The sequence below is a fragment of the Actinomycetospora soli genome (genome assembly GCF_021026295.1).
In the GTDB taxonomy this organism is placed as follows: domain Bacteria; phylum Actinomycetota; class Actinomycetes; order Mycobacteriales; family Pseudonocardiaceae; genus Actinomycetospora; species Actinomycetospora soli.
The window spans coordinates 224,548-280,417 of sequence record NZ_JAJNDA010000007.1 but is presented as its reverse complement, the minus strand read 5'-3'; the positions used below and the strand labels follow the sequence as shown (position 1 = coordinate 280,417).

Below are 55,870 nucleotides of genomic sequence, written 5' to 3'. Positions count from 1 at the left end.
CTCGGCCTGGGCCAGCTCACCCCCGACGACGATCCGGGCGGGGGTGAGGACGCTGCACAGACCGCCGAGCGCCCGTCCGACGTGCGCGCCCGTGTCGGCCAGCACCCGACGCGACGGCGCGTGCCCGCCGCGGGCGCGCGCGACGACCTCCTCGACCGACAGCGGCGCCCCGAGCAGGGGCTCCAGGAGCCCGACGACGGTCGCCGTCGAGGCCCAGGTCTCCAGGCAGCCGCGGTTGCCGCAGCGGCAGACGGCGCCACCGGGCGGGCCGCCGGAGTCGTCGACGACGACGTGGCCGAGCTCGCCCGCCGTCCCGCTGCGCCCCCGGTAGGGCCGGCCGCCGAGCACCAGCCCGGCGCCCACGCCGTCCGAGAGCTTGAGGTAGAGGCCGTCCTCGACCTCGTGCAACGCGCCCCAGGCCTGCTCGGCGAGGGTGCCGAGCAGGGCGTCGTTGTCGACCACGACGGGGACGTCGAAGCGCTCCGCGGCGACCGCGGCCGGGCGGATCCCGACCCAGCCGGGCAGGATGCCGGGCTCCCCCACCGCACCCGTGCGGGCGTCGACCGGCGCAGGGAGACCGATCCCGACGGCGAGCAGCTCGGCCCGGTCGACGCCTGCCGCCGCCAGGGCCTCGTCGAGCAGGGCCGCCGCGGCGTCCAGCCCGACCCGCGCGTCGTGGCCCTCGGCGAGCGAGGTGCCCCGCTCGGCCAGGAGCCGACCCGCGCCGTCGTCGTCGACCGGCCCCGTCGTCGTGGGCCGCCCGAGCCCGACGCGGACGTGCCGGTGCCCGAAGTCGATCCCGGCGACGACGCCCGGGAGCGGGGTGATCCGGACCGCCCGCACCCGGCGTCCGCCCCGGACGGCCGTGGACGCGGTCAGCCGGCCCTCGCGGCAGAGGTCGCGCACGATGTTGGAGACGGTCGCCGGCGCGAGCCCGGTGGCGGCGGCGATCCCGGACTGCGTCGGCTCCCCCGCCTCGAGCACGGCGTCGAGCACGCGGCGACGGTTCGCCTCCCGCAGCCCTGCCGGGGAGCCGGGCCTCGCCGCGTTCATTCAATGAATCTAGCGCTCGGCTGTGGCCTGTGTCACTCGCGCGGTCCCTCGATCCGACGAACGGCACCTCGGCGTCGTCCGCCGCGCAGCGCTAGCGTCCGCCCGGTGGATCACGCGACGGACCTCGACGCCCTGCGCCGGTCGGTCGTCGACGCGCTGATCGAGAGCCGGACGGCGTCGCAGGTCTACGACGACGACGGGCGGCTGGAGTGGGTCTCCGACCAGATGCTGCAGCTCGCGGGCGCCGACGGCGACACCGAGGTCGGTCGCGGGATGCACCTCGACGAGGGCCTCGAGCTCCCGATCTGGTCGGACATGCTCTCCGAGTCCACCCGGGCCGAGCTGCGGGCCGACCTCGCCCGGCGGCTGCAGCCCGACCACGACCTGGCCCCGCTCTGGGTCTCCCCCGTCGAGCTGAACCTCGCGGGGCGGAGCCGGCCCGTCGGCATGCTCGGGTTGACCCTGCGCGGGCCCGACGGCCGACCCGCGGGCACCGCGCTGGTGTTCGCCCCGCTGCTCCCCGCGCGCGTGCTCGCCCTGGTCAGCGAGGGCGACGAGGCCATGTTCACGCGGATGGCCGACCTCACCGAGCCCGGCCGCCGCCCCACCGCCGTGCTCTTCGCCGACATCGACTCCTCGGGCCCGCTCGCCCGGCGGCTGCCCACGCCGGTCTACTTCGACCTCGTCCGGCGCTTCACCACGGTGTTCGACGACCTGGTGGCCCGGCACGGCGGCATCGTCGGCAAGCACGCGGGCGACGGGGCCTCCGCGTTCTTCCTCGCGACCTGCGCGGGCCCCGGGTCGGAGTCGGCCGCGGCGCGGGCGGCCCTGGCCGTGGGCCTGTCCCTGGCCGGGGAGGTGTGCACGATCGTCGAGGCGCTGGCCGACGACGGCGCCGGGGTGACCGTCGACGACTGCCGCGTGAACGTGGGCCTGCACTGGGGCGCCGACCTCTACATCGGCCAGATCGTCACCGGTGGCCGGTTGGAGGTCACCGCGCTGGGCGACGAGGTGAACGAGTGCGCCCGCGTGGAGCAGGTCGCGACGGGTGGGCAGACGCTCGTGTCGAAGACCCTGGTGGAGCGGCTGGACCTCGACGACGCCGCCGCCCTGGGGATCGACCCGCTGCGCCTGACCTACCGGCCGCTCGCCGAGCTCGCCGGCGACGACCGGAAGGCGCTGCGCGACGCCGGCACCCTGGCGGTGGTCGACCTGACCGGGGTGCCGTCCGGGTCCTGAGCACCTCGGCCCGCCCGCGAGTGGTCCGTCAGGCACGTCCACGGGCCCCAGGGACCTGCCTTGTGTGCCACTCGGGCGCGGCGTCCGGGTCCTACGCTCCCGGCCTGCTCGCGAGTGGTCCGCCAGGCATGTCCACGGGCCCCAGAACCTGCCTCAGGTGCCACTCGCGGACGGCGTCGAGCCCCGCGGAGGTCAGGCGACGAGCCGGAGTGATCGCTCCTCCGCGTCGTCCGCCTCCGGCTCGGCGACCGTGTCGGGGACCTCGACCGCGGCGCGCACCCCGACCAGGCCGGCGATCGCGACGACGAGGCCGAGCCCCGGCACGAGCTGCTCGGCGCCGGCGAGCAGGACGGGGACGAGCGGCCGGACGGTGCGCCAGGTCAGGTCCGGACGACGGGTCAGGACGGTGGGCGCGGGGATGGTGATCGTGATGGTGATGCTCATGGCGGCCTCGGTTTCGGGCGCGTGCGGGCACGCCCGCGTCGCGCGCCGGGTCAGGCCGGGCGGGAGGCGGGCGAGGAGGGGCGGGCCGAGCGGAGCCGGGGACCGGCGCCGGGACTGTGACCGGGACTCATCGCCCACCTCCTCACACCTCGCGGGACCGACGATCACTGAACACCCGCGCGCTCGACCCGGTCAACCCCGCGTCCGACGCCGTGACCCAGCGGAGACTGTCGGACCCCTCGGGCACAGTGCCCGACATGACCGATCTGACGGGATCCGTGGTGGTGGTGGCCGGTGCCACCCGCGGGGCCGGGCGTGGCATCGCGGCCGCGTTCGGCGAGGCGGGGGCGACGGTGGTGTGCACGGGGCGGTCCAGCCGCGCCGGGCGCGCGGACGTGGTGTCGGACTACGCGGGGCGTCCGGAGACGATCGAGGGGACCGCCGAGCTGGTCACCGCCCTCGGGGGGCGCGGCATCGCCCGGCAGGTCGACCACCTCGACGCGGCGCAGGTGGCCGAGCTCGCGGCGTGGTGCCGGGAGGAGTTCGGCGGCCTCGACGTGCTGGTCAACGACATCTGGGGCGCGGAGGACCTCAAGGGCGCGCCGGCGGAGTGGGACACCCCGGTCTGGGAGCACGACCTCGACGTGGGGCTGCGGATCCTCCGGCTGGCGATCGACACGCACCTGATCACGTCGCACCACCTGCTGCCCCTGGTGCTGGCCCGTCCGGGCGGCCTGGTCGTCGAGGTCACCGACGGGACCACGGCGTTCAACGCCGGGAACTACCGGATCTCGGTGTTCTACGACCTCGCGAAGGTCGCCGTGAACCGGCTCGGGTGGTCGCAGGGCCACGAGCTCGCGCCGCACGGGGCGACGGCCCTCGCCGTCACGCCCGGGTGGATGCGCTCGGAGCTGATGCTCGAGACGTACGGGGTGACCGAGGAGACCTGGCGCGAGGCCGTGGGGACCAGCGCCCCCGAGGGGTTCGGGCAGTCGGAGACGCCGCGGTTCGTCGGGCGCGGGATCGCCGCGCTGGCCGCCGACCCCGACCGGGCCCGGTGGAACCAGGCCTCGGTGACCGCGGGCGAGCTGGCCCGGGCCTACGACGTGGTCGACCTCGACGGGACGCAGCCCGATGCCTGGGCGCTGCACTGACCGGCGCGGCTCACCAGCCGCGGTCGGTGAGCCAGCGGTCGCTCACGCTGCGGCGGACCTGGTTGCCCAGGGAGCCGATCGCGCCGACGTCGTAGGCGTGGTTGGCGAACGGCACGGTGACCAACGTGGCGTCCACGCCGGTGGACCGGGCGGCGGCCACGAAGTCCTCGGGCCCCGCCGGCGGCACGAGCTCGTCGTCGGAGGGCACGAGGGCCAGGGTGGGCGGGGCGGCCGGGGTGATCGCGGGGATCCCGGCGATGGCGGTGTACCGGTCGGGCACCTCCGTCGGGGTGCCGCCGGTGTAGGTCTCGAGCAGGACCCGGCCGGGGTTCCCGGGCTCCCCGGGGAAGGTGCCGTCCCGCCACGCACCGACGGGGTCCACGGCGGGGTACTGCACGAGGACCCCGCGCGGCACCGGGACGCGTCCGCCGCACGCGGAGGGCTGGGTGCGCGACGCCGCGTGGTAGGCGACCGACACGGCGAGCTGCCCGCCCGCGGAGTCCCCTGCGAGCACGATCCGGGTCGGGTCGCCGCCGAGACCGGGAGCGAGCGCGGGCAGCTGCGCGAGGGCGCAGGCCACCTGGGCGGCGGCGAGGTCCCAGGTCGGGCGTTCCGGGGTGGAGAGGGTGTAGCCGACGCTGATCACGAGGCGCCCGCGCTGGGCGAACCACCGCAGGTCGGCGGAGTTGTCCAGCTCGGAGCCCGCCGCCCACCCGCCGCCGTGCACGTACACGAGGATCGGGGCGGGGCCGACGGCACCGCCGGGGCGGTAGATCGCCGCGCGCAGGGGCGCCCCGTCCGGGCCCGTGCCGTACTGCGGGTAGCCGTCCGGGACCGAGACGTCGCCGTGCGGGTCCACGGCCCGGACGAGGTCGACGGCGCCCCCGGCGGCACCGGCGGCCGACACCACCAGGCCGACGACCACGCCCAGCGCAACGGTGCCGAGCGCCCCGAGCCCGGCCACCACCGTGCCCGCGCGCCGCAGCCGCAGGCGCACCGCCAGCGCGAGCAGCGTGGCGACGAGGCCGGCCACCACGAGCGGCGGGCCGTACGTCTGGACCGCGATGGTGGCGTTCCCCGACAGCGGTCCGAGCCCCGGCACGAGCGCACCCAGGGCCACGAGCAGCACGACGACCACCACGGCCCCCAGCACCAGCAGCGTGAGCCCGGCGAGCACTGCGCCGACGCGCTGGCGGGGGCCGGGCGGTGCGCTGGTGACCGTCACGGTCGGGAACCCTACGGCCGCGCCGCACCCCCGCGTCGGCGGTCAGCGGTGTCGACCGCGCGGACGGGTGATGGGCAGTTCGACGAGGTAGCGGTCGGCGCGCACGAGGGCGTCGACCCGTTCCACGGCTCCGCCGCACTCGTCCCGCGACGTCCGCACGAACCGCCAGGCCGGGCTCCCCGACGCGACCCCGAGCAGTGCGGCGTCCTCGCCCGCGGCCAGCACCGGCTCGGCCGTCTGCGTGCCGTCGGCGATCCGCCGGCCGTAGCGCGCCTCGAGCAGCTCGTACCAGGAGGCGCCGTCCTCGAGGTCGGCGCCGCGGAGGCCGGGCGCGACGGCCGCGGGGACGTGGAGCACCTCGCGGGCCATCGGCTCGTCGTCGGCCAGGCGCAGACGGGCGATCCGGACGACGGGTTCGCCGGCCCCGATCCCGAGCCCGGCCGCCAGGTCCTCGTCGGCCGGGAGCTCGTCGCTCCACAGCACGCGCGTCGCCGGGCGCAGCCCCCGGCGCTCCATGTCGTCGCGGAACGACACCGCATCCAGGGGGTGCGCGGGGGCGGTCCGCCGGGCGTAGGTCCCCGCACCGTGCCGCCGCTCGACGACCCGGCGGCTGGTCAGGTCGGCGAGGGCCAGGCGGACCGTCGACCGGGAGACCGCACACGACTGCGCGAGCTCCCGCTCCCCCGGCAACAGCGCGCCCGGGCCGAGGGCGCGGCACAACCGCTCCACCTCGGCCGCGACGTGGGCGACGCGCGACACCGGCATCCCGTCGTCCTACCACGCATGTCAGGTACCGCAGGTACCCGTAACCGATTGCGCTGTTGAGTTGTCCACAATCTGCCGGATCGGACGCGGGGTCGTCGCCCGCTCAGCCCAGGCCCGCGGCACGACGGCGGGCACGGTGGGCGGCCACGTTCGCACGGTTGCCGCAGTGGCCGGGCATGCAGTACCGGCGCCGGCCCGGGCGGCTGGTGTCGATGAAGACGCCCGAGCAGGTGTCGGACGAGCAGGCGCGGCAGCGCTCAGCGCCGAGGTGCAGCTGCACGGCGAGGATGCCGACGCCCGCCACGACGCCGAGCACCTCGGCCGGGGACGCGTCGTCGGGGACCGTCACCGCCCAGCCGTCGGCCAGCGTCACGCCCCCGACCGCACCGGTCAGCGCACCGGCGGCGGCGACCCGCCGGGCCGGGTCCTGCTCCTCGATCACGGGGCGGAGGCGGTCGCGCAGCGCCTGGACGGGAGCGAGGTCGGCGGGGTCGACCGCGCGCAGGACGAGGCCGCGCCCGGCGAGACCGTGCTCGTCGAGGAAGGCCTGCAGCGCCGCGACGTCCGGGAGCTGATCGACTCCGTGCCACACCGTCGGCGAGGTGTTCGCGAGGTCGGTCGCGAGCCCGGCCGACCATACGTAATCGTCAAAAGCAACTTGCACGCCTTACACACTCCCTCCTACGGTAAGCGCGTCAACATGACTTTACCCCTTAGCCGGAGGCCGTCGATGTCCAGCTCGCCCCCGCTCCCGACCGTGCTCGTCGTCCCGGCCCGACCCGACGGGCGCGGCCTGCACGCTGCGTCCCGCGCGGTCGACCTCCTCGTCGGGCTGGCGCAGGCGAGGGTCGCCACCCCGGACGACCACCCCGGTCTCGTCGACCAGCTGCCGGGCGTCGACCACGTGGTCGTCCTCGATCCCGGGCGCTGGCGCGCGACGTTCACCGCGCACCCCGCGCTCGGCGCACCGGCGCGGACCGCCGACCGGCTGGCCCTGCTCCGCGTGCTCCGCGAGCGGCCCGGCCGGGTCCGCTGGGTCGGGCGCCCCGACCAGTTCGAGGCCGTCCGCGACCTCCTGTCCGCCCGAACCGCGACGGCGACGGCGGCGGTGCGCGGATGAGCCCGTCGACCCTGCTCGCCGTCACCATCGACGCGGTCGACCCCGTCGCCCTCGCCGACTTCTGGGCGCGCGCCCTCGGCGTGGCCGTGGGCGAGCGCTCGACGGACGCGCACGGCACCACCTACGTCACCGTCCCGGTCGCGGGCGGTACCGACCTCCTCCTCCAGCAGGTCGCCGACCCCACACCGGGGAAGACCCGGATCCACCTCGACCTGCAGACCGACGGCAGCACCCGGGAGGCCGAGATCGCCCGGCTGACCGACCTGGGCGCGCGGGTGGTCGACCCCGCGCCCGACCACCCCTGGGTGGTGCTGGCCGACCCGGAGGGCAACGCGTTCTGCGTGCTCGGCCGGCACGGCGACCAGGACGGGGACCGGGACCGGGAGCCCGCGTGACGACCTCCCGCCCGGCCGCCGAGGGCCTCGCGCCCGGCCACTTCCCGGGACCTCCCGTCGCCGCCGGCCACGTCGCCCCGTGCCCGCGGCGGCTGCGGGCCCGCGACGCCGCGGGCTGGGCGCTGGACACCACGCGGGCCTTCTACGTCTGGGAGCACCCGTACTACCCGCAGTACGCGGTGCCGCGCGCCGACCTCGCGGACCGGCTCGCGGCGTCGGCCCGCCCGGCCCCGCCCGACGACCGCCTCCGCGACCACGTCGTCGTCACCCTCGACGAGACCGTCGCGTGGTTCGAGGAGTCCGAGCGGATCCACGGCCACCCCCGCAACCCGTACGTCCGGGTGGACGCCCTCCGCGCCGATCGCACGGTGACGGTCCGCCTCCCCGGCTCGCGGGAGGTGCTGGCGCGGTCGTCGTCGCCCGTCGCTGTGTTCGAGACCGGCCTGCCACCGCGCTGGTACCTCGACCCCACGGTCGTGGCCTGGTCGCTGCTGACCCCGTCGGACACGGTCACCCGCTGCCCGTACAAGGGCGTCACCACCGCCTGGTGGAGCACCGCCGACCTGGCCGACGTGGCGTGGACCTACGGGGCACCCACCGCCGCCCTCGGCGCGATCGCCGGGCTGGTCGCCTTCGACGACACCCGCGTCGTCGTGGAGGTCGACCCGTGATCAGCCGAGGTCGGGCCAGATGCGCTGGAGCATGTGCCAGTCCTGCGGGTGCTGCGCGATCTCCCCGGCGAACGCGTCCGCCATCGCCTGGGTCGCGGCGGGCACGTCGTCCCGGGAGCCGACGGTGATCGGCGGGTTGATGCGGAAGCCCCAGCCCCGCTCGGTGAACCAGCAGCCGAGCGGGAGCAGCGGTGCCCCGGTGGCGGCCGCGAGCGACGCCGGCCCGGGCGGCATCGCGGCCCGGTGCCCGAAGAAGTCGACGCCGACGCCGTGGTGGGAGAGGTCGCGGTCGGCCACGAGGCAGACGATCCGTCCCGCCCGCAGGGCCCGCAGCAGGCCGCGGACGGGTGCCTCGCCGCCGGTCATCGGGAGGATCTCGAAGCCGAGCGACTCCCGGTATGCGACGAACCGCTGGAAGAGCGACTCGGGACGGAGCCGCTCGGCCACCGTCGCGAACCCGCCGTAGCGCTGCACCGCCCAGGTGCCGACGACGTCCCAGTTGCCCGAGTGGGTCAGCGCGACGACCGCGCCGCGGCCCCGGGCGAGGGCGGCGTCGAGGTGCTCCCGGCCGACGACGTCGTCGTCGACCTCGTCCGCCAGCGCCTTCGGGTCGACCGAGGGCAGCCGGAACGCCTCGCGCCAGTACCGCGCGTAGGAGCGGACCCCGGCGCGGGTCAGCTCGTCGAGGGCGTGGTCGGACAGGTCCGGACGGACGCGGGCGTAGTTGGCCCGCAGGCGCTCGACCCCGCGCCCGCCGCGGTGCGCCGCGAGGTCGGCGCCGAGGTCGAACACCCCGCGGGCGACCGGCTCGGGCAGGCCGCGCACGACCTGCCAGCCCGCCGCGTACCCGAGGTCGGCGGCGCGCTCGGACCAGCTCACCCGCCGTCCCGGCTGGGCCCGCCCGGCTCGAGCGCGGCCCGGTCGGGGGCGTCGGTGCGACCGGTCGCGGCGCCGTACTGCTCGCGCGCGCTGACCCAGACCGTGTGGATGCGCTGCCCGACCGTCACGAGGGAGCCCGCCGTGAGCAGCCACAGCGCCACGTCGACCGCCCACCAGAGCCCGAGGCCGGTGAGTCCGATCCCGGTCAGACCGAGGATGAGCCGCTCCGCCCGCTCGACGACGCCGCCGCCGCCCTGGAGCCCGGCCGCCTCGGCGCGCGCCTTGATGTAGGAGATGAGCTGCCCGGAGATCAGGCAGACCAGCGCGAGCGCCACGATGATCCAGCGGTCGTTCGCCGCGGCCCACCAGGCGATCCCGGCGAAGACGGTGCCGTCGACGATGCGGTCGCACAGCGAGTCGAGCACCCCGCCGAAGGGGCTCGTCACCCCCCGGGCGCGCGCCATGGCGCCGTCGAGGACGTCGAGCATCGCGAAGCCCCAGACGATCATCGACGCCGCGAAGAGATGCCCCGTCGGGATGAGCCAGATCGCGAAGCCGGTGGCACCCGCCGTCCCGAAGACGGTCATGGCGTCGGGGTGGATGCCCCGACGGACGAGCCAGCGGCCGGCCGGCTCGAGGCTGCGGTTGATCGCCGCGCGACCCCAGTCGTTGATCATGAGTCCCAGACCTCGGAGAGCCGGTCCCGGGTCTCGGCGAGCAGCGCCGGGATCACCTTGGTCTGGCCGATGACGGTGATGAAGTTGGCGTCGCCGCCCCAGCGGGGCACGACGTGCTGGTGCAGGTGGTCGGCGAGCGAGCCGCCGGCCACGTGACCGAGGTTGATGCCGACGTTGAACCCGTGCGGGGACGACATCGTGCGCAGGGCCCGGACCGCCTGCTGGGTGACGCGCATGAGCTCGGACGACTCGTCGTCGGTCAGTTCGTCGAGCTTCGCGACGTGCCGGTAGGGCACCACCATGAGGTGCCCGGGGTTGTACGGGTGCAGGTTCAGCACCGCGTACACGTGCTCGCCGCGGGCGACGACGAGGCCGTCGGCGTCCGACTTGCCCGGGATGGCGCACAGCGGGCAGCCGCCGTCGACCTCACCGGTCCCCTGCTCGCCCGCGATGTAGGCCATGCGGTGCGGGGCCCAGAGGCGGCGGAACCCGTCGGGCGTGCCCGCGCCGGCCAGCTCGTCGGCACCCTGCGGGTGCTCGCTCGGCACGCCCGAGTCGGGCCGCCCCGGCTCGGGCGGCCGACCCGGATCGGTCACCCCGTCCGTCACCACGGTCCCATCGTGCTCGTCGGGTCAGGCACCGGTCAGCCGTTCACTCGGGGACCGAACGAGGCCTCGTCGGGCGAGGTGTTCTCGCGCCGGGCGACCCAGTCGGCGACCGCCTCGACCGCGCGGTCCACGGGCACGCCGTTGACCTGGCTGCCGTCGCGGAAGCGGAACGACACCGCGTCGGCGTCGGCGTCCTTGCCGCCCGCGAGCAGCAGGAACGGCACCTTCTGCAGGGTGTGCGTCCGGATCTTCTTCTGCATCCGGTCGTCGGAGTGGTCCGCCTCGACCCGCAGCCCGAGCGCCCGGAGCTTCCCGACGATGCCGTCGACGTACTCGGCCTGGTCGTTCGACACCGGGATCGCGACGGCCTGGACCGGCGCGAGCCACGCCGGGAACGCCCCGGCGTAGTGCTCGGTCAGCACGCCGAAGAAGCGCTCGATCGACCCGAACAGCGCACGGTGGATCATCACCGGACGCTGCCGGGAGCCGTCGCTCGCGGTGTACTCCAGCTCGAAGCGGTCGGGCAGCATGAGGTCGACCTGGATGGTCGACATCTGCCAGTACCGGCCGATCGCGTCCTTGGCCTGGACGCTGATCTTCGGGGCGTAGAAGGCGGCGCCACCCGGGTCGTCGACGAGGTCGAGGCCGAAGCTCGAGGCCGCCTCGCGCAGCGCGTCGGTGGCCTCCTCCCACGCCTCGTCGGACCCGATCGACTTCTCCGGGTTGCGGGTGGAGAGCTCGAGGTAGAAGTCGTCGAGCCCGTAGTCGCGCAGCAGGCCGAGGACGAACTCGAGCAGCGAGGCGATCTCGCCCGCCATCTGCTCGCGGGTGCAGTAGATGTGGGCGTCGTCCTGGGTGAAGCCGCGGGCCCGGGTGAGCCCGTGCACCACGCCCGACTTCTCGTAGCGGTAGACCGTGCCGAACTCGAAGAGCCGCAGCGGCAGCTCCCGGTAGGACCGCCCGCGCGACCGGAAGATCAGGTTGTGCATCGGGCAGTTCATCGGCTTGAGGTAGTAGTCGACGGCGGCCCGCTTCAGCTCGCCGTCGGGACCCCGCTCCTCGTCGAGCTGCATGGGCGGGTACATGCCCTCGTGGTACCAGTCGAGGTGCCCGGACAGCTCGAACAGCGAGCCCTTGGTGGCGTGCGGGGTGTTGACGAACTCGTAGCCGGCCTCCGCGTGCCGCTGCCGCGAGTAGTCCTCCAGCTCCTTGCGGATCACCCCGCCCTTGGGGTGGAAGACCGCGAGGCCGGACCCGATCTCGTCGGGGAAGCTGAACAGGTCGAGCTCGGAGCCGAGGCGCCGGTGGTCGCGCCGCTCGGCCTCGGCGAGGCGCTCCAGGTACGCGTCCTGGGCCTCCTGCGACTCCCACGCGGTGCCGTAGATGCGCTGGAGCTGCGCGTTGCGCTGGTCCCCGCGCCAGTACGCCGCGGCGCTGCGGGTGACCTTGAAGGCGGGGATGTAGCCGGTGGTGGGCACGTGCGGGCCGCGGCAGAGATCGCCCCAGACCCGGTCGCCGGTGTGGGCGTGGATGTTGTCGTAGGCGGTGAGCTCCCCCGCCCCGACCTCCATGATCTCGCCGTCGGCCTCCGCGTCGGAGTTGCCCTTGAGGTCGACCAGCTCGAGCTTGAACGGCTCGTGGGCCAGCTCGGCGCGGGCCTCGTCGAGCGAGGCGTACTCGCGGCGGGCGAACCGCTGCTTCGCCTTGATGATCTTGCGCATCGACTTCTCGAGGTCCGCCAGGTCCTCGGGGGTGAAGGGGCGCTCCACCGCGAAGTCGTAGTAGAAGCCGTCGGTGACGGGCGGGCCGATGCCGAGCTTGGCGTCCGGGAACTTCTGCTGGACGGCCTGCGCGAGCACGTGCGCCGCGCTGTGCCGGATGACGGCGCGGCCGTCCTCGGTGTCGGCCGCCACGGGGGTGACGTCGACGTCCTCCTGCGGCACCCAGGCGAGGTCCTTCAGGGTGCCGTCGGGGGCCTTCACGACGACGACCGCCTGCGGCCCGGAGCCCGGGAGGCCCGCCTCCCGGACGGCCTGGCCCGCCGTCGTGCCCGCAGCGACCCGGACGTGCTGGGTGGACGCGGGAGAGGCTGGCGAGGACACGGTGGAACTCCTGGGTCGAGGTGCGGCGGACGGACTCCGCCACGGTGCGTCCAGCCTATCGAGCGCCGTCGACCCCGTTCGGAGCGCGCCACCCGCGCCACCCGCGCCTCACGGACGCGGCGCCCCTCCCGGTCCCCGCCCCGCCACCAGGGCGGCCGCGCCCGGTCGCGCCGGGCGGTGCCCCAGGACGCCGACGAGGAACGCCTCCACGGCACGGACGACGAGCATCGTGCGCGGGGTCGGCAGGGCGTCGAACGCGTGCTGGGCGTGCGGGAGCTCCGCGTAGGCCACGGGCGCACGGGATCCCGCCCGCAGCGCCCGGACGAACCCGCGGCTCTGCTCCGGCACCACGATCGCGTCCCCCGTGCCGTGCAGCACGAGGAACGGCGGGGCGCCCGCGGTGACGCGGTGGGTGGGCGACGCCCCGGCCCAGTCCGCCGGCGCGCCCGACATCATCGTCTCGGCCAGCAGCTCGTCGAGCGTGCCGCTGCCGTCGTCGGCGGTCAGGTCGTAGATGCCGTAGAGCGTGACCGCCGCGTCGACGCGGGTGTGCGCGTCGTCGTCCCCGGTCAGCGCGGCCAGGGCCGCGAGGTGCGCGCCTGCGGAGCCACCGCTGACGGCGACGAACGCGGGGTCGCCCCCGTGGTCGGCGATGTGGGTGTGCACCCACCCCAGGGCGGCCCGGACGTCGTCGATCATCGCCGGCCACCGATGGCGGGGCCCCAGGCGGTAGTTCACGGTCACGCACACCCAGCCCCGCGCGACCAGGTGGGCCATGAGCGGGTTCCCCTCGCCCTCCTTGCGCCCCGACGACCACGCCCCGCCGTGGATCTCCACCAGGACGGGCGCCCGCGCGTCGTCGGGGAGGTCGGGGTGGCGCCACACGTCGAGCAGGTTGGCCACCCCGTGCGGGCCGTAGGGCACGTCCCGCGCCCCCGCGGCCCGGAACCGGCGGGGCGCCGTGATCGCCCGCGGCGAGAGCCAGGCCGGTGGTTCGGGCTCCGGCCCGGAGCGCCCGAACGCGCCGACCAGGGCGGCCCGCAGCACCCCGTCGGTGGCGCGGGCGCGGCGGTCGAGCTCGAGCAGCGCCGCCACCGACGCGGCCGCCAGGGCCAGCCCGAGCCGCCCGGGCACCGTCCGGCCCGCCCCGCGCCGGGCCGCCAGGAGGGCGACCCCGCCGGTCAGGGCCGCCGTCGGGCGGGGCAGCTCGGTGGCGAAGGCCGCGAGCAGGGACGCGCCGATCGCCGCCGGCCAGCGCCGGGTCAGGGGCCGGAAGCCCGCCGTCGTGACGAGCGCGGCCCCGAGCCCGCCGACGAGCGCGACGCGTCCGGCACCGCGGGGCGCGGCCCCGCAACGCCCGGCTCCCGAGCCGCCCACCCGCCACCCCCTCGCTCCGTGTCCCCCGATCATGTCCCCGAACCCGACGGGGCGGGCTGTGGAGGTGCTGTGTCCCGGATCGCGGCGTCTCCCCCGCACCGCCCGGTCTGGGCCACAATGGCCTCGTGAGCGACGGAGCGGGTGCGGAGGCCGGGGCCGTCGACGCGGCGCGGGCACCCCTGCGCGCCGTCGACGGGTGCGCCCACCTGCACCCCGCCCGGCGCCACCCCTGGGCGGAGGTGCCGCCGGCGGCCGCGGACCGGATGCGGGCGGTCGTCCTGGAGACCGGCGACGACATCATCGAGCAGGTGCGCGCCCAGGTCGCCGAGTACGCGCTGTCGATGAACGGGGTGTTCGGACAGAACATCCGCCGCGGCGTCTCGGTCGCCCTGGAGCAGTTCCTGCAGCTGCTCGGCACCGACGCCGACCTGCCCGACACGCGCGTGTACTTCGAGCTCGGCCGCGTCGAGCACCGCCACGGCCGCACGATGGACGCGCTGCAGACCGCCTACCGGGTCGGCACCCGCGTGCTCTGGCGGCGCATCTCCGCGGGCAGCGACGACTACGGCCTGACTCCCGACGACATCTTCCGACTGGCCGAGGCCCTCTTCGCCTACACCGAACAGCTCGCGGCCGCGTCGGTGGCCGGGTACGCCCACGAGCAGAGCCTGACCGCGGGCTCCCGCCAGGCGCGCCGGCACACGCTCGTCTCCGCCCTGATGCGCACGCCCCCGCCCGAGGGCCCGGAGCTCGAGCGCCTGGCCCGCGACGCCGAGTGGTCCCTGCCCCGCAGGCTCGCCGTGATGATCTGCGACGAGGAGTCGCTGCAGGCGGTGTTCCGCCGCCTGCCCCCGGACGCCCTCGGCTCCCGCGTCGACGGCCTCGGGGTCGTCGTCCTCCCCGACCCCGACGGCCCCGGCCGGGCCGACTACCTCGCCGACGCCACGGCCGGCGTCGCGGCGGTCGTCGGGCCGACGGTCGGCCTCGACCAGATCGCCCGCAGCGTCACCCGCGCGCGGTCGGCCTGGCCGCTCGTCGCCGCCGGGGAGATCGTGCCCGGCGACCGACCCTCCCGCGGCAACCGCCCGCCCTCGCAGCTGGTGCGTTCGGACGACCACCTGCTGACGCTGCTGCTGCACGCCGACGTGTCGGTGACGACCGACCTCGTCGCGCAGCGCCTCGAGCCGCTGCGCCGGATGACCGCCTCGGCCCGCGACCGCGCGGTGGAGACGCTGCGCGCGTGGCTCGACGCCCACGGCGACGTGGCCGAGGCCGCGGGCACCCTGCACGTGCACCCGCAGACCGTGCGCTACCGGCTCGCGCGGCTGAAGGAGTCGTTCGCGGGCGCACTGGACGACCCGGTCGCCCGGCTCGAGGTGGCGCTCGCCCTGCGGTTCGGCGGCGCCTTCGCCGCCGAACCCGTCGTCGAGGGCTGACCGGCCCTCACCGCGAGGGCGCGGGCTCCTCGTGCACAGTGAACGTCGTCGCGGGCTGCGCGCCGAGCTCGGCGACGACCTCGGCGGGCGCGCCGTGCAGCTCGACCCGCGCCCCCGCGGTCAGGCGCTGGACCCGCAGCTGGCCGAGCACGCGCACGAGGGCGGGACCGCACTCGCCGTCGACGTGACCGAGGTCGATGACGAGCTCCGCCCAGGCCTCGCGGGCGAGCTGCGGACGCAGATCGCGCAGCGCCCGGACCTGGCGCGGGCCGACGACGCCGACGACGGCGAGCGCGACGCACCCGTCGTCGAACCAGCTGGTCCCGACCCCGTCGACGGCGCGCCGGGCGGCGGCGGTGCGGGCGTGCCGGCGGCGTTCGTCCAGGCCGGCGGGGAGTTCGGACGGGGTGGTGGGAGCGGCCACGGGAACCTCCGGGAGACACGGTGACACCGTCGTCCCGCGAGGTCTCCACGGGGGATCTTCGAGGTTCCCGCTGCCCCGGTCCGCGTAAACCGCGAGCCGGCTCCGCCCGGTGAGCCGGCCGGCTACAGGTCGGCGCGCCGCGACGCGAGGGTGGTCGCGAGGTCGCGGAGCTTGACGTTGAGCTCCTGCGACGTGCGGCGCAGCGTGTCGAACGCCTGGTCGGCGGACAGGCCGCGGCGCTCCATGAGGATGCCCTTGGCCTGGCCGATGACGTCGCGGGAGCGCACCGCCTCCTGCAGCTGCGTGGCCCGCAGCTCGGCGGCCTCGACGGCCTGGGCGCCCTGCAGCACGGCGGCGGCGTGCACGGCGAAGATCAGCGCCTGGTCCCGGTCGACGTGGTCGAGCCCGCCGACCTGGCGGGAGTAGTAGTTCAGCGCGCCGAGCCGGGGCCCGCTGGTGCGCGGGAACAGGCCGGTGGCGAAGACCGCGTGCAGGCCGAGCCCGGCGGCGGCCGGCCCGAACTCGGGCCAGCGCGACTCGTGGGCGAGGTCGGCGCAGGCGAAGTACCCGAGCCCGTCCTCGACGGTGGCCTCGACGCAGGGCCCCTCGCCGGTCTCGTACTGCACCGCGTCGGCCTTGGTGGCCACGGCGTCGGTCTCCGCGGCCGTGGTGAAGCCGTCGCCGTCGCGCAGGGTCACCGACACCACGTCGGCGCCGGTGATCTCCTGCGCGGCCGTCACGATCCGGCGCAGGACCTCCGCCACGCCCTGCTGCGGCCGGGCGCCGCAGAGGGCCTCACCGAGGGAGACGAACTGCTCGGCCAGGGGCCCCAGCGCGTCGTCGGAGTTGCTGTCCACGAACCGCTCCCGATCCTCCTGCCACCGACGTTCGTCCGCCACGGACGAATCATAGGCAACCCCGGGTGCGGCCCGATGCACGCGCAGCTCAGGCGGCCTGTGGCACCGCTCGCTCGCGCAGTCGGCGCAGCGTCGCGGCCGCCTTCCGGCCCACCGGGAGGGCCTTGCGCTGCCGCTTGCCGATCACCTCGTGGCCCCCGGGCAGCGCGAGCCGCGCGATCTTCCACAGCACGCCGCCGTACTGCTTCCACATCGGGCCCGAGTGGTAGGGCAGCCCGTAGCGGCGGCAGAGGTCGCGCACCTTCGGGGCGACCGCGGCGTAGTGGTTCGAGGGCATGTCCGGGAAGAGGTGGTGCTCGATCTGGTGCGAGAGGTTCCCGGTCATGATGTGCAGCAGCGCGGAGCCCTCGATGTTGGCCGAGCCGAGCATCTGGCGCACGTACCACTCGGCCTGCGACTCGTTCTCCAGCCGCTCCTCGCCGAAGGTCTCCACCTCGACCGGGAAGTGGCCGCAGAAGATCACCGCGTGCGACCAGACGTTGCGGATGGTGTTGGCCAGGAAGGCCCCGACCGCGGCCTGGACGAACGACGGACCCGACAGCGCGGGGAAGACGACGTAGTCCTTGGCCAGCTGCTTGCCGGCCTTCCGCGCCATCGTCCTGATCTCCGGCAGCTTCTCGCGCCAGGTCTTCTTGCCGTTGGGGATGTCGTCGAGCTCGAGGTCGAACAGCCCGATGCCCCACTCGAAGATGAGCGCGAGGCCCATGTTCGTCAGCGGCTGGATCAGGTAGATCGGCTTCCACGGCTGGGAGGGGTCGACCCGCAGCACGTTGTAGCCGATGTCGCGGTCCTTGCCCTGCACGTTGGTGTACGTGTGGTGCAGGTAGTTGTGGGTCTGCTGCCACCCGGCCGCGGTCGAGACGTGGTCCCACTCCCACGTGGTCGAGTGGATCTCGGGGTCGCGCATCCAGTCCCACTGCCCGTGCAGGACGTTGTGCCCGATCTCCATGTTCTCGAGGATCTTCGCGACGCCGAGCGACGCGGTCCCGAGCACGAAGGCGGGCGGGAAGAGCGCGCCGAGCAGCAGGACGCGGCCGGCGATCTCGAGGCCGCGCTGGGTCCGGATCACGCGGCGGATGTAGCGGGCGTCGGCCTCCCCCAGCGACGACATGACCTCGTCGCGGATGGCCTCGAGCTCGGCGCCGATGCGCTCGATGTCCTCGACCGACAGGTGCGCCGTCGAGGCGGTGATGTGTGCGGTCGACGCACCCGCGCGGCCCGGCCCGGTGGGCGTCTTGGCCTCGTTCACGCGGGTCACGTGGTCCGGGATGATCTCCGGGTTCGTGAGCGGGCGGTGGTCGAGCGCGGTCATGAGGTCTCCTCGGTGCTGGGGAGCGGAGGGTCAGAGGTCGACGGCGCAGTCGCCGGCGGCGGCCGAGACGCAGGTGCGGACGATGACGTCGCCCTGGCCCGCGGTGTCGAGCTCGCCGGTGTGCAGGTTGCGGACCGCGCCGGACGTGAGTCGCCCGACGCAGGTGTGGCAGATGCCCATGCGGCACCCGCTCGGCAGGAGGGCGCCGGCGTCCTCGCCGGCGCGCAGCAGCGGGGTGACGGCGTCGGCGTGCGCGACCACACCCGACGTCGTGAAGGTGACGGTGCCGCCGGTGGCGCCCTCGGCGACGACCGTCTCCGGCGGGCGGAAGCGCTCGACGACGCACGGCACGCCCGCGTCGTCGGCGGCCGCGGAGAAGGCGTCGATCATGCTCGCGGGACCGCAGACGAGCAGGGTGCGGGACCGCCAGTCCGGCACCAGCACGTCGAGGTCGGCGGGCTGCAGCCGCCCGCTTCGGCTGTCGTGGCGGTGCACGGTGGCCGGCAGCGCGGCCAGGTCGTCGGCGTGCACGACGTCGCCCCGCCCGGAGTGGACGAGCACCACGTCGTCGCCGACGCCGCCGCGCAGCAGGCCGAGCATCGGCGTGATGCCGCTGCCGCCGGACACCATGAGCAGGGGACCGTCGGCGGTGAACTCCCCCGCGGCCGGGCCGAGCCCGACGACGTCGCCGGGGCGGGCCACCCGGGCCAGGTGGGTCGAGACGGACCCGTCCGGCACGGCGGTGACGCTCACGGTGAGGAGGTCGGCACCGGGGGCCGAGGTGATCGAGTAGGTGCGCCAGTGCCGACGGCCGGCGAGGTCGACCCCCAGACCGACGTGCTGGCCGGGCCGGTGGCCGTGCCAGCCGGCGCCGGTGCGCAGGGTCAGCTCCGTGGTCGCGGGTCCGACCCGCCGGGTCGCGACGATCCGCGCCCGGGGCACCCGCGCCGACCACAGCGGGTTGACGACGGCGAGGAAGTCGTCGGGCAGCAGCGGCGTGAACATCACGCGCGTCGCCCGGGCGAGCATTCCAGCGATCATGCCCTCGACGGTAAGGAGGCCCTTGCCCGAGTCTCTACAGCCGAAACGACGACCGGCTCACGGGTTCTGTTGCATCTCCACAAACCGCGACCGGTCAGTGGGCGGAGCGTGTGAGCAGGCCGGCGAGGGCCGCCCGGTCGGCGGCACGGGGTGCGTTGCGACACACCGGATCGGCGGACGCCGTGGTCGCGAGGGCCTCGATCTCGGCCGGCCCGACGCCGAGCGCGGCGCGGTCGATGCCGGGCGGGACCCCGAGCGCGTCGGTCCACCGGGCGAGCGCGCCCGGCAGCTCGGTGGGGTGAGCCAGGCCGAGCACGGCGGTCACGCGCGCCCACGCCCCGGCGTCGGAGCCGTACCCGGCGCCCGCGTCGTCGAGCGACCAGGCCACCACCTCCGGCAGGACCATCGCCAGCGCCCGGCCGTGCACCACGCCGTGGTGGGCGGTCAGGGCGTGCCCGAGGCCGTGCACCAGTCCGAGCCCGGAGCGGGTGAGCGCCTGGCCGGCGAGGTGCGCCCCGACCAGCATCTCGGCGCGGGCCGCGGGGTCGGCGCCGTCGGCGTGGGCGGCCGGCAGCCACCGCCACACCCGGCTCAGCGCCTCCGCGGCGAACGCCTCGGACACCGGGCTGCGCCCGCGACTGACCAGCGACTCCAGCGCGTGGACCAGCGCATCGACCCCGGTCGCGGCGGTGGCGCCGGGCGGCAGGCCGTGGGTCAGCAGCGGGTCGAGCAGCGCGACCCGCGGCGTCGTCGTGCCGTCGCCGCAGTACACCTTGCAGCGGCGCACCGGGTCCTCGAGCACGCCGAAGCCGTTGGTCTCGGCGCCGGTGCCCGCCGTCGTCGGGACCGCGACGAGGGGCAGGCCCGGCCCGGTCGGGTCGGCGGCGAGCCGCGCGATGCCCTTGGCCGCGTCGAGCGCCGACCCACCCCCGACCGCGACGACCACGGGCCGGCTGCCCGGGAACGCCTCGGAGACCACCCGGGCCCCGGCCTCGACGGCGGGGACGGTCGGGTTGCCCGGGACGTCGTCGACCACGACGGTCGGCTGGCGCGCGGCGGCGAGCACGGCGAGCACCTCGTCGACGACCCCGGTGGCGCGCAGGCCCGCGTCGGTCACCACGACGACGCCGCCGGACCGCCCCGCGGCGTGCACGTCCAGGACGTGGTCGCCCAGCCGCGCGAGGGCGCCGGGCCCGGAGTCGACCGCGGGGCCCGGTTCGTGCAGGAACGGGGTGGCGGCGGGGCAGGCGCACGTGGCGGCGACGGGCACCCGGGTCACGGGGGTGGTCATCGGTGGCTCCCGAGCGAGGGGTGGAGGACGGCGCCGAGACCGGACGCCCCGGGGACCGCGAGGGTGCCGTCGACGGCGGGCCACAGGGGTCCGGCGAGCAGGAAGTCGCGTCGCTCCGGGGTCCAGCCGCCGGCGGGGTCGTAGGGGAACTCCAGGTACGGGCCCGCACCGACGCCCGCCGCGACGTGCAGGTTCGCGAGCAGGCCGAGGCCGTTGGACCACGTGTGCGGGGTGAAGCGGCGGTGCCGGGCGGCGAGCGACTCGGCGAGAGCCCGGGTGCGGGACATCCCGAGCGAGAGCACGACGTCGGTCTGCACGACGTCGAGCGCCTCCACCAGCGCCTCGAGCTGCGGGCGGTTGTCGCACATCTCGCCGGACGCGATCCGCAGGTCCGGGTTGTCTGCGCGCAGCAGGCGGTGGCCGGCGACGTCGTCGTAGGGCAGCGGCTCCTCGATCCAGCCGGGCCGGTACTCGGCCAGGCGGCGGACCAGCCGCCGGATCTCCACGAGTTCGACGGCGGGCCGCACGTCGCCGGCCATCCGCCAGGCCTGGTTGAGGTCGACGAGCACGTCCAGCCCGCTCGACTCCCGGACCGCGGCGACCGAGGCGACCCCCGGCTCGGGGTCGCGCGGGTCCACGCGCACCTTGACCGCCCGGAAGCCGAGGGACTCCAGCTCGACGGCGTCCTCGGCGCGCCGCCCCGCGGGCTGCACCGAGCACCACGACGCGTAGACCGGGAGCCGGTCGGCGGTCCCGCCGAACAGCACCGACACCGGCACGCCCGCCGCCTGCCCGACGACGTCCCACAGCGCGGCCTCGAGCGGCCAGAACCGGCCGCCGTGGAAGGCGACCGACTCGATCCGGCGGACCTGGACGGCCATCGCCAGCGGGTCGGTGCCGAGGAAGTGGCCCACGTGCGGGGCGAACCCGGCCATCGTGTCGCCGGAGCCGACGCCGACGATCCCGGCGTCGGTCTCCACCCGCACCAGCGTCGCGGCGAACGACCGCCGCGGGTCGGGGTCCCACGCGGCGTGCATCGGCGGGTCGAGCTCCAGCACGTGCTCCGTGACCCGGATGTCGGTGATCTTCACCGGCGCCACCTCCGCCGGGAGTGCACCCGGGGGTGGACGACGAGGCAAGCGAGGCTTGCGATGAGCGCAAGTACCCTGCCCGCATGGAGGGGCTGCGCCGCGACGTCGACCTGCTCGACGCGCTCGCCGCGCCCGAGGCGCAGGCCGGGGGCCTGGGCGTGGCCCGGCTCGCCGTGCTGACCGGGCGCACCGAGAGCCAGGTGTCGCGCGCGCTGGCCGCCCTCGCCGACCAGGGGCTCGTCGAGCGCGACGTCCGGAGCCGGCGCTACGCCCTCGGCTGGCGGCTCTACGCGTTCGCGGGGCGCACCACCGAGGCCCGGCTGGTCCGGACGGCGGGGCGGGTGCTGACGGTGCTGGCCGCGCGGCTCGGCGTCGGGGCCCACCTGTGCCGGCTGCACGGCGACGCGGTGGCGACGGTGCTCACCGTGGCGGGCGACGGGTCGCCGCCGCGCGTCGCCTTCGACGTCTCCGACGTGCCGGTCGAGGTCAGCTCCGCGGGCCGGGTGCTGCTCGCGTTCCGGGACGAGGCGGGCCTCGCGCGGCGGCTGGCCGCGGCCGGCCTCGACCCCGGGCTCGCCCGCCGCACCGTCGGCGACGGGCACGCCGTGGTCGACGGCGAACTGGACCGGCGGCTGGCGGGCGCCTCCGCCCCGGTGCGCGACGTGCACGGCGGGGTGGTCGCGGCGATCAACGTGTCGGGACCGGTCGGGCGGATCCGCCCGGTGCTGCCCGACCTCGTCGGCGCGACCGTGGAGGCGGCGGCCGACCTGTCGGCCCGTCTGGGCGCCTGACCGGCCCGGCCACCACCCGCTCGGCGCACGACGCGATCACGGGCCGTGCCGCGCTCCCCCGGCTGGGCCGTCCGGCCCCCGAAACGGCGACGAACAGGCGAAACGACGGCCACGTCCGGGTCCGCACGAACGGCGGTGCTGTGTCGCGCGGGGCGGGCGCACGATGCGGAGGAGATCCACTCGGGGAGGTCGTGGTGAACATCGGGGACGGTGCCGGCCGGACGGTGACCCGCACGGACCGCGCCTACGCGGTACCGGGCACGGACATCCGGATCGCGGTCACGACCCCGCGCAGCGACCCCGGCCTCTGGGCCGCCCACCTCGACGGCCTCGACCGGCTCTACGCCGAGCACGGGGTGAGCGAGGCCTCCCGGGTCGACGAGGACCGGACCTCCCTGGTGTTCACCGCGCTCGACCCCGCGGGCGAGGTCCTCGCGGGCATCCGCTCCGACGGTCCGCTCGCCGCCGCCGAGGACGCCCAGGCGCTCGAGGTGTGGGGCGGCGCCGCGTCGGTCCGCGCCGTGATCGAGCGCTGGATCCCCGACGGCCTCGTCGAGGCGAAGGGCTTCTGGATGGCGCGGTCCTTCGCCGGACGCCGCGAGCTCATCGCCTCGATGAAGCGCACCCCGGTGCTGGCGGGCGCGGTGCTCGGCGCCCGGTGGGCGATGGGGACCGCCGCGCACACGATGCGCCTCTTCCGGGCGGCCGGCGCCACCGTGGTCGACACGGTCCCCGCGGTCCCGTACCCCGACGCCCGCTACCGCACCTCGCTCGCCTACTGGGACCGCTGGCACTGGGCGCCCGACGTGCCCGACGCCGAGATCCGGGCGTTCGACGACGACGTGGCCCAGCTGCTCGGGGTCGACGTGCCCCGCCCGCGGGCGGCGTCGTGAGCGAGGAGGCCATCCGCGCCGAGCCCGTCGACGGTCCGGCCCTCGAGGCGCTGCGGGCCGACCCGTCGGTCTCCGTGGTCGACCTGCGCGCGACGCAGACGGCGGAGCTCGCGGCCCTGCGCGGCCCCGCGGTCACGCCCGGCACGCGCTGGGTGCACTACCCCTGGCGGCGCGCGGTGGTGGGCCTGCTCGACCCGGCGGGGTTGCGACGCCTCCGGCTGGACCGCAACCGCAACAAGATCACCGACGCCGAGCAGGCCCGCCTCGGACGCCTCAGGATCGGGGTGGCGGGCCTCTCGGTCGGGCACTCGATCGCCCACACCCTGGCGCTGGAGGGGCTCTGCGGGCAGCTGCGGCTCGCCGACTTCGACACCGTCGAGACCTCCAACCTCAACCGCATCCCGGTCGGCCTGTTCGAGGTGGGCGAGAACAAGGCCGTGGTCGCGGCGCGGCGGATCGCCGAGCTCGATCCCGACCTCGACCTCGAGGTGTGGACCGACGGGGTCACCCCCGACGACGTCGACGCGTTCCTCGACGGGCTCGACGTCCTCGTCGAGGAGGCCGACTCGCTCGACGTCAAGATCCTGCTCCGCGAGCGCGCCCGGGACCTGGGCCTGCCCGTGCTCATGGCCACGAGCGACCGCGGCCTGGTCGACGCCGAGCGGTTCGACCTCGAGCCCGACCGCCCGCTCGTGCACGGCCTCGCCGGGGACCTGTCGGTCGAGCTCCTCGCCGGGCTGGAGCCGCGCGACAAGGCGCCCTACGTCCTGCGCATCGTCGGCGCGGAGCACGTGTCCGCGCGGGCGGCGGCGTCCATGGTGGAGGTCGGGACGACGCTGTCGACGTGGCCGCAGCTCGGCGGCGACGTGGTGCTCGGCGCCGCGACGGTGGCCGCCGCGGTGCGCCGGATCGGACTGGGCCTGGACCTGCCGTCGGGACGGTCGCGGGTCGACCTCGACGAGGTCCTGACGCACCCGGAGGCCACCGACGGCACCGATCCGGCGTCGTGGGGCACCGACGAGCAGCCCGACCCGGACCCCGTCCTCGAGGCCGTGCGACGGGCCCCCTCCGGCGGCAACGTCCAGCCCTGGCACGTCGAGCGCACCCCCGACGAGCTGCGCCTGTACCTCGACCGCACCCGCACGACGACGATGGACGTCGCCTTCCGCGGCAGCCACGTCGCCCTCGGGGCCGCCCTGTTCAACGCCCGGGCCGCCGCGGCCCGCGCGGGGTGCCTCGGACCCGTCGCGCTCTTTCCCGACGGTGCCTCGCCCGACCTGGTCGCGACCCGGCGGTTCGCGCCCGGCACCGATCCGCGGCTCGCGGCGGCCGACGTGCTCGGGCGGGGCACCGACCGCGGGACCGGGCGGCCGCGGCCGCTCGGGGTGGCGACCCGACTGGCGCTCGACGAGGCGGCGCACGCCGAGGGCGGCCGGCTGCACCTGCTCGAACCGGGTGAGCCGATGCGGGCCGTGGGCGAGGCGGTCGCCGCGGCCGACCGCGTCCGCTACCTGACCGAGCGGCTGCACCGCGAGATGGTCGGGGAGCTGGTCGAGCGCGGGGAGCCGACCGGCATCGACGTCGCGAGCCTCGGGCTCTCGGCCGCCGACGTCGCGACCCTCGCGATCGTGCGCCGCCCCGAGGTGATGCGGACGCTCGCCGACTGGGACGCGGGCGAGGCGCTGACCGAGGACACCCGACGGCGGGTCGCGTCGAGCTCGGCGCTCGCGGTGGTCACCGTCGACGGCGTCCGGCCCGCGGACTTCGTGCGCGGCGGGCAGGCGGTCGAGGCGGTCTGGGTCGCGGCGCAGGAGCACGGCCTCGCGGTGCACCCGACGTCGCCGGTGTTCCTCTACGCCGTCGACCCGGACGACCTGCGCGAGCTCTCCGAGCCCTACGCCGACGACCTCGCCCGGCTGCGGCGCACGTTCCGCGCCGCGGTCGGGCTGGACGACGGGGAGTCGGTCGCGCTCGTGCTGCGCCTCGCGCACACCGACGCCCCACCGGTGCGGTCCCGGCGCCGTCCGATCGGGCACGTGACGCTCCCGCGCTGATCGCGGGTACTGCTGTGCGGTGCCGCTCCTCGTGATCCACGCCGCCGCCGTCTGGTTCTGCGTCGGGCTGGTCTGGGTGGTGCAGGTGCTCGTCTACCCCGGGTTCGCCGGGATCGACCGGGCGGCGTTCACCACCTGGCACGACCGCCACACCCGGCTCATGTCGTGGACGGTGTCCGCGCCGTGGGCGGTGCAGGGCGTGACCACCGCGGTGCTGCTCGTGTGGCGGCCCGAGGGCGTGCCGTTCTGGGCGGCGGCCCTCGCCGGGGTGTGCGGGGCGGCGACCGTGGCGGTCACCGTGCTCGTCTCGGTCCCCTGCCACCAGCGCCTGTCCGCCGGCTACGACGACGAGGTCCTCGACCGCCTCGTGCGCACCAACCGGTACCGCGTCGTCGCCTGGACCGCGGGCGGGCTCGTCGCGGCGGGCATGGTGCTCGCGGCGGCGTGAGCCCGGCTCACGCGGCCCGGGACCGCCAGAGCAACCAGACGAAGTACGGCGCGCCGACCAGCGCGGTGAGCAGCCCGACCGCCAGCTGCCCGGGGGCGATGACGGTGCGCCCCAGGGTGTCGGCGACCGACACGAGCAGCGCGCCGAGCACCGCGGCGACCGGCAGCGCCCGGGCGTGGCGGGCCCCGACGAGAGCCCGGGCGGCGTGCGGGGCCACGAGCCCGACGAACGCGAGCACCCCGACCGCCGACACCGCCGCCGCCGTGAGCAGGCAGGCCAGCCCCAGCAGCACCGGGCGGGCCCGCTCGAGGCGGACCCCCACGATCCGCGGGGTGTCGTCGTCCACGGCGATCAGGTCGAGCCGGCGCCGGGCGGCCCACAGCAGCGGCCCGACCAGGAGCAGCACCCCGAGCACCGGCCCGACCTGCGGGAGCGTGCGGCCGTAGGTGGAGCCGGAGAGCCAGGTCAGCGCCGTGCCGAGGTCGTAGGGGTCGGACAGCACGATGACGATCGTGGTCGCGGCCGCGGTGCCGGCGGACACCCCGACGCCGATGAGGACGAGCCGGTCCGAGTCCAGCCCGCTGCGTGCGGCGAGCCCGAACACGAGCACGCTCGCCACGCCCGCCCCGGCGAAGGCCGAGCCGGTGAGGGTCCAGGTGCCGACGGCCGGGACGAGGGTGATGGCGAGGACGGCGCCGAGCCCCGCGCCGCCGGTGACCCCGAGGATCCCCGGCTCGGCGAGCGGGTTGCGGCAGGCCGCCTGGATGACGGTGCCCGCGACCGCGAGGGCCGCGCCGGCGGTCAGGGCCGCGAGCACCCGGGGGACGCGGGCGTCGAGGACGTACGTGACCACCGGCCCGGAGCGGCCGGCGACCCAGTTGACGACGTCGCCGAGCAGGAGCTTCGCGTCACCCAGCAGCACGCCCGCGACCGTCGCCCCGACGGTCGCGACGAGAGCCACCGTGAGCACCACGACGAGGGCCCGGCCGCCGCGCGCGCGACGGGACCGGGCGGCGGGCGCGGGCCGGGACGGACCCGACCCGCGGAAGCGCGCCGCGAGCACCACGAGGAACACGGCGCCGATCACCGAGGTGACCGTGCCGGTCGGCACCTCGACGCCCCCGACCTGCGCGCCGAGGGCGAGTCGGACCAGGACGTCGGCCCCGAGCACGACGACGACCCCGGACAGGGCCGAGACCGCCAGCAGCGCGCGGTGCCGGCCCAGGCCGGGCACGAGCGGGACGAGCAGCCGCACGAGGGCGGGGGCGGCGAGGCCCACGAACCCGAGCGGACCGGCGACCGTCACGGCCGCCGCCGAGAGGAGCACCGCGAGCAGCACGGTGCCCAGTCGCAGCCGCCGGACGTCGAGACCGAGCACGGCGGCCGCGTCGTCGCCCAGTGCGTGCAGGTCCAGGCGCTGCCCCAGCAGGAGCAGCCCGCCCGCGCCCACGAGGACGACGGGGCCCATCCAGGCCAGACCCGACAGCCCGTACTGGGCGAGCGATCCGTTGCCCCAGGCGTAGAGGGAGGTGGTCTCCTCCTCGAACAGCAGGATCAGGGTGAGGGCCACCGACTTCAGCGCCAGGGCGATCGCCGAGCCGGCGAGGACCAGCCGGGTCGGCCCCGACCCCACCCCGGAGGACAGCGCCAGCACCAGGGCCGCGGCGAGGATCCCGCCGAGGAACGCGAGGCCGCCGACGAACGGCGTCGGCAGGGCGAGGCCGAGCACCGATGCCGCCGTCAGCGCCACCCAGGCGCCCGCGTCGACGCCGAGCGTGTCCGGCGAGGCGAGCGGGTTGCGGGCGAGGGACTGCAGCGCCGCCCCGGCCACGCCCAGCGCCACGCCGACGAGCAGGCCCGCCAGCAGCCGCGGCACCCGGGACGCGAGCAGGACCGCCGTCGCCTGCTCGTCGTCCGACCCGACCAGAACCCCGACGAGGTCGCCGACCCCGACCGTCGCCGTCCCCTGCAGCAGGTGCACCACCGCGAGGACGACCACGGCGACGAGCGCCGCGGCGACCACGCCCGCCACCCGCCCCGGACGGGCGGGGGCCGGCGGGGTCGGGATCGGCGGGGCGGGGGCGGCGAGGTCGGTCACGGGGCTCAGGTCCGGGTGAGCGCGCCGACCGCGGCGCCCACGTAGCGCTGCAGCGACACCGGCCCGCCGAACACCCAGATGCCGTCGGGGAGCCGGTCCACCCGGTCGGTCTGCACGAAGGGCAGCGAGCGCCAGACGGCGTTGCCGGCGAGCTCGGTGCGGAACGGGTCGCCGCCGTCGCCGTCGTTGACGATGTAGAGGAAGCGGGCGTCGCCGACCCGGGTGAGGCCCTCGACGTCGGTCTGCGCGAGGCCGTAGGTCGCGTCGCCCGGCTCGGTCCAGGCGTTCACGAGGCCGAGGGCGGTGGTCACGGCCCCGATCTGCGAGCCGTCGGTGAACGGGCGGATCGACACCTGGCCGGCCTCGACGTAGCCGTCGGCGAACACGAAGCGCTGCCCGGCCTGGCCCGCGAGCCGGGCCCGGCCGTCGGCGATCGTCGCGTCGAGCGCCCGGATCTGCTCCGCCGCCGCGGCGTCCTTGCCCAGGGCCTGCCCGATCAGCGTGGTGTTCGCCTTCACCTGGCCCAGCGGGTCGCCGGCCCGGCCCCCGGGCACGACGACGACGGGTGCGAACGCCTGGATCTGCCCGAGCGCGGCGGCGGGCACCTCGTCCGCGGCGAGCACGAGGTCGGGTCGCAGGGCGGCGATCGAGTCGACGCTGGGCTCGCCGCGGACGCCGACGTCGCGGACCGAGGCGTCGAGCGGGGCGACGCTCGCCCACTTCTGGTAGCCGGCGACGTCCGCGACCCCCACCGGCATGACGCCGAGGGTCACGGCGTGCTCGGCGACGTTCCACTCCAGCGCCACCACGCGGCGGGCCGGAGCGGGCAGCGTCACGGTCGTGCCGCGGGCGTCGGTCAGCGTGATCGGGCTGCCCGCCGCCGGCGGTCCCGCGGGGGCCGCCCCGGGGCTCGGCTCGGTCGTGCCGCAGGCGGTGAGCCCGAGCAGGGCGAGCACGGCCGCGACGAGGGCGAGCGGGACACGGGTGGTCATGGGGTTCCTCCGGTGGGGGCCGGCACGCGGGTCGCGTGGCGGCCGACGGGACGGGTGCGCAGCGCTCCGGTCCGCGGGTCGTGGTCGACGTCCACGCGGATGCCGTAGACGTCGGTGAGCAGGTCGGCGGTCAGCACGTCGGCGGGCGGACCGCACCCGCGCACCCGGCCGTCGGCGAGCAGCACGACCTCGTCGGCCACCGCCGCCGCGTGGTCGAGGTCGTGCAGGACCAGCCCGACGGCGACCGGCGGGTGGCCGCCGACGCCGTCCGCGAGGTCGCGGACGAGGTCGAGCATCTCGACCTGGAAGCGCAGGTCGAGGAAGGTCGTCGGCTCGTCGAGCAGCAGCGTCCCGGCGTCCTGGGCCAGGCACGACGCGAGCCAGACGCGCTGGAGCTGCCCGCCGGAGAGCTCGTCGACGGGCCGGTCCGGCAGGTCGGCGAGGCCGGTGACCGCCAGCGCCCGGGCCACGGCGGCGGGCCCGTCGGGATCGCCACCGCGGAGCCGCCCGCGGTGGGGGTGGCGACCGAAGCCGACGACGTCGGCGACCGTCAGGCCCGCGGGCGTGGGCCTGCTCTGCGCGAGCAGCGTGACCCGGCGGGCGAAGTCGCGCCGCGAGAGCGCCAGGGCGTCGACGGGGGCACCGCCGTCGTCGGGGACCCGCAGCGTGCCGGCGGTCGGGCGGTGCAGCCGGGCGAGCGCGCGGAGCAGCGTCGACTTCCCGCTGCCGTTGGGCCCGACGAGGGCCGTGATCCGCCCGGCGCGCAGGGCGAGATCCGCGCCGTGCACGACGGTCCGCTCGCAGTACCCGAGCTCCAGATCCCCGCCCGCGATCCGGGCATCGGGGACGAACGTCGCGTTCAGGGCATCGAGCACCGGGGAAGGGTAGCCTCACCTCACCTGGCGGTGGCAAGCCTTCCGTGATCTCCGGAGCGCCCGACCCGGGTTAGGGTCCGGGGCGTGCGGCGGACGGTGCTGGTCCTGACGGCCCTGCTCGTGGTCCTCGCGGGCTGCTCGTCGGAGGGCAGCGCCCCGAGCGCCACCCCGACCGACCGCGTCGCCGCGACGCACCAACTGCGGGTGTGCTCCACCGGCGACTACCGCCCGCTGACCTACCGCGACGCGGCCGGCACGTGGTCGGGCATCGACGTCGACATGGCGCGTGACCTCGCCACGAGGCTCGGCGCGCAGGTGACGATGGTGCCGACGACCTGGTCGACACTGCTCGACGACGTGACCGCGGGGCGGTGCGACCTCGCCGTCGGCGGCATCTCGGTCACCGCCGACCGGGCGGCGCGGGCGACGTTCACCGTGCCCTACCTGCAGGACGGCAAGACCCCGATCGTCCGGTGCGCCGACCTCGGCCGCTACGCGACGCTGCCGCAGATCGACCGGCCCGGCGTGCGCGTGGTCGTCAACCCGGGCGGGACCAACGAGCGCTTCGTGCGCGGCCGCCTGCGGGCCGCGACGGTCGTGCCCTACCCGGACAACAACACGATCCACGACACGGTCGCCGACGGCCGGACCGACCTGATGATCACCGACGCGATCGAGGCGCGGTGGCAGGCCGCGGCCCGCCCGGGCGTCCTGTGCGCCGAGCACCCCGAGGCCCCGTTCGACTCCTCGCAGAAGGCGTACCTGATCCCGCCGGGCGACCCGGCGTTCGTCGACACGGTGAACCGCTGGCTCGGCACCGTCCTCACGGACGGGACGTGGGCGCGGGCGGCGGAGCCGTGGCTGGGGTGAGTCGGACGCGGCGGTAGCGGATGTGCGTGCTCAGCGGCGAGTGGAGCACCTCGACGGGCTCGAAGTCGAACGTGGGGACGCCGTCGAACAGCCGCTCCCCCGATCCCAGCAGCGTCGGCGCGATGTCGAGCGTCAGCTCGTCGATCACGCCCGCCCGTAGCGCCTGCTGCACGGTCGACGCCCCACCGGCGATGTCCACGCCCCGGTCGCCCGCCACCTCGCACGCCTGCGCGTAGGCGGCGTCGAACCCGTCGGTGACGAAGTGGAACGTCGTCCCGCCCGCCATCTCGATCGGCGCGTGCGCGTGGTGGGTCAGCACGAACACCGGCGCGTGGTACGGCGGCTCGTCGCCCCACCAGCCGCGCCAGTCCTCGTCCCACTCGCCCCGGACCGGGCCGAACATGTTCCGCCCCATGACATAGGCGCCGCGCGGGCGCATGAGCCACCCGGTGGCGGTCTCGTCGGCCTCCGTCGCGCGCGGGTCGCCGATGTGCCAGCCGTGCACCTCGACCCCGCGCGTCCCGAGCGGGTTGTCGCGGGCCTGGTCGGGCCCGGCGGCGAACCCGTCGAGCGAGACCGACATGTGGCAGGTGGTGTCCGACATCCGAGGCTCCCCCAGGTGAGGAGTTGCATCATGCAACCACTCGGGACCGTAGCAGGGATCGGACGCCCGCGGCAGGACCTCGACCCGCCGATGCCCGGTTCCCGGCGGACACGGTTCGTGAGCCGGTCAGCGCCGTCGACTCCCGACGGCGGCCCGCGCCGGGTCGAGCAGGACCTCCTCGTCGAACAGTCCCCCGGCCGTCGTCGGGAAGGAGACCGACAACGGCCCGACGCGCAGGGTGCCGGACCCGAGGACGGCGAAGCGCACCCCGGCGCGGCCGCGCAGCAGGGCGTGGGCGCCGGGAGCGAGCACGGCGTCCATCCATCCGCACGGGGCGGCGGGGCGGCGGCCGCCGAGCAGGACCGGGCCGTCGCCGGAGTCGAGGAGCACGTCGGTGCCGCGGAGCCGCTCGACGTCGAGGCCCCGCGTGACCACCGTGCGACGCAGGAGCACCGGGTCGAACGGCGGCACGCCGAGTTCGGCCGCGACGGACTCGATCGCCTCCGCGGCGACGATCGTCAGGGCCGCGTCGCGGTGGGCGGCCCGGCCGGCGTAGCGGTCGCCCACCACGCCGAAGCCGGCCCGGAGCTCGATCGACGACGGCTCGACGGTGTCCACCCGGGCCGGGCCGTCGGAGGGGCGACCGAGGTACGCGTGCTCCCGCGACACGACGAGCCGGACGATCTCCACGGCACCGATTCTGCCGCGCCGCGAAAGGTACGGACCTCTTGATTCACACGGATCAGAGGTCTATACCTCTCCCGTGCCGGTGACACGATCGACGGAAGTGGGCGCCAAGGTCGCCGCGCTGTGCGCCGAACTCGGTCCGGGCGCCATGCTCCCAGGTGAGCGGGAGCTGTCCACCCGGTTCGGGGTCTCCCGGGCGACCGTGCGCAAGGCGCTCGAGGAGCTCATGGCCCGCCGCATCGTCGAGCGGCGCCACGGCGCGGGCACGTTCGTGCGCCGCCCAGCCGTCGCGCAGCCGCTCATGGCCACCTCCTTCGGCGACGACATGCGCCGCCGCGGCCTGGAGCCGTCGTCGCGCCTGCTGTGGTGGGACACCGTCATCGCCGACACCGACCTCGCCGCCCGGCTGGAGATGCCCGGCGGGGAACCGGTGCTGCGGGTCTGCCGCGTCCGGCTCGCGGACGGCGAGCCCATGACCCTCGAGACCCTGCACGTCCCGGCCGCCCGCGTCCCCGGCCTCACCGGCGACGACCTCGACGGCCCGTCCTCCTACTACGAGATCCTCGCCGAGCGCTTCGACCGCCGGATCCGCTCCGGGACGCAGTCGGTGGCGCCCGTGGTGCTCGCGGCGCGGGACGCGGAGCTGCTCGGGGTGCCCGCCGGCTCGGCCGCGCTGCAGTTCGTCCGGACGTCGCGGGACCACCGCGGCGAGGTGATCGAGCGGGTCGAGTCGTTCGCGCGCGGCGACCGGTACCTCATCGAGATGGACATCATCCCGCCCGGCGACGCCACGGTCCCGGCCGCCGTCATGATCTCCACGGATCCCCGATGACGGTGGTCGCGGTCGACCTGGGTCGCTCGGGGGCCCGCGTCGCGGTCGGCGATCGGCGCTTCCCGACGACGACGGGCGCCGGTCTCGGCGACCCCGGCGGCGCCACCGGGGTGGCCGCGGTGCTGCGTGGGGCCGTGGGCACGCCGCCGGCGCCGCCCTGGACGCTGGCCGTGGGCGTGCCCGGGGCGCTGACGCGGCCCGCGGCGGCGGTCGAGCTGGCCGAGGCCCTGACCGCCGGCTGGGACGGTCACGACCCGGACGCCGTCGCCGTGACGTCCGACGTCGTCGCCTGGCACGCGGGCGCGTTCGGCGCGCACGGGGCGGGCGTGGTGCTGGCGGTCGGGACGGGGGCGGTGGCGCTCGGGGTCGACGACGCCGGGACGGTGCGCCGCGTCGACGGGCACGGGCTGCTCCTCGGCGACGCCGGCGGCGGCGCGACGATCGGGCAGCAGGGCCTGCGCGCGGCCCTGCGCGCCCTCGAGGGGTCGGGGCCCGCGACGACGCTGGCGGGCCCGGCGCGCGACGTGCTCGCCGCGCGGCCCGGCACGCCCGCCGAGCTCGCCGCGTTCGCGCCGGCCGTGCTGGAGGCGGCCGACGCGGGTGACGCCGTGGCGGGGCGGATCGTGGACGCGGCGGTGGCGGACCTCGTGGCGACGGCGCGGGCGGCGGCGGCCGGCCCTGCCGACGATGTGGCTCCCCTGGCGTCCGGTGCCGGCAGTGACGCATGGCCGGCACCGGGGGTGGCCCTCGTCGGCGGGCTCGCCGGGCCGCTCGCCGACCGGGTGCGCGCCGCCGGCCTGCCCCTGCACGAGCCCCGCGGCGACGCGCTCGACGGCCTGGTCGCCCTCGCCGCGGACGCGACCACCGCGCACGAACCGGCCGTGACCCGTCGTCGGGAACGGGACCCCGGGACGGGCCCCGCCGCCGACACCGACCGCCTCCCCACCGAGGGTGTCCGGCCCGGGTCCGAGCAGCTCGACGCGCTGCCCACCCACGACCTCGTCGCGCGCCTGGTCGACGGGCAGTCCGCTGCCCCCGGTGCGGTCGCCGCGACCACGGCGCACCTCGCCCACGCCGCCGACCTCCTCGGCGCGGCGTTCCGGCGGGGCGGGCGACTGGTCTACACCGGCGCCGGGACGTCCGGACGCCTCGCGATGCAGGACGCCGCGGAGCTGCCGCCGACCTTCGGGCTCGACCCGTCCCGCGCGATCGCCCTGCTCGCGGGCGGCCGGGACGCGGCGGACGCGGCCGTCGAGGGCGCGGAGGACGACGACGCGGCGGGGCGCGCGGACGTCGAGGACGCCCTGGTCGGGCCCGACGACGTCGTCGTGGGCGTCGCCGCCTCGGGCCGGACGCCGTACGTGCTCGGCGCGCTGACCGCGGCCCGCGCGCTCGGGGCGACCACGGTCGCCGTCGTGAACACGGCCGGGAGCCCGATAGCGGCGCTGGCAGACGTCGCGATCGAGCTGGTCACCGGCCCGGAGGTGCTGGCGGGCTCGACCCGCCTGGCTGCCGGGACGGCGCAGAAGATCGCCCTGAACACGCTGACGACGGCGGCCATGGTCCGGTCCGGCGCGACCTACGGGCCGTGGATGGTCGGCGTGCGCGTGACGAACGCGAAGCTGCGCCGCCGCGCCGAGCGGATCGTGCGCGACGCCGCCGGGGTGGACGAGGACGCGGCCCGCGCCGCGCTGCGGGCCGCGGGCGACGACGTCGCCGCCGCGGTCGTGTCCCTGCTCGCCGGGGTGGACTCCGCCGCGGCGCGCGAGCGGCTGACGACGGCGGGCTCGGTCCGAGGGGCCGTGGGCCGGTGATCGTCGTGGGGATGCTGTCGGGGACGTCGGCGGACGGCCTGGACGTCGCGGTGTGCGAGGTCGAGGTCGGCCCGACGACGACGCTCGCCGTGCGCCACCACGGGGCCGTCGGGTGGCCGGAGGGCCTGCAGGAACGCCTGCTCGCCGTGCTGCCGCCCGCGACGACGACGGTCGGCGAGATCGCGGCGCTCGACCACGAGGTCGGGCGGGCGGCCGCGGCGGCCGCTCGCGGGCACGACGCCGACCTCGTCGCCTGGCTCGGCCAGACCGTCTTCCACGGCATCGAGGACGGCCGGGCGACCGGCGGCCTCCAGCTCGGTCAGCCCGCGTGGATCGCGGAGGCGACGGGCGTGCCGGTGGTCAGCGACCTGCGCTCGACCGACATCGCGGCCGGCGGGCACGGCGCCCCGCTGGCGAGCACGCTCGACGCCCTCTGGCTGGCCGGCCCGGAGACCCGCATCGCGCTGAACCTCGGCGGGATCGCGAACGTCACCGTCGTCGCGCCGGCGGGGACCACCGCCTTCGACACGGGGCCCGCCAACTGCTGGCTCGACGTCGTCGCACACCGGGCGACCGGGACCGCGTACGACGTGGACGGGGCCCTCGCGGCGGCCGGGACCGTGCACGCCGCGCTGCTCGACCACCTGCTCGCCGAGCCGTACTACGCCGCGCCGCCGCCGAAGACGACCGGGCGCGAGCTGTTCACCGCGGCCGCCCTGGACGCCGCGGTCGCGCACGCCGCGCCGGGGATCGCGGCCGCCGACCTCGCGGCCACCCTCGTCGCGCTGACCGCCCGCACCGTCGCCGACGCCTGCCGCGCGCACGGGGCCGTCGAGGTCGTCGGCGCGGGTGGCGGCATGGCGAACCCGGTCCTGCGCGCCGCGCTCGCCGCGGCCCTCGACCCGGTCCCGCTCGTGGCCGCCGAGGAGCGCGGCCTGCCGTCCGACGCGAAGGAGGCCGTCCTGACCGCCCTGCTCGGCGCCCTCACCTGGCACGGCGTGCCCGGGGTGCTCCCCGGCGCCACCGGGTCGGCCACCCCGCGCGTCCTGGGCCGCCTCAGCAGCGGCCACCGTCCGCTGCGGCTGCCCGAGCCGGTCGCGGCCGTCCACGCCCTGGAGGTGCGGTCGTGAGGCTCGGCGTGTCCGCGGCGCTCGTGGGCGGCGTGCTGCACCCCGGTGACGTGGCCGTGGTCGACGGGCGGATCGACGCCGTCGGGCTCCCGCCGGCCGCCGGTGGCGCGATCGCGGTGCCCGGACTCGTGGACGTCCAGTGCAACGGCTACGCGGGTGTCGACCTGACCGCCGTCACCGACGCCGACGAGGTGCACGCGTTCCGCGCGGCGCTGGCCCGCGACGGGGTCACGGCGGTCGCCCCGACCGTCATCACCGCGGCGCCCGACACCACGACGACCGCCCTGCGCGTCCTCGACGCCGCCCGCCCGGCGCCGGGCGGGGCCCGCCTGCTCGGCGCCCACGTCGAGGGCCCCTTCCTGTCCCCGAAGCGACCCGGCACGCACCCGCCGTCGTTCCTGCGCCCGCCCGCCCCCGCGGCGTTCGGCGCGTTCCTGACGGCGGGCTTGGTGGCCCTCACGACGATCGCCCCGGAGCTCGACGGCGCCCATGCCGTCCTCGCCGTCGCGCTGCGGGCGGGGGTCACCGTGATGGCCGGGCACAGCGACGCCTCGGCCGCCGAGGCCCGCGCCGGGTTCGACGCCGGGATCGCGGGTGCGACGCACCTGTTCAACGCGATGTCCGGCTTCGACCACCGCGCCCCCGGGCTCGCCGTGGCCGCCCTCGCCCACCCGGCCGCCGTGGTCACGCTCATCGCCGACGGCCACCACCTCGACCCGGACGTCCTCCGTGTCACCGCCGGCGCCGCCCGCGGCCGCTGGGCGCTGATCACCGACGCGACGGCCGCCGCGGGCATGCCGGACGGCACGTTCCGCCTGGGCGACGTCGAGGTCACCCTCGCCGACGGCGCCGTCCGCAACCCCGACGGCACCCTCGCCGGCAGCGCCGCCACCCTCGCGGGGTGCGTGCGGGTCGCGGTCACTGCCGGGCTCGGCCTCGTCGACGCCCTCGTCGCCGCCACCGCGACGCCCGCCCGGCTCGTCGGCCCGGCCCACCGCCCGCACCCCGACCTCGGGGTGCTGCGCCCGGGCGGGGTCGCCGACGTGACCGTGCTCGACGACGCGCTCGCCGTCACGCGGGTGCTGCTCGGCGGCGAGGAGGTGGACCGGTGACGTCCCGGCTCGAGTCCGAGCTCCACGCCCAGCCCGCCGCCCTGCGCTCCTTCCTGACGACGGGTGCCGCCGCGGCCGCCGCCGTGCGCGAGCTGGCCGCCGCGACCTGCGGGGTCGTCATCGCCGCCCGGGGCAGCTCGGACAACGCGGCGCGCTACGCCCGCTACCTCGTCCCGCTGGTCGCGGAGCGGGAGGTCACGCTCGCGACGCCGAGCCTGCTCACCGCGTACGGGGCCGCGCCCACCGTCTGGCGCCGGCTCGTCGTCGGGATCTCGCAGTCCGGCCGCTCCCCGGACATCGTCGCGGTGCTCCGCGACGCCCGCGAGCGCGGCGCGCCCACCCTCGCCGTCACGAACGACCCCGCGTCCGACCTCGCCGCGCAGGCCGACCTGATCCTGCCGCTGCACGTCGGCGAGGAGCGCTCGGTCGCCGCGACCGGCACCTACACCGCCTCGCTGGCCGCCGTCGCCGTCCTCGCCGCCGGCCTCGCCCCCGAGCCCGCCGCTGAGGCCCTGCTCGCGGACCTCGACCGCGTCCCGGACCTCGTCGAGCGGGCGCTGGGGGTCGACGTCGACGAGGCCGTCGAAGTGTTCGGGGCGTCGTGGCGCGGGGTCACCGTCGGGCGCGGGGTCAACCTCGCGACCGCGCACGAGGCCGCGCTCAAGCTGACCGAGCTGACCGGGTCGCTGGTCACGCCCTTCTCCCCCGCCGACCTACGCCACGGCCCCATCGGCGCGGTCGGCCCCGCGACCCCGGTCCTGCTCGTCGCACCCGACGAGGCCGCGAGCGCGTCGGTCCTCGACCTGCGCGCGGAGCTCCGCGAGCGCGGCGCACCCGTCGTCGTGACCGGGCCCGACCTGCCCGGCCCGCTGCCGGGCCTCGTCTCCCCGATCGTCGCCGTCGTCCCCGCCCAGAAGCTCGCATGGCGCCTCGCGCTCGCGCGCGGGGTGGACGTGGACGCCCCCGGCGGGCTGCACAAGATCACGGAAACCGAGTAGGAGCCGGGATGCACGACGTCGTCAACCTGGCCGTCATCGTCGCCTACCTCGTGGCGATCGCGGTGATCGGGCTGAAGCTCTCCGGGCGGCAGCGCTCGGCCACCGACTACTTCACCGGCGAGCGGTCGCTGCCGTGGTGGGCGGTCATGTTCTCGATCGTCGCCACCGAGACCTCCACCCTCACCGTGATCAGCGTGCCGGGCGTGGCCTACGGCGGGTCGTTCTCCTACGTCGAGCTCGCCGTCGGGTACCTCGTCGGCCGCATCCTCGTGTCCTTCGTGCTGCTGCCGCTGTACTTCCGCGGCGGGTTCGTGTCGGCCTACCAGTACCTCGGCGAACGCTTCGGCCGGCACACGCAGGGCCTCGCGTCGTTGACGTTCCTGGTCACGCGGCTGCTGGCCGAGGGGGTGCGGCTCTTCGCCGGCGCCATCCCGATCAAGCTGCTGCTCGCCGAGTTCGGGCTCGACGTCAACTACTTCGTCATCGTCCTCGCGATCACCGCGGTGACCGTGGCCTACACCTACGTCGGCGGCATCAAGGCCGTCGTCTGGACCGACTTCCTGCAGATGGGGCTCTACCTCGTGGGCGCCGTGATCTGCGTGGTGGTGCTCTCGCTGCAGGTCGGGGCGGGCGGCTGGGCCGCCGCGTGGGACGCCGGCAAGTTCACGGTGTTCGACTTCTCCAAGCCGATCCTGACGAGCCCCTACGCGTTCGTCACCGCGATCGTGGGTGGCGCGCTGCTGACGATGGGCTCGCACGGATCCGACCAGCTCATCGCGCAGCGGGTGCTTTCCTGCCGGTCGCTGTCCGACGGGCGGAAGGCGATGATCGGCTCGGCCGTCGCGATCGGCGTGCAGTTCGCGCTGTTCTCCCTGGTCGGGGCGCTGCTGTGGGCCCGCAACGGGGGTGCGCCGCTCGCCTCGCTGGGGCTGACCAGCGACCAGGTGTTCGGCGAGTTCATCCTGCGGGACCTGCCGATGGGTCTGTCCGGGCTGCTCGTGGCCGGCATCCTCGCCGCGACGATGGGGTCGTTGTCCAGCGCGCTGAACTCGCTGTCGACCTCGACGCTGGCCGACCTGGTGCAGTCGTGGGGCAACTGGCGCCCGGGCGAGCAGACGATGCTGCGGGTCGCGCGGTGGATGACCGGCGTGTGGGCGCTGGTGATGGTGGGGTTCGCGTCGCTGTTCACCACCACCGAGAACCCGGTGGTCGAGCTGGGCCTCTCGATCGCGTCGTACACCTACGGCGCGCTGCTCGGGGCGTTCCTGCTCGGGCTGATCGTGCGCCGGGCCGACGGCGTGGCCGCGTTCGTGGCGTTCGTCGCGACGCTGGTGGGGGTCGGCTGGGCGGCGCTCGGGATCTCGATCGACGGCTCGCCCCTGGCGTTCCCCTGGTTCGTGCCGCTCGGGGTGGTGATCACGCTCGTCGTCGGGGGCCTGATCTCGCTCGTGCGGCCGCGCCGCGAGCCGGCGCCGACCGGCGAGCCGGAGCCCGCCGTGTCGGCGTGAGCGGGGCTCAGTAGGCGATCGACCCGGCCTGGCCGGCCTTGGCCGCGGCGACGAACGCCTGCCACTCGGACCGGCTCAGCGTGAGAGTGCCCTGCTCGCTGTGCCCGCCGTGACGCAGCTGCACCTGCCCGCCGTCGAACCGCCACTCCACGCGGCCCGGGCCGCCGCTCGAGAAGGTGCTCGACTGCCACCGCTGTCCCTGCGCGTTCACTGCTGACCACTCCGGCCGTGTCGGAAACATGAACGTAACAAGGGTACGCGATCGGGTCGGTCTGACGGGGCTTCCCCTGATCGGGCCCCGCGTTCCGTCGCCCGGCGGAGTCGGGTGAGCAGATCGTGCGCGAACGCCCGCTCGTCGGGGGACAGCGGGCGGCAGGCTGTGGGGGTGACCGGTTCGACGGACCTCGCGCGGATGCTCGCCTCGCTCGACGCGGTCGTGCGGGACGGGGAGTTCGTCTACGCCACGGTCGCCGCCGGCCACCCGGCCACGGCCCGGGCGCACGCCGTGGTGGTCGAGGAGGAGGGCGTCACGCTCGTCCTCCCCCGCCCCGACGCCGACGCGCTGGGCGTGCCGTACGGGTTCGTCGCGGCCTGGCTGACGCTGACGGTCCACTCGTCACTGGAGGCGGTCGGCCTCACGGCGGCGTTCTCCCGCGTCCTCGCCGACGCCGGGATCAGCTGCAACGTCCTCGCGGGCGTCCACCACGACCACCTGCTCGTCCCGGCCCACGAGCGCGACCGGGCGCTCGCGGCGCTGCGGTCGCTGCGTGGCCCCGCGGGTCGACCCGCCGAGGCGGGCGACCGGGACGACTGACCCCGCACGTCGCGTCGTGGTCCCCCACCGAGCAGGCGCGTCGTGCCGGGACCGTCCTGCTCAGCGGGCCGACAGCGCGTCCGTCGGGTGCGCCGGTGCAGCCGCGCCCCGGGCACGTCGACGTCCTCGACGCTCGTCACGGGTCCACGGTAGGCCGCTGCGAGCCACCCTCGTGGCGGGCTGACGGCGCCGCCCGGAACGCACGAACGGCACCCCCGCCGCCTCGAGGGCGCGCGAGAGTGCCGTCCGCTCGGATCCGGGAGCCCCTAGGCGGCCACCGGCTCCGTCGCCGCGCGCCGCGCGTCCGCCTCGGCGGACGGGGTGCTGGTCGCGTTCTCGCGGCGCAGCCCCTCCGACTCGTGTGCAGCCTGCTCCTCCGCGGCCTTGCGGTTCGGGAGGGCGAGCCGCCAGATGGTGCGGATCGACTTCCAGAACTGCTTCGGGAAGGGCCCGATGTTGTAGGGCAGGTCGTACTTCTCGCAGATCGCCTTCACCCGCTCCGCGATCTCCGGGTAGCGGTTGGACGGCAGGTCCGGGAACAGGTGGTGCTCGATCTGGTAGCCGAGCGAGCCGGACATGACGTGCATCAGGCGGTTGCCGGTGAAGTTCGCCGACCCGAGGAGCTGGCGTAGGTACCACTCGCCCTGCGTCTCGTTCTCGAGCTGCTCCTCGGTGAACACCTCGGCGCCGTCGGGGAAGTGCCCGCAGAAGATGATCGCGTAGGACCACACGTTGCGGATGAGGTTGGCCGCCATGTTCGCGGTCAGCGTCGTGATGAACTGCGGCCCGGTCAGCAGCGGGAAGAGGATGTAGTCCTTGCCCATCTGCTTGCGCATCTTGCGCCCGACCTGCTCGAGCTTGGCCTTGAACTCCTCCGGGTCCTGGATGTCCCGGCGGAGCAGGCCCTCGATGTCGAGGTCGTGAATGGCGACCCCGTGCTGGAACAGCAGCATGAGCAGGGTGTTGAACACCGGCTGCCCGATGTTGATCGGGTGCCACTTCTGGTCCGAGGTGACCCGCAGGATCTCGTACCCGACGTCCTTGTCCTTGCCGATGACGTTCGTGTACGTGTGGTGCAGGTAGTTGTGCGAGTGCTTCCACTGCTCCGCGGGGCAGGTGTTGTCCCACTCCCACGTGGCCGAGTGGATCTCGGGGTCGTTCATCCAGTCCCACTGGCCGTGCATGACGTTGTGGCCGATCTCCATGTTCTCGAGAATCTTGGCCACGCCCAGCAGGGCGGCGCCCGCCATCCAGAGCGGCGGCACGACGCTGCCGAACAGCGCCGCCCGGCCCGCGATCTCGATGCGGCGCTGGGTCCTGATGATCGACCGGATGTACTCCTCGTCGGCCGCACCGCGCGTCGCCTCGACGTCGCGACGGATCTGGTCGAACTCCTCGCCGAGGGCCTCGACGTCGGCCTCGGTCAGGTGCGCGAATTCCTTGATGTCGGAGATGGCCATCCCTGGCTCCTCTCTTACAGGTCGACGGTGCAGTCACCGGACGGAGCGGTGACGCAGGTCTGGACGGTGCGGGTGGACTGGTCGGTGTCGGCCACGCGGTGCTCGCTGCCGTCACGCAGGTCGCGGACGGCACCGGAGCGCAGCGGGGCGACGCAGGTGTGGCAGATGCCCATGCGGCAGCCGAACGGCATCGGCACGCCGGCCTGCTCGCCGGCCTGCAGCACGGTGGTGGCGCCGTCGGTCTCGACGGTGCGCCCGGACCGGGCGAAGGTGATCGTGCCGCCCTCGGCGCTGCCGGAGAACGACGCGGCGAACCGCTCGAGGTGCAGCGCCTCGCCGACGCCCGCGTCGGCGAACGCCTTCTCGGCGGCGTCGAGCATCTCGGCGGGGCCGCAGGCCCAGGTCTGCCGCTCGCGCCAGTCGGGCACGACCTCGTCGAGCCCGGCGGGCAGCGTCAGGTGGCCCTCGGTGCGCGTGTGCCGCTGCACGATCCGCCACGTCGGGTGGCGGCGGGCGAGCAGGTCGAGCTCGTCGGCGAACAGGGCCCGCCCGGCGTCGGGGGCCGAGTGCACGAGCACGAGATCCTCGGCGGCGTCGGCCCGCCGGTCGAGCGAGCGCAGCATCGCCATGACCGGGGTGATGCCGGAGCCCGCCGTCAGGAAGAGGACCTTCCCGGGCAGCGGGTCGGGCAGGACGAACTCGCCCGCGGGCGGGGCCAGGCGGACGATCGTGCCCGGCGCGACGCCCGAGACGAGGTGCTGCGAGGCGAACCCGTCCGGCATGGCGCGGACGGTGATCACGAGGCGCTTGCCGTCGCGCGAGGGCGGCGTGGTCAGCGAGTACGAGCGCCACACGAAGCGCCCGTTGATCTGCACGCCGATGCCGATGTACTGGCCGGCGGCGTGCGGGAAGTCCCAGCCCCAGCCGGGCTCGACGACGATCGTCGCCGCGTCCTCGGCCTCGGGGGTGACGCTGACGATCCGGCCCCGCAGCTCACGGGCGGACCACAGCGGGTTGACGAGGGTCAGGTAGTCGTCCGGGAGCAGCGGCGTGGTGAGGCGGGTCGCCAGGTCACGCAGGCGCCGGACGCGTGGTGAGAGTGCGGCCGTCACGGTGGTCTCCTCTGCTGGTGAACTTCTAGGTACCAGGAGTACCGGAGACCGCCGGTAACCGCTACCCACGGTACCGGATCGACCGCACGATCCGGCTCACAGTCGCCGGTGTGCGCCCGCTCACGCGCCCGCCCGGAGCTCGGTAATTAGTTCCCGACGACGGGCCCCCGCGGCCCCGCGGCGTCGGTTGACTCGCAGGTGACCGACTGCTGAGGAGGACCCGTGACGCTCGTGGATCTCGTGGTGCTCGCCGTCGTCGCCCTCGCCGCCTGGCGCGGCTGGCGTCGAGGCGGGACGTCCCTGGTGCTCGCGCTCGCGGGCGCCGTGCTCGGGGTGATCGTCGGCGCGACGGTGGCCGACTGGTGGGACGCCGCCTCCACGCCCCTGCTGATCGCCTGCGTGCTCGTCGCCGGGCTGATCGGCCTCGGCCTCGGGCGCCGGCTCGCGGACACTCTCGCCGCGCGCGCCGGGGGCCGCCACGCCCGGCCGGTGCTCGTCGACCGGGCCGTCGGCGTCGTCGCGCACGGCGGGCTCGCGCTGCTGGTGTGCGTCCTGGTCGGGGCGGCCGCGGTCGCGGTCGGCCCGGCCTGGGCCGGCCGCGCCGCCGAGGACAGCGGGGTCCTGACGACCGCCGCCGACCACCTCCCGCCGCCCGCCCAGGTCGCCGGGCAGGTGCCCGGGCTGGAGCGGGTCACGGCGATCGGCGCCGACCGATGAGCCGCACCCGGCTCGTCGTCGGCGGGACCGTCGCCGCGCTCCTGCTCCTGTGGTGGACGACGGGGTCCCTGCTGGTCGCGGTCCTGATCCTCGTGCTCGTCGCGCTGGCGGCCGGCCTCGCCGTCGTCGTCGCAGCGTGGGCCCGCCCGCGGCCCGAGCCGCTCGCCGCTCCCCCGTCGACCACCGCGACCGTCGACCTGAGCGTCCCCCCGCCGGCCGCCGCCCCCGTCCGGCGCGCGCTGCGCACGGTCCTCGCGCGGCCGTGGGTCCACGGCGACGGCCTGCTGCGGGTCACCGCGGCGCGCCTCGACGGCGACGACGCCCTGGTGTGGACCCCGCGCGGGCAGCAGGTCGCGGCCCCGCACCTGTGGGTCGAGTGGAACCCCGTCGACGGTGCCGAGGTGGCGGGGCGCCGCCCGCTCGAGGCGCTCGCCCGCGAGCTCGCCGAGGGCTACGTCGAGCACGGCCGCGAACGCGGGGTGCGCCGCCTCGCCGAGCGGACGTGGGTGCACCTGCTGGTCTCCGACGACGTGCCGCTCGGCCGCGTCGTCGTCACCGCGGCCTTCTCCGAGCCGCAACAGACCCCCGTCGCCGCCGCATGCGCGTCGACGGCGGTCCCTCTCGCCCCGGCGCGGGGCGCGGGAGGGGGCCCGGCCGCGCTCGGGCCGGGCACCGGGTGGGACGGCCGGGGCAGCGGGCCCGTCCCGCCCGGGTCCGGGGGCGGGAGGCGCGCCCCCGGACACCCGGGCGACCGTGGCGACCTGCTGACGTCGGTCGTCGGCCGTGGGCCACGGCTGCTCCCCGGCGGCCGCCCGCCGGCAGCGGGCGGCGGCCTGGCGGCGCTGGCCACGCGTGTGACCGGCGCCGTGCCGGCCCGGCTGCGCACGCTCGTCGTCGGGAATCCCGCGAAGGCCGTGCTGGTCGTGGAGGACGCGGCGGGCGCCCGGCTCGGCGACACGGAGCTGGCCGGGACGGTCGAGCTGGGCCGTGACCCGGCGGCGGGTCTGCCCGTGGAGCACCCGGGCGTCTCGTGGCGGCACGTCCGCCTGGCCCCGGACCGCTCGGGCGGCTGGACGGCCACCGACCTCGGCTCCACCAACGGCACGCGGGTCGACGGCCGGCGCATCGACGGCCCGACCCCGGTGCCGCCCGGCGCCGAGATCACCCTCGGCACCGACGGCCCGCGGCTGCGTCTGCTGGCGGTCGCGGACTCCGACCCGGCCACGACCACGCAGGTCGCGGCCCGGGGATACTGATCGGGTGCGGAACCGGCCGGGGGTCGGGCGCCTGCCCCTCGGGGGGCTGGCGCTCCTCGACGTGCGCAGCGAACGCCGCCTGTCGGTCCCGTGGGGCGAGACGGCGACGATCGGGCGCAACGGCGCGAGCGACCGGCACGTCCAGGTCGACGACGACCAGGTGTCCCGGGTCGCCGCCGAGATCGAGATCCGCGACGACGCGTACCTCGTCATCAACCGGCAGCGCCACGGCGGGCAGCTGACGCTCGTCGTGCCGGGCGTCGCCGGGCAGGACCGGATCCGCGCCGGCAACGGCCTGCTCGTGCGCGACTCGCGCGCCTCGCTCGGGTTGTGGCTCGCCGACGGGCGGGAGGTGACGCTCGCGCTGCTGGCGTTCGCCCCGACCGCGAGCGCGGCGGAGCGCGAGGACCTCGCCGGCGGCCGGACGGTGAACGCCGCCCTCCCCACCGACGAGACCTGGTGGTCGGTGCTCGTCGCGGCCTGCGGTCCGACCCTCATCGCGGCCGCCCTGAGCCCGGACGGCGCCGCCCCGTCGATCTCCCCGTCGCTGCGCTCGCCCCAGCACGTGCACGGCGACGCCGACCAGATCGCGGCCTGGCACCGGGGCGCGGGACGGCCCGTCCCGAGCCCGAAGACCCAGAGCGAGGCGTTCCGGCACGCCCAGCGCTGGCTGCGCGGCGTGCGGCTCAACGACAAGACGCGGGGCTGGCGCGTGGCCGTCGTCGACCAGGTGATCGGGTTGCGTCTGGTGACCCTCGACGACGTCCGACGGCTGTTCCCGGCGGAGGTCCCGGCCCCGCTGGTGCCCCGTCCGTCCTGACGGTTCGCGGCGCGTCCCGGCCGGGTCCTCTCGCCTCCGGCGGGGTCACGTCGTAGCGTGCTGGATGCAGTCGCGTCACGCGACGTGAAGGGGGGATGCGTCACCGTCCACGCCGGACGGGTGACGCGAGCTACGCGTCGGACGGAGGACGCGGTCGGTCTTCACCACCGAGGACGACTCCTCGTGACCGCCCGCGCCCGCCATCCGGTGCCCGGGGGAACGAGGAACGGGATGAGCGGAGATGACGACGGGACCACCGCCGCAGGCGCGGCACCGACCCGTGAGCAGGGCCGACCGACGACGCCGGAACGGCTGCGCGGGTCGCCCGGGTTCCTCGCGCGGCGGCTCTACCAGGCCTACTCGGCCGCCTGGCTGCGGCACGTGGACACCACGCTGACGGGACCCCAGTTCGCGGTGCTGACGGCGGTGCGCGAGTACCCGGAGGTCGACCAGGGCTCGCTGGCCGCGTGCGTGGCGCTCGACCGCTCGACGATGGCCGACGTGTGCAAGCGGCTCGAGGACCGGTCCCTGATCCGGCGCGACACGGCGCCGTCGGACGGCCGACGGAAGCTGCTCACGCTGACCGAGCAGGGCTCGGCGCTCGTCGACGACGTCACCGCGAAGGTCGGCCGGCTGCACGCCGAGCTCATGGACGTGCCCGACGGCGGGGCGGACGACGAGGGCGCGTTCTCCGCGCTGCTCGCCGACCTGGACCGGCTCGCCGACCGGTGGGAGAAGGTCGCGGAGGGCTGACGGCGGGCTACCGGAGCGGCTCGATCCCCGGGTCGGCGTACTCCCGCATGAGGTCGAGCAGCATCTCCTGCCGCCGGTCCTCGCGCCGCGGGACGGCGTGCGGGGCGTCGGGGGCCTCCGCGCCGCGGGCCGCGGGCAGGTCGGCACCCTCGTCGTCGGACACGTGCGCCATCGCCCACCGGCCGAACGCCCGCGCCGAGACCACGCCCTCGTCGAGCGTCTCCACCCGCTCGTGCCGCTGGTCGGAGGCGATGGTGGCGTACAGGTCGCGCACCACCGCCTCGTCGCCCTCGAGGACCTGGACGAAGGTGTCCTGCCAGACGAGCAGCGCTCCGCTGAGCCCGAGGTGCTGGTTCTTCCGCCGCGACACCTCGAAGATCTCCTCGAGTTCCGCCGGACGGTTCGCACCGCCCATCGTCGTGCGGCTGCGGTAGACGAGGCGGAAGACCTGCTGTCCGAGGTCCGCGGTCGTGTCGGTCACGTCGGAGTGCTCCTTCGTGGCGCTCGGGCCGCCCGGTCGGGCCGCCGACCCGCGCCGGGCGTCGAGGCCCGGGAATGCCCCGGTCCCGGGACCGGCACACGCCGGAAGAGCGCGGGCGACGCGCTACGGGGCGGCGCCCTCGACCCGCGCGAGCTCGGCCGCCTCGGCCGCCGCCACCTCCTGGCGGTGCGCCCGCATCAGGAGGAGCCCGATGCCGCTGACCCCGGTGACCATCAGCAGGACGATCGACACGAAGTAGGGCAGCAGGCCGTCGCTGACCAGCGCGAACGTCAGCACGTAGACGGACGCGAGAGCGGCCAGTGGGAAGGTGAGCCGGAACAGGAAGCGGTTCCGGTCGGTGTCCGGCGGGGGCCACGTGATCATGCGGTTCAGCCGGGCGAGGAGCTCCGCGAGCATGGCGCGACGGTACAGGGGCGTCAGGGCCGCCCGGCGCACACCATCCGGGCCCGGGTCACGCGCCCGCGCTTGACCGCGGTGAGGGTCACGACGACGAGCTCGACCGGCTTCCCGGTCGGCTCGCCCGGGAGCAGCCAGTCCAGCTCGCGGTCGTGGGTGAAGGCGAACGTCTCCTCGTCGACGACCCGGAACCGGTCCCCCGTGCGCGAGGTGCGGCGCACGGTGAGGTCGCCGGGGAGCACCACCCGCTCGGCGACGAACCGCTCCACCTCGGACGCCCCGGTGGCCCCCACCCCGCTCGGCAGGACGTCGACCGTGGCGTCCTCGTCGAGCAGGTGGGCGACCGGTCCGCCGGCCCGGATCGCGGTGTGCAGGGCGTCGTGCACCCGCTCCACGGCGATCATGAGGTCCTGCACGGCCTTGGTCACCCGTCCACGGTGCGCGACGCGCGGGGCCTCGGCAACATGACCCGGGAGGTCATCGCTCCCGTGCGGGCACCGGACCACGCTCGTCGTCGTGAACGCATACGCGGTGGGCCTGCTCCACGACATCGACCAGAACGACGAGATCCTCGACTACCTGCGCCGCATCCAGGCGACGCTCGATCCGCACGGCGGACGGTTCCTCGTCCACGGGGCCACGCCGGAGGTGCTCGAGGGCCCCTTCGACGGCGTGCTCGTGCTGATCGGCTTCCCCGACGTGTCCTCGGCGCGGGCCTGGTACCGCTCCCCCGCCTACCAGGAGCTCCTCCCGCTGCGCACGCGCAACACCCGCAGCGTCACGTTTCTGCTCGAGGGCTGCGGGCCGGACCACGACAGCGCGGCCCTGGCCGACCTGATCGCGGCCGCCCGGTGAGGTCGACCCGGGGCCGAGGGGCGGCCCCGGGTCGACCGCGGTGTCACCAGGTGACGGGCAGGGCCTTCACGCCGCCGGTGAGGTGCTGGGTGCGCACGGCGATGTCGTCGAGGTCGACCGCGAGGCGCAGGTCCGGCAGCCGCGTCGCGAGCGTGCGGAAGACGGTGCGCAGCTCGGTGCGGGCGAGGCTCGCCCCGATGCAGAAGTGCCCGCCGTGGCCGAAGCCGACGTGGGCGCGCTCCTCGCGCTCCGGCTCGAACGCCTCGGCGTCGGCGAACGCCTCCGGGTCCCGGTTCGCGGCGTTGACCGAGAGGATCACCGCGTCGCCCTCCCGGATCGTCACGCCCGCGACGTCGACGTCGGTGTGCGCGTAGCGCAGCAGGCCGAGGTCGCCCGGCGCGCCGAGGCGCATGATCTCCTCGACCACCCGGTCGGTCCGACCCTCCGGGTCCTCGGCCAGGTAGTTCCAGCGCTCGGGCTCGGTGAGCAGCATCAGCACGCCGAGCCCGATGCGGTTGACCGTGGTCTCGTGGCCGGCGAAGAGCAGACCGACCGAGAGCCGGATCATCTCGGCGTAGTCGTAGTTCTCGTCCTCCTCCTGGGCGTGGACCAGGTCGGAGATGACGTCCTCCTGCGGTGCCGCCCGCTTCTGCTCCGCCAGGCTCGCCATGTACCGGCCGAACTCCGCGCGCGCCGCATGGGCGTCGTCGCCGTTGCCGTAGCTCGCCATGCGGTCGGAGAGGTCGCGGAAGTAGCCCGAGTCGTCGTGCGGGACCCCGAGCAGGCGGCAGATCACCGCGACCGGCAGCGGGACCGCCAGCGTCTCGTGCAGGTCCGCCACGCCGTCCGCGTCCTTCGCCGCGACCAGCGCATCGAGGTAGCCGTCGACGAGCGACTGCACGTCCTCGCCCATCTGTCGCATGCGCTTCGCGGAGAACGCCGGAGTGAGGAGGCGGCGCATCCGCGTGTGGTCGGCCTCCTCGGTCTCGTAGTTGCCCGACGGCCCCTCCTGCACCGCGCCGTCGGTGATGCGGGCGGCCTGCTCCGGGTGCGGGTGCGAGCGGCCGAGGCGCTTGTCGCCGAGCAGGTCGCGGACCTCGTCGAAGCGGGTGACCAGCCAGGCCGGGTCACCGGCGGGGGTCGTCACCGCCGCGACCGGGGCCTCGCGACGCAGGACGTCGTAGAGCGGGGCGATCTCGAGGATGTTCGGACGCTCGAACGGCAGGTGCAGGTCCGCGGTCCGGTCGGTGGTGGCAGTCATGATGCTCCTCAACGTGACGGCGACATCACCGACGGTACGTCTTTGTGGCAGTCAGTGCCATTAAAAGGTGGGTAAGGTGTGCGGATGACCACAGCTCCCGACGACGGGTCGGCGGGCCGCCGCGGCCGACCGCCGGTCACCGAGGAGCAGCGGCGACGGCAACGCCTGGCGATCTCCCGGCAGGCCGTGGCGCTGTTCCGCGAGCACGGGGTCGCCGAGACCACCGGCGAGCAGATCGCCCGTGCCGCCGGGGTCTCGGAGCGCACGCTCTGGCGGCTCTTCCGCTCGAAGGAGGCCTGCGTCGAGCCGCTACTGTCGGTCTCGCTCGACGCGTTCGTGGAGGTCCTGCGCTCGTGGCAGCCGTCCGACGAGCTCGGCGAGCACCTGCGCTCGGCCTACGTCGTGGCGCCCGAGGACCTCGAGGCCGTGCTCGCGGTGGTGCGGATGTCGCGCGACGAGCCGGGCGTGCGCGCCACGTGGCTGGTGCTGCACGAGCGGGCCGAGCCCGTGTTCGCGGCCGTGCTCGGCCGCCGTCTCGGCCTGCCCGAGCACGACCTGACGGTCCTCGTCCGCGCGGCCGCGGTGAACGCGGCGCTCCGCGTCCTCACGGACGCGCTGGCCTGGTCGGACGGCACCGACCCGTCGTCGGGCATCGTCGACGAGCACCGCGACCGGCTGGCCGAGGAGCTCCGCGCGTTGACGGAGCTCCCGGCCCGGCGGCCCTGACCCGACTCAGACCTTCGAGAGGCCCAGCGTCGCGATCGCGTTGTTCGCCATCTCCCGCTCGCCGATCGCGTTCGGGTGCACCGGCGCAGCGTTGACCGGGATGACCGGCTCGACCCAGCGGGTCCCGGGCAGCTGGCAGGCGTCGTGGCCGGTGGAGATGCCGGTGACGTCGAGGTAGGTCGCGCCGGTCCGTGCGGCGGCGCGCTCCACGGCGTCGTTCAGCGTGGCCTGGAGATCGTTCAGGTACGCCACGTCGCCCGACGCGACCGGCATGACCGGGAAGCACCCCGTCGGCGAGAGGATCTGCAGGTAGCCCGAGATCGCGACGCGGGCCTTCGGCGCCTTCTTCCGGACGTCCTGCAGCGCCTTGACGATGTTCGGGTACGTCGTCTTGCGCACCTGGTCGACGAACGTCGTGCCGAACTTCTGCTCGCACGGGTTGCCGCGGCCGAGCGACTGGAGGCCGAGCTGGGCGCACTGACCGAACGCGGTGGTGAACACGTCGCCGTCGTTGCCGCCGATGGTCAGCGTGACCAGCTGGGTGTCCGGCTTCAGCGCGTCGAGCTGCGGCGCGACACCGGCCGACTGCGAGGTGCGGAAGTCCTTGGTCTTCGCGCCGCTGCAGGAGACGTCGGTGAGCTGCGCGCCGGTGTCGGTCGCGATGTCGTGCGCCCAGTTCAGCTGCGACTGGCTGCACGCGGGCGCCGATCCCGGGGCGGCCGGCTGGATGCCCGCACCCGAGCTGTAGCTGTCTCCCAGGTTGACGTAGCGCAGCGGCTGCGCCTGGTTCGCCCACGCGGCCGTCCCCACGAGGAGCAGCCCGATCACCGCCACCGCGGCGACCACGGCCCGACGTGCACCCATGTGATGTCCTCCCCGCCTCACCCGACGAGGTGACCGTAGAGGGACCCCCCGACAGCCGGAAGCACGGGTCGGTCGCGCCCCGCCGATCAGGCGACGGGGACCTCGTCGAGCCAGGAGACGACGGTGCGGACGGTCAGCCCGCTCGACCGCGACAGCGCCTCCCGCAGGAGTCGGGCCTTGCGTTGGTCGGGGAGCTCGGTGAGCGAGCGCGCGAGTTCGAGGACCTGGACGCGGCCCACGTCGTCGAGCCCCAGCTCGTCGATGTTCACCAGCGCCGACCACGCCGCCAGGCGAGCCCGCTCGCCCCACACCGTCCGCTCGTGCACGAGACAGATACTAGAGCGTTCAACCGTCCGGACGGAAGTCGGTCGTGCACAATCAGGTGGTCCGGACCTGTCCGCTCCGGCCCTCGTCGTTGCCGGCGTCCGATGGCAGGGACGTCGCCGGATCGGGCCGGTGATCGGGGAGGCCGGCATGTCCGACGTGTCGACCTCGTGGTCGCCTCCGGCGCCTCCCGTGGTCGGCGGACATCCGGTCCGCGGGACACCCGGCGGCACGGCCGGGACTCCAGTGGCACAGGGGCGTTCCGAGTGCCCCCGATGCCACTGACGTCGGTGGCGACCGGATGTCAGTGGCGCGGAGAGCCCCAGCGGGCGCCCGATGCAACTGAGAATTGGCACCGACCCGTCGTCGGGAACGAGCGGGGACCGCCCCCGGGAACGACGAAGGCCCGGCTCCCTGGAACGGGAACCGGGCCTGCCTGCGTGGGCGATACTGGGATCGAACCAGTGACCTCTTCGGTGTGAACGGGCCTGCGGTCGAGTTCGGAGTCTCCCCCGCTGCCGTCGCATGGGCGCTGACCTGCTGTTTCGTGCTCCTACGTCCAGCGCCGCTGGGACTGCTGCTGGGGCTCGTGCTGCCTCGATGCTGCATTGATCTTGAGCGAGAGCCTCGGCTCCTGACACCCACTGAAGGTCTCCTCTCAACCTGCGGGAGAGCCTCCGACGGCGCCCCGAGCCCCTGCTCCCTCATCTGCCGATGCAGTCGCGCCGCCAGTTGCGCGGAGGAGCATTTCGCACTCTCGCCCCGTCACAAAGTGCTCGATGGGAACTGCGATCCGCCAGTGTTCGTCGAATCGCGATCTAAAGAAGGAGGCCAGTCGGCGCCCCTGGGGACGAACGCCCCCGATCTGCGACCCAGTTGGACCCGCAAAAGCGAGGTAGACGACCTCTTCGTCGAGAATTGCCATATTCATAGGCTCTACGTCGCCGGAGATCGTCAGCACTCGCACGTAGTAGCTCTCCACCTCTTCGCAGAGCTTCTTCTGGTCCACGCACCATTGAGCGAGGTCCGGGTTGGTGACCTTAATGATTCGGCGGACCGTCCGACGCTGCCGGGCAGCCTCAATTACGGCAGCAAAGTACGCGTCGCGCTTGTCTCCTCGACCCGACGGCGGTTCGTCACGGAAGTACGTCGCGCAAATCTCACGGTTCGCTCGTCCAACTGCTCGCGCTGCTGACGAGTAAAACTCGTCGGCGTTCGCGAAGTACTTCTCCTCCACCTCCTTCTCTCTCAGCTCCAGTCGAAGATCGCGAATCTGCTTAAGCAGAAAGAGAAGTCCAGCAAAGACCGCAGCTGCCAATCCCTCCTCGAGGACAGGAAACAGGTCCTTGAAAAAGGAGAGGAGGAAGCATGCGAGAAGAAAGACGAGAAGCGCAACCTCCTCGATCGCCTCTGACCGACTGCGTGTGTTCACAGCACCCCCAGCGCTCAGAGTGAGGCAATAAAAGTTAGCAGCGATCTCACGTTGCGCTATGGACCAAATGAGGGAGAGGCATGGTTCCGGAAAGTAGTTCCGCTAGCTTAGAACTACAGCACAGCGCGGTAGGCGCTGACGTCACGGCCGAGGGCCTGCTCCTGGCGGTCGAGCACGGCGGCGTACTCGGCGCGGGCCTGGTTGACGGTGACGCCCATGGTCGTAGCGATCTGCTCCCAGCTGGCCCCGTCGCGGCGGGCGGCGTGCACGGCCTGCCACTGCCACGCGGTCAGCAGCTCGACGAGCTCGTGGGAGTCCCGGAGCGCGTCCAGGGCGCTGACGGCCGGCTCCCCTGCCTCGTGCCCGGGGACGTGGGTCATGACGTGGTGGGCGTTCCACTGCTGCCAGGTGTCGAGGAGGGCGGCGAGGTTGGTCACGGGGGCCTCCGGTGGTGGGCCGTATCGGCGGCGGGCGCTGTGGGTGGGGCCGTCCCCGGCTCCACCGCGCCTGCGGCCCGTTCGGCCGTCGGAGGCTCGCCAGCAAGGGAGGAAGCGAACGATCTTGAGCGGCCCTCGACGTCGCTGAGCTGGCCCGCCCCGGTTGCCGGTCAAGATGGTTCGCGGCCCTTGCTGGTGAGGGACGGCCGTTCAAACTCGGCCGCCGCCGACACGGCAGCCCGGCGCAGCCGGTTCCTCGGGGTTCTTGGCCGCGCGGCCCTGAGCCGCCCCACGCCGCGTCACGGCTTCGCGGGCGCTGTGCCCTGTGCTCGAGGTGGGCTCGTCGTCCCGGCGCTCGCTGTCGTGGCGCTGCCTGCTGCTGTCGCCGCCTGGGTGCCAGGCCCCCAGGCAGGGCGCGCGCCCCGGGTCGAAGACAGGAGGGGAAGCGTGCCCGGCCCGCAGGGGCCGGGCACCCCCGGCGCGCCAGCGCCGGCCCCGCTCACGGCTGGCGGTGCCCGATGACCCGGCCCGCTCTCGGTAAAGGGGCAACAACTCTTCGCCCCGACCGGCGACGCCGCGAAGGCTCCGCCGCGCCCGACAAGCTCGTCCAGGCCCAGGCCGCCCGGGCGTCGCGGTGGGAGCGCCGACGATCGCTCAAGAAGTTCACCGGTCTACGCCGCATCCGAACCTGCGGCTCCTCGACCACCTCGGAGTCGGGGGTGACACTCGGAGTGATCACGAACCCGAACGGCTCCCGCTCCGCCGCCTACGGCGGCCTGACGACGTGCGGGTCGGTGTGGTCCTGCCCCGTGTGCGCCGCGAAGATCGCCACCCGGCGCGCCGATGACCTCGCTACCGTCATGCGCACTGTCGACGAGATGGGCGGGTCGGCGTTCCTGGTGACCCTGACGATGCGCCACACCCGTGGTGACCGGCTCGGACTCTCTCGGCCTGAACGGGCCCGGCGGACCGAGCTGGAGGACCGGGCGTGGCGCCGGGACCTCGCCCGGCAGGCGGGCGACGACGTCGACGAGGACACGGCTGTCCGCGAGGATGACGAGCTGGCCGCCCTCGACGCCTCCGAGGGCTGCTGGGACGTCCTCTCGTACGCCTGGCGCTCCGTCACCTCCGGGGCGATGTGGCAGCAGGACACCGACCGGTTCGGTGGGCTGCTCGGGTGGGCTCGTGCCGTGGAGGTCACCCACGGCGTCAACGGCTGGCACGTCCATGTCCACGTGCTGCTGTGCTTCCGCGAGCAGGTCTCCGCCGACCTCGCCCGCGCCGCGCTCGGCCTCCGCATGTTCGGGCGCTGGTCCCGCGCCCTCGAACGCCGCGGGTTTTCCGCTTCGCCGGAGCACGGCTGGGACCTGCGGCGGGCCCAGCTCGGCGACGGGGACCTTGCCGATTACTTCACGAAGATGGCCCACGAGGTCACCTCCGGGCACCGCAAGGAGGGCCACCGCCACGGGGGTCGAACCCCGATGCAGCTCCTCGGGGACACCGTGGAGACCTACGAGGCCGGCGACATGGCCCGCTGGTGGGAGTGGGAAACCGCGTCCGACGGGCGACGGCAGCTCACCTGGTCCACCGGCCGCCGCGACCTCCGCACCCTCGCCGGGCTCGGCCATGAGGCCACCGACGAGGAGATCGCCGCCGAGGACCAGGACGCCGACGAACGCATCGCGATCCCCCGCGAGGCGTGGGAGGAAGTCATCCGCGCGCGGAAGGAGAACGACCTCCTCGCAGCCGCCGAGCGCGACGGCCTGGACGGCGCCCGTCGGTGGCTCTCCGCTCGTGGTCTGGCCTGGACTGTCGCTAAGCCTGGCGACGGACCTCCGCGCCGCGAGTTACAGCCGTACGGCTGGCGTGACGACGCGCGGGCGGTGCTGCGATGGCGCCGAGTCCTACAGTCGTGAGCGTGCAGGAACGTCCGGGACCCGCTGCCGCTGCCGACCTCGCACGGGAGTTGCTGGCCCCTCTCGGCGCGCGGTGGGCACACACCCAGCAGGTCGCCCGGCGCGCGGCAGAGCTGTCCGCCGCCGTGCCAGAGCCGGACCGTGACCTCCTGGTCGTTGCAGCCTGGTTCCACGACCTCGGATACGCCCCCGAGCTGGTCCAGACCGGCTTCCACCCCATCGACGGCGCTCGTTACCTCGCCGCCCGGGGGCATTCCCCCCGCCTCTGTGCCCTCGTCGCCCACCACTCCGCCGCGACCTACGAGGCCGAGGAACGCGGCTTGTCTGCCGAGTTGGGCGACTGGTCCAAAGAGGACGGACCCGTGCCCGATGCGCTCTGGACAGCCGACATGACTACGGGCCCACGCGGCCAGTCCTTCGACTACTCCGAGCGCCTAGCCGAGATCCTGGCCCGCTACGAGCCCGACTCCATCGTCGGCCGCGCCATGACCCGCGCCCGGCCCGACATCTCCGCCGCAATTGAGCGAACAACCGTCCGACTCGGCGCAGCCACTTAGACTTCTCTGTATCGCTCAACTGGCCGGGGGGCGCAGTGCAGGCCCTACACTGTCCGCGTGATAGTGGAGTCCATCTTCTGGCGCAAAGACTTATTCCGTATTGCTGCGCAGATTCGACACGATGCTACGCGCGATACTTGGACGGAACACGCTACATATAAACTAGAAAGAAACCTAGCACTTGGTGCGTTCTCTTCGAGACGAATGCTGGAGTCAGGTAAGACGCCTGCGTCGCTGTCAACTCCCTGCATCCGCATGGCACTTAACTCTGAGGTGAACTTGAGGCGCTTTCGCTTCTCTTTCCCTATCGACATCCTTCAAGCTGTCGAAATGTATGACTTTAAGAAGCCGACATCTACGTCGCTTGGACTACGGACCCTCGTGAATCAATTTGTACACAGTCACACTCTCGTTCACCTCGATAGGAAATCGGCAGAGACTCCCGAGGCCGCCGTGCTCGTGTGTTCGGAAAGCGAGCGGAAAACGAGCCTTTACGCTGTCTGGTTGAGAGATATTGCTGCGACCTTCGAGCGCGTCGCCCTGACAGAGCCCACGTCGATCCGTCGGGCATGGAACGATAAGCGTTCTGATTTTGAGACGACCGTTACAGAAGTCGAGCTTGACGAAGATCGTCTCCATCATTGGGGATTTGCAGCGAAATCAGAGATCACGGAAGCCGTGCAAAGACTTCAGGGTCCACGGAAGATGCCACCGCTTGCGGATGAACTTACCCGGCTGGCG

General features: G+C 75.0%; 59 protein-coding genes (2 of these 59 running past the window's edge). 27 read left to right on the top strand and 32 right to left on the bottom strand.

What is annotated here, in order from left to right; translation table 11 throughout:
* Positions 1–1,053: the 5' portion of an ROK family transcriptional regulator gene (locus LN037_RS14275; protein ID WP_230753608.1), read on the bottom strand. 159 nt of this gene lie to the left of the window's left edge; 1,053 of the gene's 1,212 nt are visible here — the first part of the coding sequence; the start codon lies at positions 1,051–1,053; the stop codon falls past the left edge of the window.
* A 105-nt stretch (positions 1,054–1,158) separates the two neighbouring features.
* On the opposite strand from LN037_RS14275, the gene LN037_RS33605 reads away from it, so the two are divergent.
* The gene (locus tag LN037_RS33605; RefSeq protein WP_230753606.1) at positions 1,159–2,292 is read left to right on the top strand and encodes an adenylate/guanylate cyclase domain-containing protein; all 1,134 of its coding nucleotides are present in this window, start codon (positions 1,159–1,161) and stop codon (positions 2,290–2,292) included.
* A gap of 192 nt (positions 2,293–2,484) precedes the next feature.
* Here the strand turns inward: LN037_RS33605 and LN037_RS14265 are convergent, their stop codons facing one another.
* Positions 2,485–2,736: a hypothetical protein gene (locus tag LN037_RS14265; RefSeq protein ID WP_230753604.1), complete on the bottom strand. Its 252-nt coding sequence runs from the start codon at positions 2,734–2,736 to the stop codon at positions 2,485–2,487.
* Positions 2,737–2,993: 257 nt separating this feature from the next.
* Between LN037_RS14265 and LN037_RS14260 the strand changes: the two genes are divergently transcribed.
* Positions 2,994–3,890 carry an SDR family oxidoreductase gene (locus LN037_RS14260; RefSeq protein ID WP_230753601.1) on the top strand — a complete coding sequence of 299 codons (897 nt, stop codon included), beginning with the start codon at positions 2,994–2,996 and terminating at the stop codon, positions 3,888–3,890.
* Between the two features lie 10 nt (positions 3,891–3,900).
* Here LN037_RS14260 and LN037_RS33600 read toward each other — a convergent pair whose 3' ends face one another.
* The 3 genes from LN037_RS33600 to LN037_RS33595 form a co-directional block, all read right to left on the bottom strand.
* Entirely contained in the window at positions 3,901–5,115 is a 1,215-nt protein-coding gene (locus LN037_RS33600; RefSeq protein ID WP_230753597.1) for an alpha/beta hydrolase, read from the bottom strand.
* Positions 5,116–5,157: 42 nt separating this feature from the next.
* Positions 5,158–5,880 (bottom strand): GntR family transcriptional regulator, encoded by a 723-nt coding sequence (locus LN037_RS14250; protein ID WP_230753594.1) that lies wholly within the window; start codon positions 5,878–5,880, stop codon positions 5,158–5,160.
* 103 nt (positions 5,881–5,983) lie between these two features.
* Entirely contained in the window at positions 5,984–6,544 is a 561-nt protein-coding gene (locus LN037_RS33595; protein WP_230753591.1) for a CGNR zinc finger domain-containing protein, read from the bottom strand.
* Between the two features lie 66 nt (positions 6,545–6,610).
* On the opposite strand from LN037_RS33595, the gene LN037_RS14240 reads away from it, so the two are divergent.
* The 3 genes from LN037_RS14240 to LN037_RS14230 are packed head-to-tail and all read left to right on the top strand — an operon-like array spanning position 6,611 to position 8,066.
* Positions 6,611–7,000 carry a hypothetical protein gene (locus LN037_RS14240; protein WP_230753588.1) on the top strand — a complete coding sequence of 130 codons (390 nt, stop codon included), beginning with the start codon at positions 6,611–6,613 and terminating at the stop codon, positions 6,998–7,000.
* Positions 6,997–7,395 (top strand): VOC family protein, encoded by a 399-nt coding sequence (locus LN037_RS14235; protein WP_230753586.1) that lies wholly within the window; start codon positions 6,997–6,999, stop codon positions 7,393–7,395. Before LN037_RS14240 ends, LN037_RS14235 begins: the two co-directional genes overlap by 4 nt.
* A complete protein-coding gene (locus LN037_RS14230) occupies positions 7,392–8,066 on the top strand; it encodes a DUF427 domain-containing protein (RefSeq protein WP_230753583.1) in 675 nt (224 codons plus the stop codon). Before LN037_RS14235 ends, LN037_RS14230 begins: the two co-directional genes overlap by 4 nt.
* Here the strand turns inward: LN037_RS14230 and LN037_RS14225 are convergent, their stop codons facing one another.
* From LN037_RS14225 to LN037_RS14205, 5 genes are all read right to left on the bottom strand, one after another.
* Complete coding sequence (locus LN037_RS14225) at positions 8,067–8,945, bottom strand: phosphatidylinositol mannoside acyltransferase (RefSeq protein ID WP_230753580.1); 879 nt, start codon at positions 8,943–8,945, stop codon at positions 8,067–8,069.
* Complete coding sequence (gene pgsA / locus LN037_RS14220) at positions 8,942–9,622, bottom strand: phosphatidylinositol phosphate synthase (RefSeq protein WP_230753578.1); 681 nt, start codon at positions 9,620–9,622, stop codon at positions 8,942–8,944. The genes LN037_RS14225 and pgsA overlap by 4 nt, the downstream gene beginning before the upstream one ends.
* A complete protein-coding gene (locus LN037_RS14215; protein ID WP_230753575.1) occupies positions 9,619–10,233 on the bottom strand; it encodes an HIT family protein in 615 nt (204 codons plus the stop codon). Before LN037_RS14215 ends, pgsA begins: the two co-directional genes overlap by 4 nt.
* Before the next feature lie 32 nt (positions 10,234–10,265).
* Positions 10,266–12,332 (bottom strand): threonine--tRNA ligase, encoded by a 2,067-nt coding sequence (gene thrS, locus LN037_RS14210; RefSeq protein ID WP_230753573.1) that lies wholly within the window; start codon positions 12,330–12,332, stop codon positions 10,266–10,268.
* A 108-nt stretch (positions 12,333–12,440) separates the two neighbouring features.
* Positions 12,441–13,709, bottom strand: a complete 1,269-nt coding sequence (locus LN037_RS14205; protein WP_230753571.1) for an alpha/beta hydrolase — start codon at positions 13,707–13,709, stop codon at positions 12,441–12,443.
* Between the two features lie 125 nt (positions 13,710–13,834).
* Between LN037_RS14205 and LN037_RS33590 the strand changes: the two genes are divergently transcribed.
* On the top strand, positions 13,835–15,145 hold the full coding sequence (locus LN037_RS33590; RefSeq protein ID WP_230753569.1) for a PucR family transcriptional regulator: 1,311 nt from the start codon (positions 13,835–13,837) through the stop codon (positions 15,143–15,145).
* Positions 15,146–15,152: 7 nt separating this feature from the next.
* On the opposite strand, the gene LN037_RS14195 is transcribed toward LN037_RS33590, so the two are convergent.
* From LN037_RS14195 to LN037_RS14170, 6 genes are all read right to left on the bottom strand, one after another.
* Entirely contained in the window at positions 15,153–15,569 is a 417-nt protein-coding gene (locus LN037_RS14195; RefSeq protein WP_230753567.1) for an STAS domain-containing protein, read from the bottom strand.
* Positions 15,570–15,691: 122 nt separating this feature from the next.
* Positions 15,692–16,468, bottom strand: coding sequence for a GAF and ANTAR domain-containing protein (locus LN037_RS14190; protein WP_230753565.1), 777 nt, complete (start codon positions 16,466–16,468; stop codon positions 15,692–15,694).
* A gap of 46 nt (positions 16,469–16,514) precedes the next feature.
* A complete protein-coding gene (locus LN037_RS14185; protein ID WP_372460449.1) occupies positions 16,515–17,678 on the bottom strand; it encodes a fatty acid desaturase family protein in 1,164 nt (387 codons plus the stop codon).
* 150 nt (positions 17,679–17,828) lie between these two features.
* The gene (locus LN037_RS14180) at positions 17,829–18,839 is read right to left on the bottom strand and encodes a flavin reductase family protein (RefSeq protein WP_230753562.1); all 1,011 of its coding nucleotides are present in this window, start codon (positions 18,837–18,839) and stop codon (positions 17,829–17,831) included.
* 94 nt (positions 18,840–18,933) lie between these two features.
* Entirely contained in the window at positions 18,934–20,130 is a 1,197-nt protein-coding gene (locus tag LN037_RS14175; RefSeq protein ID WP_230753560.1) for an iron-containing alcohol dehydrogenase family protein, read from the bottom strand.
* On the bottom strand, positions 20,127–21,221 hold the full coding sequence (locus LN037_RS14170; RefSeq protein WP_230753558.1) for a mandelate racemase/muconate lactonizing enzyme family protein: 1,095 nt from the start codon (positions 21,219–21,221) through the stop codon (positions 20,127–20,129). Before LN037_RS14170 ends, LN037_RS14175 begins: the two co-directional genes overlap by 4 nt.
* Before the next feature lie 83 nt (positions 21,222–21,304).
* Between LN037_RS14170 and LN037_RS14165 the strand changes: the two genes are divergently transcribed.
* The 4 genes from LN037_RS14165 to LN037_RS14150 all read left to right on the top strand — a co-directional run bounded on the left by LN037_RS14165 (position 21,305) and on the right by LN037_RS14150 (position 25,407).
* The gene (locus LN037_RS14165; protein ID WP_230753556.1) at positions 21,305–22,012 is read left to right on the top strand and encodes an IclR family transcriptional regulator; all 708 of its coding nucleotides are present in this window, start codon (positions 21,305–21,307) and stop codon (positions 22,010–22,012) included.
* Between the two features lie 224 nt (positions 22,013–22,236).
* Positions 22,237–22,905 (top strand): hypothetical protein, encoded by a 669-nt coding sequence (locus LN037_RS33585; RefSeq protein WP_230753554.1) that lies wholly within the window; start codon positions 22,237–22,239, stop codon positions 22,903–22,905.
* Positions 22,902–24,959: an Rv1355c family protein gene (locus LN037_RS14155; RefSeq protein ID WP_230753551.1), complete on the top strand. Its 2,058-nt coding sequence runs from the start codon at positions 22,902–22,904 to the stop codon at positions 24,957–24,959. The genes LN037_RS33585 and LN037_RS14155 overlap by 4 nt, the downstream gene beginning before the upstream one ends.
* Before the next feature lie 19 nt (positions 24,960–24,978).
* Positions 24,979–25,407, top strand: a complete 429-nt coding sequence (locus LN037_RS14150) for a hypothetical protein (RefSeq protein ID WP_230753549.1) — start codon at positions 24,979–24,981, stop codon at positions 25,405–25,407.
* 7 nt (positions 25,408–25,414) lie between these two features.
* On the opposite strand, the gene LN037_RS14145 is transcribed toward LN037_RS14150, so the two are convergent.
* Genes LN037_RS14145 through LN037_RS14135 form a run of 3 tightly spaced genes read right to left on the bottom strand, consistent with a single transcriptional unit; the run spans position 25,415 to position 29,372 of the window.
* Positions 25,415–27,505, bottom strand: coding sequence for an iron ABC transporter permease (locus LN037_RS14145; RefSeq protein ID WP_230753546.1), 2,091 nt, complete (start codon positions 27,503–27,505; stop codon positions 25,415–25,417).
* Positions 27,506–27,510: 5 nt separating this feature from the next.
* Positions 27,511–28,497: an iron-siderophore ABC transporter substrate-binding protein gene (locus LN037_RS14140; RefSeq protein ID WP_230753543.1), complete on the bottom strand. Its 987-nt coding sequence runs from the start codon at positions 28,495–28,497 to the stop codon at positions 27,511–27,513.
* The gene (locus LN037_RS14135) at positions 28,494–29,372 is read right to left on the bottom strand and encodes an ABC transporter ATP-binding protein (RefSeq protein WP_308286147.1); all 879 of its coding nucleotides are present in this window, start codon (positions 29,370–29,372) and stop codon (positions 28,494–28,496) included. Before LN037_RS14135 ends, LN037_RS14140 begins: the two co-directional genes overlap by 4 nt.
* Positions 29,373–29,456: 84 nt before the next feature.
* Here LN037_RS14135 and LN037_RS14130 point away from each other — a divergent pair, with 84 nt between their 5' ends.
* Positions 29,457–30,242, top strand: coding sequence for a transporter substrate-binding domain-containing protein (locus LN037_RS14130; RefSeq protein WP_230753541.1), 786 nt, complete (start codon positions 29,457–29,459; stop codon positions 30,240–30,242).
* Here the strand turns inward: LN037_RS14130 and LN037_RS14125 are convergent.
* Together LN037_RS14125 and LN037_RS14120 are read right to left on the bottom strand one after the other, a co-directional pair.
* The gene (locus LN037_RS14125) at positions 30,196–30,846 is read right to left on the bottom strand and encodes a dihydrofolate reductase family protein (RefSeq protein WP_230753539.1); all 651 of its coding nucleotides are present in this window, start codon (positions 30,844–30,846) and stop codon (positions 30,196–30,198) included. The genes LN037_RS14130 and LN037_RS14125 overlap by 47 nt on opposite strands.
* 126 nt (positions 30,847–30,972) lie before the next feature.
* On the bottom strand, positions 30,973–31,536 hold the full coding sequence (locus tag LN037_RS14120) for an MOSC domain-containing protein (protein ID WP_230753537.1): 564 nt from the start codon (positions 31,534–31,536) through the stop codon (positions 30,973–30,975).
* Positions 31,537–31,633: 97 nt separating this feature from the next.
* Here LN037_RS14120 and LN037_RS14115 point away from each other — a divergent pair, with 97 nt between their 5' ends.
* From LN037_RS14115 to LN037_RS14090, 6 genes are read left to right on the top strand one after another with little or no spacing between them, the layout of a single operon-like run.
* Positions 31,634–32,365, top strand: a complete 732-nt coding sequence (locus LN037_RS14115) for a GntR family transcriptional regulator (RefSeq protein ID WP_230753535.1) — start codon at positions 31,634–31,636, stop codon at positions 32,363–32,365.
* A complete protein-coding gene (locus LN037_RS14110) occupies positions 32,362–34,179 on the top strand; it encodes an N-acetylmuramic acid 6-phosphate etherase (RefSeq protein WP_230753534.1) in 1,818 nt (605 codons plus the stop codon). The genes LN037_RS14115 and LN037_RS14110 overlap by 4 nt, the downstream gene beginning before the upstream one ends.
* An 11-nt stretch (positions 34,180–34,190) precedes the next feature.
* Entirely contained in the window at positions 34,191–35,309 is a 1,119-nt protein-coding gene (locus LN037_RS14105) for an anhydro-N-acetylmuramic acid kinase (RefSeq protein ID WP_230753532.1), read from the top strand.
* Positions 35,306–36,421, top strand: coding sequence for an N-acetylglucosamine-6-phosphate deacetylase (nagA, locus tag LN037_RS14100; RefSeq protein ID WP_230753531.1), 1,116 nt, complete (start codon positions 35,306–35,308; stop codon positions 36,419–36,421). Before LN037_RS14105 ends, nagA begins: the two co-directional genes overlap by 4 nt.
* Positions 36,418–37,419 (top strand): SIS domain-containing protein, encoded by a 1,002-nt coding sequence (locus LN037_RS14095; RefSeq protein WP_230753528.1) that lies wholly within the window; start codon positions 36,418–36,420, stop codon positions 37,417–37,419. The genes nagA and LN037_RS14095 overlap by 4 nt, the downstream gene beginning before the upstream one ends.
* An 8-nt stretch (positions 37,420–37,427) precedes the next feature.
* Positions 37,428–38,927 (top strand): sodium:solute symporter, encoded by a 1,500-nt coding sequence (locus tag LN037_RS14090; RefSeq protein ID WP_230753525.1) that lies wholly within the window; start codon positions 37,428–37,430, stop codon positions 38,925–38,927.
* 7 nt (positions 38,928–38,934) lie between these two features.
* Here LN037_RS14090 and LN037_RS14085 read toward each other — a convergent pair whose 3' ends face one another.
* Positions 38,935–39,168: a DUF397 domain-containing protein gene (locus LN037_RS14085; RefSeq protein WP_230753522.1), complete on the bottom strand. Its 234-nt coding sequence runs from the start codon at positions 39,166–39,168 to the stop codon at positions 38,935–38,937.
* 144 nt (positions 39,169–39,312) lie between these two features.
* On the opposite strand from LN037_RS14085, the gene LN037_RS33580 reads away from it, so the two are divergent.
* Positions 39,313–39,741, top strand: a complete 429-nt coding sequence (locus LN037_RS33580; protein WP_230753519.1) for an ACT domain-containing protein — start codon at positions 39,313–39,315, stop codon at positions 39,739–39,741.
* Between the two features lie 266 nt (positions 39,742–40,007).
* Here the strand turns inward: LN037_RS33580 and LN037_RS14075 are convergent, their stop codons facing one another.
* Positions 40,008–41,201 carry a fatty acid desaturase family protein gene (locus tag LN037_RS14075; RefSeq protein ID WP_230753516.1) on the bottom strand — a complete coding sequence of 398 codons (1,194 nt, stop codon included), beginning with the start codon at positions 41,199–41,201 and terminating at the stop codon, positions 40,008–40,010.
* A 14-nt stretch (positions 41,202–41,215) separates the two neighbouring features.
* Complete coding sequence (locus LN037_RS14070) at positions 41,216–42,313, bottom strand: ferredoxin reductase (RefSeq protein ID WP_230753513.1); 1,098 nt, start codon at positions 42,311–42,313, stop codon at positions 41,216–41,218.
* A gap of 222 nt (positions 42,314–42,535) precedes the next feature.
* Here LN037_RS14070 and LN037_RS14065 point away from each other — a divergent pair, with 222 nt between their 5' ends.
* The 4 genes from LN037_RS14065 to LN037_RS14050 all read left to right on the top strand — a co-directional run bounded on the left by LN037_RS14065 (position 42,536) and on the right by LN037_RS14050 (position 45,859).
* Positions 42,536–43,030, top strand: coding sequence for a hypothetical protein (locus LN037_RS14065; protein WP_230753510.1), 495 nt, complete (start codon positions 42,536–42,538; stop codon positions 43,028–43,030).
* Positions 43,027–44,286, top strand: a complete 1,260-nt coding sequence (locus LN037_RS14060; RefSeq protein ID WP_230753508.1) for an FHA domain-containing protein — start codon at positions 43,027–43,029, stop codon at positions 44,284–44,286. The genes LN037_RS14065 and LN037_RS14060 overlap by 4 nt, the downstream gene beginning before the upstream one ends.
* Before the next feature lie 4 nt (positions 44,287–44,290).
* Positions 44,291–45,106, top strand: a complete 816-nt coding sequence (locus tag LN037_RS14055; protein WP_230753505.1) for an FHA domain-containing protein — start codon at positions 44,291–44,293, stop codon at positions 45,104–45,106.
* 231 nt (positions 45,107–45,337) lie between these two features.
* Positions 45,338–45,859 carry a MarR family winged helix-turn-helix transcriptional regulator gene (locus LN037_RS14050; RefSeq protein WP_230753502.1) on the top strand — a complete coding sequence of 174 codons (522 nt, stop codon included), beginning with the start codon at positions 45,338–45,340 and terminating at the stop codon, positions 45,857–45,859.
* A gap of 7 nt (positions 45,860–45,866) precedes the next feature.
* Here the strand turns inward: LN037_RS14050 and LN037_RS14045 are convergent, their stop codons facing one another.
* The 3 genes from LN037_RS14045 to LN037_RS14035 all read right to left on the bottom strand — a co-directional run bounded on the left by LN037_RS14045 (position 45,867) and on the right by LN037_RS14035 (position 47,185).
* Complete coding sequence (locus LN037_RS14045; protein WP_230753499.1) at positions 45,867–46,340, bottom strand: BLUF domain-containing protein; 474 nt, start codon at positions 46,338–46,340, stop codon at positions 45,867–45,869.
* A gap of 123 nt (positions 46,341–46,463) precedes the next feature.
* A complete protein-coding gene (locus tag LN037_RS14040; protein ID WP_230753497.1) occupies positions 46,464–46,757 on the bottom strand; it encodes a hypothetical protein in 294 nt (97 codons plus the stop codon).
* A gap of 20 nt (positions 46,758–46,777) precedes the next feature.
* On the bottom strand, positions 46,778–47,185 hold the full coding sequence (locus LN037_RS14035) for a hypothetical protein (RefSeq protein WP_230753495.1): 408 nt from the start codon (positions 47,183–47,185) through the stop codon (positions 46,778–46,780).
* 88 nt (positions 47,186–47,273) lie between these two features.
* On the opposite strand from LN037_RS14035, the gene LN037_RS14030 reads away from it, so the two are divergent.
* A complete protein-coding gene (locus LN037_RS14030) occupies positions 47,274–47,612 on the top strand; it encodes a DUF1330 domain-containing protein (RefSeq protein ID WP_230753493.1) in 339 nt (112 codons plus the stop codon).
* Between the two features lie 43 nt (positions 47,613–47,655).
* Here LN037_RS14030 and LN037_RS14025 read toward each other — a convergent pair whose 3' ends face one another.
* Positions 47,656–48,873, bottom strand: coding sequence for a cytochrome P450 (locus LN037_RS14025; protein ID WP_230753491.1), 1,218 nt, complete (start codon positions 48,871–48,873; stop codon positions 47,656–47,658).
* A gap of 84 nt (positions 48,874–48,957) precedes the next feature.
* On the opposite strand from LN037_RS14025, the gene LN037_RS14020 reads away from it, so the two are divergent.
* A complete protein-coding gene (locus LN037_RS14020; protein ID WP_230753488.1) occupies positions 48,958–49,599 on the top strand; it encodes a TetR/AcrR family transcriptional regulator in 642 nt (213 codons plus the stop codon).
* 6 nt (positions 49,600–49,605) lie between these two features.
* Here LN037_RS14020 and LN037_RS14015 read toward each other — a convergent pair whose 3' ends face one another.
* From LN037_RS14015 to LN037_RS14000, 4 genes are all read right to left on the bottom strand, one after another.
* The gene (locus LN037_RS14015; RefSeq protein WP_230753486.1) at positions 49,606–50,463 is read right to left on the bottom strand and encodes an SGNH/GDSL hydrolase family protein; all 858 of its coding nucleotides are present in this window, start codon (positions 50,461–50,463) and stop codon (positions 49,606–49,608) included.
* Between the two features lie 86 nt (positions 50,464–50,549).
* A complete protein-coding gene (locus LN037_RS14010; protein ID WP_230753484.1) occupies positions 50,550–50,789 on the bottom strand; it encodes a hypothetical protein in 240 nt (79 codons plus the stop codon).
* A 656-nt stretch (positions 50,790–51,445) separates the two neighbouring features.
* Positions 51,446–52,219, bottom strand: coding sequence for a hypothetical protein (locus LN037_RS14005; protein WP_230753482.1), 774 nt, complete (start codon positions 52,217–52,219; stop codon positions 51,446–51,448).
* Between the two features lie 113 nt (positions 52,220–52,332).
* On the bottom strand, positions 52,333–52,656 hold the full coding sequence (locus LN037_RS14000; protein ID WP_230753479.1) for a hypothetical protein: 324 nt from the start codon (positions 52,654–52,656) through the stop codon (positions 52,333–52,335).
* 719 nt (positions 52,657–53,375) lie between these two features.
* On the opposite strand from LN037_RS14000, the gene LN037_RS13995 reads away from it, so the two are divergent.
* The 3 genes in view from LN037_RS13995 to LN037_RS13985 are tightly spaced (at most 57 nt apart) and all read left to right on the top strand, a layout consistent with a single transcriptional unit that may run on beyond the window.
* On the top strand, positions 53,376–54,572 hold the full coding sequence (locus LN037_RS13995) for a protein rep (RefSeq protein WP_230753476.1): 1,197 nt from the start codon (positions 53,376–53,378) through the stop codon (positions 54,570–54,572).
* A 2-nt stretch (positions 54,573–54,574) separates the two neighbouring features.
* Positions 54,575–55,129, top strand: a complete 555-nt coding sequence (locus LN037_RS13990) for an HD domain-containing protein (RefSeq protein ID WP_230753473.1) — start codon at positions 54,575–54,577, stop codon at positions 55,127–55,129.
* A gap of 57 nt (positions 55,130–55,186) precedes the next feature.
* Positions 55,187–55,870: the 5' portion of a hypothetical protein gene (locus LN037_RS13985; RefSeq protein ID WP_230753470.1), read on the top strand. Its footprint extends 75 nt past the window's final position; the window shows 684 of its 759 coding nt (coding positions 1–684); its start codon is at positions 55,187–55,189; its stop codon lies off the right edge, out of view.

What these genes read in the sequence shown, in the direction of transcription:
- LN037_RS14125 (WP_230753539.1), bottom strand. Translation starts at nt 30,846, where the DNA reads ATGTCGGACACCACCTGCCACATGTCGGTCTCGCTCGACGGGTTCGCC.
- LN037_RS14085 (WP_230753522.1), bottom strand. Translation starts at nt 39,168, where the DNA reads ATGTTTCCGACACGGCCGGAGTGGTCAGCAGTGAACGCGCAGGGACAG.
- LN037_RS14090 (WP_230753525.1), top strand. Translation starts at nt 37,428, where the DNA reads ATGCACGACGTCGTCAACCTGGCCGTCATCGTCGCCTACCTCGTGGCG.
- LN037_RS14260 (WP_230753601.1), top strand. Translation starts at nt 2,994, where the DNA reads ATGACCGATCTGACGGGATCCGTGGTGGTGGTGGCCGGTGCCACCCGC.
- LN037_RS14015 (WP_230753486.1), bottom strand. Translation starts at nt 50,463, where the DNA reads ATGGGTGCACGTCGGGCCGTGGTCGCCGCGGTGGCGGTGATCGGGCTG.
- LN037_RS14060 (WP_230753508.1), top strand. Translation starts at nt 43,027, where the DNA reads ATGAGCCGCACCCGGCTCGTCGTCGGCGGGACCGTCGCCGCGCTCCTG.
- LN037_RS14240 (WP_230753588.1), top strand. Translation starts at nt 6,611, where the DNA reads ATGTCCAGCTCGCCCCCGCTCCCGACCGTGCTCGTCGTCCCGGCCCGA.
- LN037_RS14050 (WP_230753502.1), top strand. Translation starts at nt 45,338, where the DNA reads ATGAGCGGAGATGACGACGGGACCACCGCCGCAGGCGCGGCACCGACC.
- LN037_RS14105 (WP_230753532.1), top strand. Translation starts at nt 34,191, where the DNA reads ATGCTGTCGGGGACGTCGGCGGACGGCCTGGACGTCGCGGTGTGCGAG.
- LN037_RS14235 (WP_230753586.1), top strand. Translation starts at nt 6,997, where the DNA reads ATGAGCCCGTCGACCCTGCTCGCCGTCACCATCGACGCGGTCGACCCC.
- LN037_RS14250 (WP_230753594.1), bottom strand. Translation starts at nt 5,880, where the DNA reads ATGCCGGTGTCGCGCGTCGCCCACGTCGCGGCCGAGGTGGAGCGGTTG.
- LN037_RS14265 (WP_230753604.1), bottom strand. Translation starts at nt 2,736, where the DNA reads ATGAGCATCACCATCACGATCACCATCCCCGCGCCCACCGTCCTGACC.
- LN037_RS14165 (WP_230753556.1), top strand. Translation starts at nt 21,305, where the DNA reads ATGGAGGGGCTGCGCCGCGACGTCGACCTGCTCGACGCGCTCGCCGCG.
- LN037_RS14020 (WP_230753488.1), top strand. Translation starts at nt 48,958, where the DNA reads ATGACCACAGCTCCCGACGACGGGTCGGCGGGCCGCCGCGGCCGACCG.
- LN037_RS14025 (WP_230753491.1), bottom strand. Translation starts at nt 48,873, where the DNA reads ATGACTGCCACCACCGACCGGACCGCGGACCTGCACCTGCCGTTCGAG.
- LN037_RS14175 (WP_230753560.1), bottom strand. Translation starts at nt 20,130, where the DNA reads ATGACCACCCCCGTGACCCGGGTGCCCGTCGCCGCCACGTGCGCCTGC.
- pgsA (WP_230753578.1), bottom strand. Translation starts at nt 9,622, where the DNA reads ATGATCAACGACTGGGGTCGCGCGGCGATCAACCGCAGCCTCGAGCCG.
- LN037_RS14180 (WP_230753562.1), bottom strand. Translation starts at nt 18,839, where the DNA reads ATGATCGCTGGAATGCTCGCCCGGGCGACGCGCGTGATGTTCACGCCG.
- LN037_RS14110 (WP_230753534.1), top strand. Translation starts at nt 32,362, where the DNA reads ATGACGGTGGTCGCGGTCGACCTGGGTCGCTCGGGGGCCCGCGTCGCG.
- LN037_RS14140 (WP_230753543.1), bottom strand. Translation starts at nt 28,497, where the DNA reads ATGACCACCCGTGTCCCGCTCGCCCTCGTCGCGGCCGTGCTCGCCCTG.
- LN037_RS14040 (WP_230753497.1), bottom strand. Translation starts at nt 46,757, where the DNA reads ATGCTCGCGGAGCTCCTCGCCCGGCTGAACCGCATGATCACGTGGCCC.
- LN037_RS14075 (WP_230753516.1), bottom strand. Translation starts at nt 41,201, where the DNA reads ATGGCCATCTCCGACATCAAGGAATTCGCGCACCTGACCGAGGCCGAC.